The organism is Streptomyces sp. NBC_00986, assembly GCF_045162565.1.
Classification (GTDB): Bacteria; Actinomycetota; Actinomycetes; order Streptomycetales; family Streptomycetaceae; genus Streptomyces.
In genome coordinates this window covers 917,580-974,252 of the sequence record NZ_CP108733.1, presented here as the reverse complement: position 1 = coordinate 974,252, position 56,673 = coordinate 917,580, and the positions used below count along the sequence as shown (strand labels likewise).

The 56,673-nt window shown below is 67.8% G+C and carries 53 protein-coding genes and 2 pseudogenes (1 of these 55 cut by a window edge); 29 read left to right on the top strand and 26 right to left on the bottom strand.

Translation table 11 applies throughout. The features are described 5' to 3' along the window. The 3 genes from OG504_RS04295 to OG504_RS04285 all read right to left on the bottom strand — a co-directional run. On the bottom strand, positions 1-382 hold the start of the coding sequence (locus tag OG504_RS04295) for a UxaA family hydrolase (protein WP_405988466.1). It extends 1,100 nt beyond the left edge of the window; the window shows 382 of its 1,482 coding nt (coding positions 1-382); its start codon is at positions 380-382; its stop codon lies beyond the left edge, outside the window. A 197-nt stretch (positions 383-579) separates the two neighbouring features. Continuing rightward, positions 580-1,458 (bottom strand): SMP-30/gluconolactonase/LRE family protein, encoded by an 879-nt coding sequence (locus tag OG504_RS04290; RefSeq protein ID WP_405988465.1) that lies wholly within the window; start codon positions 1,456-1,458, stop codon positions 580-582. A gap of 116 nt (positions 1,459-1,574) precedes the next feature. Continuing rightward, positions 1,575-2,507: a LysR family transcriptional regulator gene (locus tag OG504_RS04285; RefSeq protein ID WP_405988464.1), complete on the bottom strand. Its 933-nt coding sequence runs from the start codon at positions 2,505-2,507 to the stop codon at positions 1,575-1,577. A 137-nt stretch (positions 2,508-2,644) separates the two neighbouring features. Between OG504_RS04285 and OG504_RS04280 the strand changes: the two genes are divergently transcribed. Continuing rightward, positions 2,645-3,847 carry a mandelate racemase/muconate lactonizing enzyme family protein gene (locus tag OG504_RS04280; protein WP_405988463.1) on the top strand — a complete coding sequence of 401 codons (1,203 nt, stop codon included), beginning with the start codon at positions 2,645-2,647 and terminating at the stop codon, positions 3,845-3,847. Between the two features lie 33 nt (positions 3,848-3,880). Beyond that, positions 3,881-4,639, top strand: coding sequence for an SDR family NAD(P)-dependent oxidoreductase (locus OG504_RS04275; protein ID WP_405988462.1), 759 nt, complete (start codon positions 3,881-3,883; stop codon positions 4,637-4,639). 21 nt (positions 4,640-4,660) lie between these two features. Here OG504_RS04275 and OG504_RS04270 read toward each other — a convergent pair whose 3' ends face one another. Together OG504_RS04270 and OG504_RS04265 are read right to left on the bottom strand one after the other, a co-directional pair. Then, entirely contained in the window at positions 4,661-6,991 is a 2,331-nt protein-coding gene (locus OG504_RS04270; RefSeq protein ID WP_405988461.1) for a glycosyl hydrolase family 95 catalytic domain-containing protein, read from the bottom strand. A 61-nt stretch (positions 6,992-7,052) separates the two neighbouring features. After that, the gene (locus OG504_RS04265) at positions 7,053-8,204 is read right to left on the bottom strand and encodes an ROK family protein (protein WP_405988460.1); all 1,152 of its coding nucleotides are present in this window, start codon (positions 8,202-8,204) and stop codon (positions 7,053-7,055) included. A gap of 405 nt (positions 8,205-8,609) precedes the next feature. Here OG504_RS04265 and OG504_RS04260 point away from each other — a divergent pair, with 405 nt between their 5' ends. The 5 genes from OG504_RS04260 (at position 8,610) to OG504_RS04240 (ending at position 16,395) form a co-directional block, all read left to right on the top strand. Beyond that, positions 8,610-10,700, top strand: coding sequence for a fibronectin type III domain-containing protein (locus OG504_RS04260; protein ID WP_405988459.1), 2,091 nt, complete (start codon positions 8,610-8,612; stop codon positions 10,698-10,700). Positions 10,701-10,749: 49 nt separating this feature from the next. Beyond that, positions 10,750-11,763: a carbohydrate ABC transporter permease gene (locus OG504_RS04255; RefSeq protein ID WP_405988458.1), complete on the top strand. Its 1,014-nt coding sequence runs from the start codon at positions 10,750-10,752 to the stop codon at positions 11,761-11,763. A gap of 14 nt (positions 11,764-11,777) precedes the next feature. Then, positions 11,778-12,716 carry a carbohydrate ABC transporter permease gene (locus tag OG504_RS04250; RefSeq protein ID WP_405988457.1) on the top strand — a complete coding sequence of 313 codons (939 nt, stop codon included), beginning with the start codon at positions 11,778-11,780 and terminating at the stop codon, positions 12,714-12,716. Between the two features lie 78 nt (positions 12,717-12,794). Next, complete coding sequence (locus OG504_RS04245) at positions 12,795-14,144, top strand: ABC transporter substrate-binding protein (RefSeq protein ID WP_405988456.1); 1,350 nt, start codon at positions 12,795-12,797, stop codon at positions 14,142-14,144. A 67-nt stretch (positions 14,145-14,211) separates the two neighbouring features. Beyond that, complete coding sequence (locus OG504_RS04240; protein WP_405988455.1) at positions 14,212-16,395, top strand: alpha-galactosidase; 2,184 nt, start codon at positions 14,212-14,214, stop codon at positions 16,393-16,395. Positions 16,396-16,407: 12 nt separating this feature from the next. On the opposite strand, the gene OG504_RS04235 is transcribed toward OG504_RS04240, so the two are convergent. Then, complete coding sequence (locus OG504_RS04235) at positions 16,408-17,688, bottom strand: cytochrome P450 (RefSeq protein WP_405988454.1); 1,281 nt, start codon at positions 17,686-17,688, stop codon at positions 16,408-16,410. 190 nt (positions 17,689-17,878) lie between these two features. On the opposite strand from OG504_RS04235, the gene OG504_RS04230 reads away from it, so the two are divergent. Continuing rightward, positions 17,879-18,283: a tautomerase family protein gene (locus tag OG504_RS04230; RefSeq protein ID WP_405988453.1), complete on the top strand. Its 405-nt coding sequence runs from the start codon at positions 17,879-17,881 to the stop codon at positions 18,281-18,283. Positions 18,284-18,331: 48 nt separating this feature from the next. Here OG504_RS04230 and wrbA read toward each other — a convergent pair whose 3' ends face one another. Continuing rightward, complete coding sequence (gene wrbA / locus OG504_RS04225; protein ID WP_405988452.1) at positions 18,332-18,934, bottom strand: NAD(P)H:quinone oxidoreductase; 603 nt, start codon at positions 18,932-18,934, stop codon at positions 18,332-18,334. A gap of 154 nt (positions 18,935-19,088) precedes the next feature. Between wrbA and OG504_RS04220 the strand changes: the two genes are divergently transcribed. The 3 genes from OG504_RS04220 (at position 19,089) to OG504_RS04210 (ending at position 20,978) form a co-directional block, all read left to right on the top strand. Further along, positions 19,089-19,574 carry a MarR family winged helix-turn-helix transcriptional regulator gene (locus tag OG504_RS04220; protein ID WP_405988451.1) on the top strand — a complete coding sequence of 162 codons (486 nt, stop codon included), beginning with the start codon at positions 19,089-19,091 and terminating at the stop codon, positions 19,572-19,574. A 74-nt stretch (positions 19,575-19,648) separates the two neighbouring features. After that, positions 19,649-20,440, top strand: coding sequence for an acetoacetate decarboxylase family protein (locus OG504_RS04215; protein ID WP_405988450.1), 792 nt, complete (start codon positions 19,649-19,651; stop codon positions 20,438-20,440). Positions 20,441-20,522: 82 nt separating this feature from the next. Beyond that, positions 20,523-20,978: a MarR family winged helix-turn-helix transcriptional regulator gene (locus OG504_RS04210; RefSeq protein WP_405988449.1), complete on the top strand. Its 456-nt coding sequence runs from the start codon at positions 20,523-20,525 to the stop codon at positions 20,976-20,978. 93 nt (positions 20,979-21,071) lie between these two features. Here the strand turns inward: OG504_RS04210 and OG504_RS04205 are convergent, their stop codons facing one another. The 5 genes and pseudogenes from OG504_RS04205 to OG504_RS04185 all read right to left on the bottom strand — a co-directional run bounded on the left by OG504_RS04205 (position 21,072) and on the right by OG504_RS04185 (position 25,162). Next, entirely contained in the window at positions 21,072-22,160 is a 1,089-nt protein-coding gene (locus tag OG504_RS04205) for a GMC family oxidoreductase (RefSeq protein WP_405996247.1), read from the bottom strand. A 104-nt stretch (positions 22,161-22,264) separates the two neighbouring features. Then, entirely contained in the window at positions 22,265-22,417 is a 153-nt protein-coding gene (locus OG504_RS04200; RefSeq protein WP_405996246.1) for a hypothetical protein, read from the bottom strand. 852 nt (positions 22,418-23,269) lie between these two features. Beyond that, positions 23,270-24,054 (bottom strand): annotated as a pseudogene (locus OG504_RS04195) (transposase family protein); the annotation flags it as partial. 275 nt (positions 24,055-24,329) lie between these two features. Then, positions 24,330-24,644: a hypothetical protein gene (locus OG504_RS04190; RefSeq protein WP_405988448.1), complete on the bottom strand. Its 315-nt coding sequence runs from the start codon at positions 24,642-24,644 to the stop codon at positions 24,330-24,332. 8 nt (positions 24,645-24,652) lie between these two features. Then, positions 24,653-25,162: a SigE family RNA polymerase sigma factor gene (locus OG504_RS04185; RefSeq protein WP_405988447.1), complete on the bottom strand. Its 510-nt coding sequence runs from the start codon at positions 25,160-25,162 to the stop codon at positions 24,653-24,655. Between the two features lie 236 nt (positions 25,163-25,398). Here OG504_RS04185 and OG504_RS04180 point away from each other — a divergent pair, with 236 nt between their 5' ends. Both OG504_RS04180 and OG504_RS04175 read left to right on the top strand, forming a co-directional pair. Continuing rightward, positions 25,399-25,704: a hypothetical protein gene (locus tag OG504_RS04180; protein ID WP_405988446.1), complete on the top strand. Its 306-nt coding sequence runs from the start codon at positions 25,399-25,401 to the stop codon at positions 25,702-25,704. Between the two features lie 345 nt (positions 25,705-26,049). Next, positions 26,050-26,885: pseudogene (locus OG504_RS04175) on the top strand (transposase family protein). 248 nt (positions 26,886-27,133) lie between these two features. On the opposite strand, the gene OG504_RS04170 reads toward OG504_RS04175, so the two are convergent. Then, positions 27,134-28,570, bottom strand: a complete 1,437-nt coding sequence (locus OG504_RS04170) for a tyrosine-type recombinase/integrase (protein ID WP_405988445.1) — start codon at positions 28,568-28,570, stop codon at positions 27,134-27,136. A gap of 114 nt (positions 28,571-28,684) precedes the next feature. Then, a complete protein-coding gene (locus OG504_RS04165) occupies positions 28,685-28,951 on the bottom strand; it encodes a helix-turn-helix transcriptional regulator (protein WP_405988444.1) in 267 nt (88 codons plus the stop codon). A 316-nt stretch (positions 28,952-29,267) separates the two neighbouring features. Here OG504_RS04165 and OG504_RS04160 point away from each other — a divergent pair, with 316 nt between their 5' ends. Together OG504_RS04160 and OG504_RS04155 are read left to right on the top strand one after the other, a co-directional pair. Further along, positions 29,268-29,816 carry an ATP-binding protein gene (locus OG504_RS04160; RefSeq protein ID WP_405988443.1) on the top strand — a complete coding sequence of 183 codons (549 nt, stop codon included), beginning with the start codon at positions 29,268-29,270 and terminating at the stop codon, positions 29,814-29,816. An 84-nt stretch (positions 29,817-29,900) separates the two neighbouring features. Then, positions 29,901-30,509: a hypothetical protein gene (locus OG504_RS04155; RefSeq protein WP_405988442.1), complete on the top strand. Its 609-nt coding sequence runs from the start codon at positions 29,901-29,903 to the stop codon at positions 30,507-30,509. Between the two features lie 147 nt (positions 30,510-30,656). Here OG504_RS04155 and OG504_RS04150 read toward each other — a convergent pair whose 3' ends face one another. The 5 genes from OG504_RS04150 to OG504_RS04130 all read right to left on the bottom strand — a co-directional run bounded on the left by OG504_RS04150 (position 30,657) and on the right by OG504_RS04130 (position 34,301). Then, positions 30,657-31,490: an aminoglycoside phosphotransferase gene (locus OG504_RS04150; RefSeq protein WP_405988441.1), complete on the bottom strand. Its 834-nt coding sequence runs from the start codon at positions 31,488-31,490 to the stop codon at positions 30,657-30,659. After that, positions 31,490-32,323 (bottom strand): aldo/keto reductase, encoded by an 834-nt coding sequence (locus OG504_RS04145; protein ID WP_405988440.1) that lies wholly within the window; start codon positions 32,321-32,323, stop codon positions 31,490-31,492. The genes OG504_RS04150 and OG504_RS04145 overlap by 1 nt, the downstream gene beginning before the upstream one ends. Continuing rightward, a complete protein-coding gene (locus tag OG504_RS04140) occupies positions 32,257-33,447 on the bottom strand; it encodes a JmjC domain-containing protein (protein ID WP_405988439.1) in 1,191 nt (396 codons plus the stop codon). Before OG504_RS04140 ends, OG504_RS04145 begins: the two co-directional genes overlap by 67 nt. A 9-nt stretch (positions 33,448-33,456) precedes the next feature. After that, entirely contained in the window at positions 33,457-33,651 is a 195-nt protein-coding gene (locus tag OG504_RS04135) for a hypothetical protein (RefSeq protein WP_405988438.1), read from the bottom strand. A gap of 332 nt (positions 33,652-33,983) precedes the next feature. Continuing rightward, complete coding sequence (locus OG504_RS04130; protein ID WP_405988437.1) at positions 33,984-34,301, bottom strand: helix-turn-helix domain-containing protein; 318 nt, start codon at positions 34,299-34,301, stop codon at positions 33,984-33,986. A 314-nt stretch (positions 34,302-34,615) separates the two neighbouring features. On the opposite strand from OG504_RS04130, the gene OG504_RS04125 reads away from it, so the two are divergent. Both OG504_RS04125 and OG504_RS04120 read left to right on the top strand, forming a co-directional pair. Further along, positions 34,616-36,079 carry a carph-isopro domain-containing protein gene (locus tag OG504_RS04125; protein ID WP_405988436.1) on the top strand — a complete coding sequence of 488 codons (1,464 nt, stop codon included), beginning with the start codon at positions 34,616-34,618 and terminating at the stop codon, positions 36,077-36,079. Then, the gene (locus tag OG504_RS04120) at positions 36,076-37,038 is read left to right on the top strand and encodes an FAD-dependent oxidoreductase (RefSeq protein ID WP_405988435.1); all 963 of its coding nucleotides are present in this window, start codon (positions 36,076-36,078) and stop codon (positions 37,036-37,038) included. Before OG504_RS04125 ends, OG504_RS04120 begins: the two co-directional genes overlap by 4 nt. A gap of 26 nt (positions 37,039-37,064) precedes the next feature. On the opposite strand, the gene OG504_RS04115 is transcribed toward OG504_RS04120, so the two are convergent. Continuing rightward, positions 37,065-37,838, bottom strand: a complete 774-nt coding sequence (locus OG504_RS04115; RefSeq protein ID WP_405988434.1) for a phosphotransferase family protein — start codon at positions 37,836-37,838, stop codon at positions 37,065-37,067. Between the two features lie 98 nt (positions 37,839-37,936). Then, positions 37,937-39,412, bottom strand: a complete 1,476-nt coding sequence (locus OG504_RS04110; RefSeq protein ID WP_405988433.1) for a helix-turn-helix domain-containing protein — start codon at positions 39,410-39,412, stop codon at positions 37,937-37,939. 793 nt (positions 39,413-40,205) lie between these two features. Here OG504_RS04110 and OG504_RS04105 point away from each other — a divergent pair. The 7 genes from OG504_RS04105 (at position 40,206) to OG504_RS04075 (ending at position 45,685) form a co-directional block, all read left to right on the top strand. Next, positions 40,206-40,400: a hypothetical protein gene (locus OG504_RS04105; RefSeq protein ID WP_405988432.1), complete on the top strand. Its 195-nt coding sequence runs from the start codon at positions 40,206-40,208 to the stop codon at positions 40,398-40,400. A gap of 178 nt (positions 40,401-40,578) precedes the next feature. Then, positions 40,579-41,859, top strand: a complete 1,281-nt coding sequence (locus OG504_RS04100) for an ATP-binding protein (protein WP_405988431.1) — start codon at positions 40,579-40,581, stop codon at positions 41,857-41,859. Further along, positions 41,856-42,275 carry a roadblock/LC7 domain-containing protein gene (locus tag OG504_RS04095; protein ID WP_405988430.1) on the top strand — a complete coding sequence of 140 codons (420 nt, stop codon included), beginning with the start codon at positions 41,856-41,858 and terminating at the stop codon, positions 42,273-42,275. Before OG504_RS04100 ends, OG504_RS04095 begins: the two co-directional genes overlap by 4 nt. Next, positions 42,272-42,616, top strand: coding sequence for a DUF742 domain-containing protein (locus OG504_RS04090; RefSeq protein ID WP_329349004.1), 345 nt, complete (start codon positions 42,272-42,274; stop codon positions 42,614-42,616). The genes OG504_RS04095 and OG504_RS04090 overlap by 4 nt, the downstream gene beginning before the upstream one ends. Beyond that, positions 42,594-43,196: an ATP/GTP-binding protein gene (locus OG504_RS04085; RefSeq protein ID WP_329349003.1), complete on the top strand. Its 603-nt coding sequence runs from the start codon at positions 42,594-42,596 to the stop codon at positions 43,194-43,196. Before OG504_RS04090 ends, OG504_RS04085 begins: the two co-directional genes overlap by 23 nt. Before the next feature lie 110 nt (positions 43,197-43,306). Continuing rightward, positions 43,307-44,428, top strand: coding sequence for a cytochrome P450 (locus OG504_RS04080; protein WP_405988429.1), 1,122 nt, complete (start codon positions 43,307-43,309; stop codon positions 44,426-44,428). A gap of 12 nt (positions 44,429-44,440) precedes the next feature. Further along, positions 44,441-45,685: a cytochrome P450 gene (locus OG504_RS04075; RefSeq protein ID WP_405988428.1), complete on the top strand. Its 1,245-nt coding sequence runs from the start codon at positions 44,441-44,443 to the stop codon at positions 45,683-45,685. 197 nt (positions 45,686-45,882) lie between these two features. Here OG504_RS04075 and OG504_RS04070 read toward each other — a convergent pair whose 3' ends face one another. Continuing rightward, complete coding sequence (locus OG504_RS04070; RefSeq protein ID WP_329349000.1) at positions 45,883-46,221, bottom strand: transposase; 339 nt, start codon at positions 46,219-46,221, stop codon at positions 45,883-45,885. 32 nt (positions 46,222-46,253) lie between these two features. Here OG504_RS04070 and OG504_RS04065 point away from each other — a divergent pair, with 32 nt between their 5' ends. After that, a complete protein-coding gene (locus OG504_RS04065; RefSeq protein ID WP_329348999.1) occupies positions 46,254-46,688 on the top strand; it encodes an RICIN domain-containing protein in 435 nt (144 codons plus the stop codon). Positions 46,689-46,736: 48 nt separating this feature from the next. On the opposite strand, the gene OG504_RS04060 is transcribed toward OG504_RS04065, so the two are convergent. Then, complete coding sequence (locus OG504_RS04060; protein ID WP_405988427.1) at positions 46,737-47,654, bottom strand: NADP-dependent oxidoreductase; 918 nt, start codon at positions 47,652-47,654, stop codon at positions 46,737-46,739. Positions 47,655-48,055: 401 nt separating this feature from the next. Between OG504_RS04060 and OG504_RS04055 the strand changes: the two genes are divergently transcribed. Continuing rightward, entirely contained in the window at positions 48,056-48,565 is a 510-nt protein-coding gene (locus OG504_RS04055) for a hypothetical protein (RefSeq protein WP_405988426.1), read from the top strand. On the opposite strand, the gene OG504_RS04050 is transcribed toward OG504_RS04055, so the two are convergent. Together OG504_RS04050 and OG504_RS04045 are read right to left on the bottom strand one after the other, a co-directional pair. Next, entirely contained in the window at positions 48,525-48,887 is a 363-nt protein-coding gene (locus tag OG504_RS04050) for a putative quinol monooxygenase (protein WP_405988425.1), read from the bottom strand. The genes OG504_RS04055 and OG504_RS04050 overlap by 41 nt on opposite strands. Before the next feature lie 191 nt (positions 48,888-49,078). Further along, positions 49,079-49,456 (bottom strand): helix-turn-helix domain-containing protein, encoded by a 378-nt coding sequence (locus OG504_RS04045; RefSeq protein ID WP_329348995.1) that lies wholly within the window; start codon positions 49,454-49,456, stop codon positions 49,079-49,081. A gap of 193 nt (positions 49,457-49,649) precedes the next feature. On the opposite strand from OG504_RS04045, the gene OG504_RS04040 reads away from it, so the two are divergent. After that, positions 49,650-50,567, top strand: coding sequence for an NADP-dependent oxidoreductase (locus tag OG504_RS04040; RefSeq protein WP_405988424.1), 918 nt, complete (start codon positions 49,650-49,652; stop codon positions 50,565-50,567). A gap of 617 nt (positions 50,568-51,184) precedes the next feature. On the opposite strand, the gene OG504_RS04035 is transcribed toward OG504_RS04040, so the two are convergent. After that, positions 51,185-51,727, bottom strand: a complete 543-nt coding sequence (locus OG504_RS04035) for a TetR family transcriptional regulator (RefSeq protein ID WP_405996245.1) — start codon at positions 51,725-51,727, stop codon at positions 51,185-51,187. A gap of 262 nt (positions 51,728-51,989) precedes the next feature. On the opposite strand from OG504_RS04035, the gene OG504_RS04030 reads away from it, so the two are divergent. Both OG504_RS04030 and OG504_RS04025 read left to right on the top strand, forming a co-directional pair. Continuing rightward, positions 51,990-54,581: a beta-glucosidase gene (locus OG504_RS04030; RefSeq protein WP_405988423.1), complete on the top strand. Its 2,592-nt coding sequence runs from the start codon at positions 51,990-51,992 to the stop codon at positions 54,579-54,581. Positions 54,582-55,456: 875 nt separating this feature from the next. Continuing rightward, a complete protein-coding gene (locus tag OG504_RS04025; protein WP_405996244.1) occupies positions 55,457-56,659 on the top strand; it encodes an SGNH/GDSL hydrolase family protein in 1,203 nt (400 codons plus the stop codon). Positions 56,660-56,673 lie beyond the last annotated feature (14 nt).

Sequence of the window (56,673 nt, the reverse complement as noted above, 5' to 3'; positions counted from 1 at the left end):
AGCAGTTCACGGTCGGGACGATGACGATGTGGTTCCGGGTGGCCGCGCGTCCGTCGGCCCTGCGGTAGCCGAGGAAGTGGTCGCGGGTGGGGGAGACCTGAGTCGGCGGGATGCGCCTCGGCGACGGGCTCGCGGTCGGCTCCTCCCACGGGCCGATTCCCAGGTTGTGCAGGTGGACGTGCCCGCCCGCCGGGATGTCGGCCAGGGCCACGCCGATCACCTCGCCGTACTTGCGGACCGGCGTGCCCTTCGGGATGGCGTGCAACGCGACCTTGTGTCCGGCGGCGATGTCCTCCGGTGCCGGTACCGGTGTTGTGCCGTCGGGGAGTTCGAGGAGTGTTCCCTCCGGCACATCGCTGAGGAGCAGCCCTATGTCGTCCACGCCGGGACGAGGCACCAGCGGCTTGACGGTTGCCGCCGGCCCCGGACCAGGTCCCCCTGAGTCACGACGTTCACGGTTCACGTGATCGACCGTAGGACGCCAACACCCCAGAAGGGAAAGACGGTTATCGATGGTCGGTCATCCGGATTACGAATGCGCGGTGCCTCAAGGGGAGTTGGGTCGGAGGGGGAGTTGGGTCAGGCGCGGAACGGCCGGACCGGAACGCCCTCCGTTCCGGTCTCGACGACGAACACAGAGCCGGACAACGGGGACTTGGCCAACTCCTCGGCGGACAGGCCGTTTCGCGCGGACGTGATGAACAGGCGGCCGTTCGCGCCGAAAGCGCAACTCGTCGGCTGGAGCACGGGCACCGGTACGAGTCCGACGACGCGGCCCGTCGGGTCGTAGCGCCGCACTTCGCGTCCTCCGTGCATGGCCACCCAGAAGCACCCCTCGACGTCGACGGCGAGGCCGTCGGGGACTCCGACTCCCTCGGTCCTGGTCAGCACCTCCAGGCGGCCGAGTTCTCCCGGCTCGGCGTGGAAGTCCGCGCGGTACAGGAGGTTGGCGTAGCTGTCGGCGAGGTACATGACGGTGTCCTCGGCGTTCCAGCCAAGCCCGTTCGGCAGCACGAGCCCGTCCGCGACGACGACGCTCGGGCCGTCGCCGTCCCACCGGTGCAGTCGGCCCTGGCCGGGTGCGAACTCCATGTCGTTGCTGCCGGCCCAGAACCTGCCGTGGGAGTCCACCTTGCCGTCGTTCATGCGCAGGTTCGGCTCGGGGAGGACGGGATCGACCAGGGTCAGTCCGTCGCCGGTGACGTAGCCGAACCCGTCTGCCACCGCGACGGCGAAACCGTCGTGCGTAGCGCGCGGTGCGACCGCGCCGATCATCGTGCCGACGTCCGTGACGGTCTGTCGTCCTGTGGTCAGGTTGTCTTGAAAAATCTTGCGGCCGTAGATGTCGACCCAGAGGAGATGCCCGGTGCGAGGATCGAACACCGGCCCCTCACCCACGTCCGACGTGTCATTGCGTACGGCCACATCGAGATTCGTGTACGTGCGGACATCGGCCATCGCGACTCCCTTCGTTCTGTCTCTCGTTTTCCTTCAACCTCGCCCCGGTCACCCGCGATCGTCAACGCTGACTAACGGATGCGGGGCATTCGTTCCGCGAATGGATCCGGGCCGCGTCACACCGGGGGAACGGCGGTCGTGCCTTCGGGCCTCGGCGCTTTTACGACCGCCCGGATGAACGCTTGTGCGGCCGCGCCCAGCGGACGTTCCGAATGCCACCAGATTCCCACGTCCCGATAGCGGTTGAGATGCTGAATGGGGCGCATTTCCATTCCTTCGCGCAGGATCATCACCGCACCGAGGTAGTTGATGATGCCGATTCCGTGTCCGGCGCGGACCATCGCGCCGAGAGTGGTCGGCTGATGGGAGACGGTTCCGGATGGCGCGACCAGGTCCTTGATGCTCAATTCGACCTCGGCCTCGTAGCCGACGACCGTATTCGCGAGGGGATCGCCGATCGTGATGACGCGTTGGTCCGCGAAGTCCGCGAGTTCGATCTCGTCCTTCTTGAGCAGCGGATGACCGGTCGGGGCGAGCATGACGAACGGCTCCCGCCACAGCGGACGCATGGTGAAGCCGTGGTCGTGCGGCTCGGGCCGGACCGGGCGCAGGGCCACCGAGACCCGGCGCTCGGACAGTGCCGCCTCGATGAAGCCGGCGTCCCCGTCCAGGACCGCCACCCGGATCCGCGGATGCTCCTTCTGCAGCGCAGTGATGACCGCCGGGAGGAATTCGGAACTCCCGCTGGCGAAACTCGCGACCGTGACGGTTCCCGAGATGTCACCCCGGTCGGTCTGGCGTGCGGTGACCAATTCATCGGCGGCGGCGAGAACCGATCGCGCCCGGGCCAGCAGAGCGCGCCCGTCGTCGGTGAGGGTGAGCGGTCGGATACGGCGTTCGATGAGCAGGCAGCCGAGTTCGCGTTCCAGATTCGCGATGTGCGCCGAGACGCGTGGTTGCGACAAATGCAACTTTTCGGCCGCTCTGGTGAATCCGCCGGTATCCACGACCTCGACCCAGGTACGCAACCAAGCCAGTTCGAGCGTCATTGACCGAACCTCCTCTCCTCGCAGTCGGACCACCGGCGGTCGGGAATTCCCGCTGACGGCATGTCATCTGCGCGGCAGATCATGTGTATTCGTATTTCGCTGTTGACGAGTTCCGGCGACCATGGCCGACTGGAACAATGACCGACCAGACTTCTTTCGGCACCGCCCGCGGGCTGCTGTCCGCGCACGGAGCGGACCTTCTTCGCGGCGACGACGGTGCCGTGATCACCTCCGTGGAGACCTACGCCCTCGCCGTGCCCCTGAAGCGGCCCATCGCCGACTCCACGGCCGCCATGGCGCACTGGACGGTGCCCGTGGTCGAGATCCGCACCGCCGACGGCCTGGTCGGGACGGGGATCTCCGGCGTCCACTGCGCTCCCGAACTCCTCTCCGACGTGATCCTCTCCTACTATGCCGACGCCCTCCTGGACACCTCGTCGGAGGACATCCTCGGCACCTGGAAGCGCCTGTACTGGCTGCCCACGCACTGGATCGGCCGGGCCGGTGTCGTCCACATGGCCCTCGCCATGGTCGACATCGCCCTGTGGGACCTCGCCGCACAGCGGGCCGGCATGCCCCTGTGGCGGCTGCTGGGCGGCACGCAGGAGAGCGTCGAGGCGTACAACACCGACGGTGGCTGGCTCAACCTCACCGACTCCGAACTGGTCCGGGATCTCACCTCGTTGGTCGACCACGGCTGGTCCCGGGTGAAGATCAAGGTGGGGCGCTCCGACTGGCGCGAGGACGCCCGACGCGTGCGCGCGGTCCGGCGGGCGCTCGGCGACGAGGTGACCCTGATGTGCGACGCCAACCAGCGCTGGGACCTGTCGACGGCGAACCAGATCATGCCGGTCCTGGAAGAGGCGGCGATGGACTGGGTCGAGGAGCCCTTCCACGCCGACGACCTCCAGGCCCACGCCCGCCTCCAGTCGTCGACGCGGCTGGACGTGGCGGCCGGCGAAAGCATCTACTCGTACCACCAGTTCGCCTCCTTCATGGCCGCCGACGCCATCCGCGTCGTCCAGGCCGACGTCACCCGGGTCGGCGGCGTCACCGAGTTCCTGCAGATCGCGGCGCACGCGGCGGCACGGGGCCTGCGGTTCGCGCCGCACGCCGGCGACATGATGCAGGTGCACCAGCACCTGGTCGGCACCGTCCTCTCGGAGGTGCCGCCCCTCGTCGAGTTCATCCCCTGGACCCAGGAAGCCTTCGTCGAGCGCAGCGTCGTACGCGAGGGGCTCATGGAGCGTCCGCACAGTCCCGGCGCCTCGACGGCGATCGACCCGGCCGCGCGGGTGCGATGGCAGATCCCCGGTGCGGGCTCGGCCAGGACCCTCTGAGACCCCCGCTCCATCACCGACGGAAGGAACGAGATGACCGAGTCGCCCCTGAGGCACACCGAGGAGCGCGTGGCCGTCGTCACCGGCGCGGGCCAGGGAATCGGGCGCGCCATCGCCGTGGCCCTCGCCGCCCGTGGCGTAGGGGTCGTCGTCACCGACCGCAACACCGATACCGGCACCGCCGTGGCCAAGGAGGTCGGCGGCGACTTCCTGCCCCTGGACGTCTCCGACCCCCGGGCCGTGGCGGGGGTCGCGGGTGAGGTCGTACGCCGCTTCGGCCGCGTCGACGTCCTGGTCAACAACGCGGGCATCGCCCACGAGGACGACGCCCTCGACGTGACGGACGAGGTCTGGCACCGCGTCCTCGACGTCGACCTGACCGGCACCTTCGTGGCCAGCCGCGAGTTCGGCCGGCACTTCGTGAGCCGAAGGTCCGGCTCGATCGTGAACATCTCCTCCATCGCCGCCTTCATCGGCACCAACCCCGAGTACCACGTGGCCTACGATGTCGCGAAAGCCGGCGTCTCCCAGCTGGCGCGCTCGCTCGCGGTCGAGTGGGCGCGGTACGGGGTCCGGGTCAACGCGGTCGCCCCGGGACGGACCCGCACCCCCATCCTCGACACGGTCGGGATGGACGATCCGCGGCGGATGACGCAGTGGATCGACCAGATCCCGATGGGCCGCCTGCTGGAGGCCGAGGAGATCGCGGCGGCCGTGACGTTCGTGGCGCTCGACGCCACCGCGATGACCGGACAGACCCTTCTCGTCGACGGCGGCCAGATCGCCCAGTGACCCGGTCACCGGCGCTTGCCCTCAGCCGACGCCGAGGGCAAGCGTCTCTCCCTCGGCGAGCCGGACTTCGAGGACATCGGCGCCGTAGCGCAGTCGTACGTCCGCAGCCCGTGACGCCCGGATCGAAGCGGCGGTCAACTGCCCGTCGCGCCACCGGATGTCCACCGTGAGACCGCCTCGGGCGCGCAGTCCGCACACGCTCCCCTCGGGCCAGTCGGCGGGCAGCGCGGGCAGCAGTTCCACGTCCTTGCCGTCCGACTGGAGCAGCATCTCGGCGACTCCCGCCGTGCCGCCGGAGTTGCCGTCGAAGGAGTAGATGTTCTGCGCAGCGCCGGCCACCCCGCCGGCGGAGTACGTCATCAGGTTCGCCTCGCTGGCGTCCGCGATGAGGCTGGTGAGGTGCTTCAGGGCCGCGTCGCCGTTGAGGAGACGGGCGTAGTAGACGGTGAAGTTGGCCTCGACCCACTCGGTCTGCTCCCAGCCCGGGGCCTGCTGCCTGCGCTCGATGGTGACCTCGGCGGCGCGTGCGAGGTCCGGTGTGTCGCGCGGGGTGATCTGGCGCTCCGGGAACAGCGCGCTGAGATGCGAGGTGTGCCGGTGGCTCGGCTCGGCCTCCTCGTAGTCGTGCAGCCACTCCTGCACCTGCCCGTGCCGCCCGATCCGGAGTGGTGGCAGCCGGTGGCGGGCGGCTTCGATCCTTGTCCTCAACTCGGCGTCGACACCGAGCAGTTCGGCACTCTCCGAGCAGATCCGCAGCACGGCCTCCATGAACACCCGGTCCGCGGTGGCACCCATGGACACCGAACACCAGCTGCCGTCCGGCGCGAGATACCAGTTCTCCGGCGACTCCGACGGCCCGGTGACGAGCAGTCCCTGCTCCGGCTCCTCGACCGCGTAGCCGAGGAGGAACTCGGCGGCCCCACGCAGGACCGGATACGCGCGCTCCCGGAGGAACGTCTCGTCCCGGCCGTACTCGAAGTGCTCCCACAACTGGAGCGCGAGCCAGGCCCCGCCGGTCACGTTCATGCCCCAGCCGATGCCGGAGCCGGGTGCCGTGTACCCCCACGCGTTGGTCACCGTGTGCGCGACCCAGCCCGGCGCGCCGTACAACTCCTCGGCGGTTGCCCGGCCTTGGTCCGCCAGGTTCTCCAACAGTCCGAACAGCGGCTCGTGGCACTCGGCCAGATTGGTCGACTCGACTGCCCAGTAGTTCTGTTGGGTGTTGATGTCCAGATGGAAGTCGTTCGTCCAGGGCGCGCTGCTTGCCAGACCGTCGTTCCACAGGCCTTGCAAGGCAAGCGGAAGAGGGGAGTTGGCGCGGGAGCCGGCCATCGTCAGGTAGCGGCCGAACTGGAAGTAGAGCGCGATGAGTTCGTCGTCGGCCTTCCCGGAGGCGAGCCGTTCGCGGCGGGCGTCGGTGGGCAGAGCGGTGAGTTCGGGTGACGCCGAACCGAGATCCAGCGAGACCCGTCGCATCAGCGCCTGATGGTCCGCGATGTGCGCCGCCCGGACCGTCTCGTAACCGGCTTCCAGGCCTGCGGACAGCAGGGATTCCGCACGCGCTCGGGGGGCCGCTCCTGCCCAGTCGGTTCCTGCGACGACGTAGACGACCGCGCTGTCGGCGCCTTCCAGACGAAGCGTGTCTTCCGTGCGGTGCACGGTGCCGCCCTCGGCTTCGAGGTGGGCGCGGATCTCCAGCGCGACTCCCTGCTGTCCGTCGCTGTGCAGGCTCTCGTATGCGTGGCCGTTGAAGGTGACGGACGAGTCCGTGGCGGTCGTGGCTCCGGGGAGTATGCCGTCCCGGATCGAGAGGGTGAAGGTGAGCGTCCCGGGCCGGTCCGCGGTGAGCCGGATCGCGATCAGGCCGTGGGGGTTGGTGGCGAACACCTCGCGGGTGAACCGGACTTCGCCCTGTTCGTAGGTGACCGTGACCAGGCCCGTGTCCAGGTCCAGCGTCCGCCGATAGTCCTGGGCCGGAACCCCGTCAGGGAAGGCGAGTTGCACTTCGGGCAGCGGCAGGTTCGTCCCGAACGACGGTGCCCTGCCCGGGAGATGCTCGGCGGCGAGCCGCTGCGCCTCGGCGTGGTCTCCCGCGAAGAGGAGTTCGCGGATGCGCGGGACCTGTGGCCGGGCGGTCGGGTTGAGGTCTGCCGTGGACGGGCCGCCGGACCATGCCGTCGACTCGGAGAGCTGTATCCGCTCCCGGTCGGTGCCGCCGTAAACCATGCCTCCCAGGCGGCCGTTGCCGATGGGCAGGGCTTCGAACCAGCGGGTGGCGGGGCGGTCGTAGCGGAGGGTTCCGGGTGCGACGCGGACATCGCGGAGGTTCTGGTCGGAGAAAGCCTTCAGCATGGCATGCGCTTTCGTGACGGTGTGACGGGGCGGCTCAAGTCGAACTCGGCTGTGTGGCTGGCTACTTGGCGGGCGCGAAGACGTGCTGCGCGGCCACGGCGGCGCCTCCGCGGGCCCACTCCTCGAAGGGGAGGGGTCTGACCACGAGGTCGCAGTCGGCCGCGGCGCCGAAGGCCCGGGCGGCGAAGGTGGTGCGGATCTGGTCCTCGTAGAGGTCGTAAGTGGCCACGCCCTCACCGGAGATGATGATGCGCTCCGGGCCGATGAGGTTGGCCACGGAGGCCAGGGCCAGACCCAGGGCGTGGCCCGCCCGGGCGAAGACCGCGCGGACGTCGGCGTTGCCGGCATGGGCGAGGCGGACCGCGCCGTCCATCGTCAGCGCCGGGTCGCCCGTCGCCCGGCGGGCCTGTTCCGTGATGGCCTGGGTGGAGGCGACCGCTTCGACGCAGCCGGTGTTGCCGCATGTGCACACGCGGTCGGTGCCGCCCACGGGAAGGTGGCCGACCTCCCCGGAGACGCCGTGCGCACCGGAGACGACCCGGCCGCCGATGGAGATGCCGCAGCCGATGCCCGCGCCGACGGTGACCAGGGCGAAGGACGACAGTCCGACCCCGACGCCGAACCACTGTTCCGCGACGGTCAGGGCGCGGACGTCGTTCTCGATGACGGTCGGCAAGTCCGTTGCCGTCTCGACGAGTTGGGCCAGGGGTACGCGGCGCCAGTTCAGGAAGGGGGAGTACTGGACGGTCCCCGTGTGGCCGTCGACGTCCCCGGAGATCGTGACGCCGATGCCGTGGAGCGCGCCCGGCGCGTGCGGCGCAGCCTTCGCGTTCAGCTGATCGACCAGCCGGGCGACGGCCAGGACGACCGTACCGACGTCACGCGAACCCAGTACGGCCCGCGCGGTGGCCAGCGGCCGTGCGGTCAAGTCGGTGAGTGTGCCGATGAGTTCGTCGCCGGTGATCTTCACGCCCACGAAGCGGGCGCGCTCGCCCCGTACCGCGATGAGCGTGGCCGGCCGGCCCTGGGTGCGCTCGGTCGATCGGCCCAGCTCGTTGATCCAGCCGTCGGTCAACAGGGGAGTGGCGACCTTCGTGACCGCGCCCGGCGACAGACCGGTACGGCGCCCGATCTCGGCGCGTGTGAGCGGGCCGTGGGCGAGGAGGGTCTGGAAGAGCAGAGCGGCCGCGGGTGGCTGATCGGCGAGCGTCATGCCGCGACCATACATTTCCATTGGAAAAGAAGATAGAAGAAGGATCGTGGTGTTCGGCGTCCGTCTTCCCGCCCGATCGCCCGAATCCTGCTCCATTCCTTCCACGAATGTCGATGATTCGCGCTGCGCAATATGTTGACGCTGGAAGAAAAGCCTGGCTACATTCGCGGCACCTCACGACAGGTGGATGGGACGTCCACCGACGCAGGTGGCGGCCGGTTTCCTCCTCGACCGGCCGCATAAGTCATCGCGGGCTGCGCTCTCCAACGGGCGTCGCCTTACGGCCACTTGGGCGGATCCGAACGCCCACTCACCAATTCCCCATGCGGCTGACCGTGCCGGGGGCACCTTCCGGTCCTTCCCAGGGCCCCGCCGTGCCTTTTCGCGCCGAGATGGAGTAAACACATGGCTCGTCCAGCAGGACCCGCATCCGCCGTACGCCACAGACTCCGTACGGGCGGTCTGCGTCTCCGACACCTGCCCGTCCTGGCCGCCACCGCACTCGTGGTGTCCCTCGCCGCACCCGCTGCCGCGTCGGCGGCGGACTCCTCCCCGGCGCCGACGAGCGCGGGCCACCAGCAAGCCGCCCTCGCCGCCAAGCCGTACATGGGCTGGAGCAGTTGGAGCCTGGAGGCCACCAGCTACCCCGGCTACGGCGGGGTGAACTGGCTCACCGAGGCGCACGTCAAGGAGCAGGCCGACGTGGTCGCCTCGAAGCTCAAGTCCCACGGCTACGAGTACATCAACGTGGACGCGGGGTGGGTGAACGGCTTCGACCAGTACGCCCGCCCGAAGCCGAACGCCACCACCTTCCCGCACGGCATGAAGTCCCTGGGCGACTACCTCCACCGCAAGGGCCTCAAGTTCGGGCTGTACCTGGCAGTCGGCCTCGACCCCGCCGCGTACGGCGACGGGACGACCGCGATCCACGATGCCCCCGGCTGCACCACCTCGGACATCGTCTATCCCGACCTGCGCAAGACCAACGGGTGGAACTCCGCGTACAAGATGGACTTCGCCAACCCCTGCTCGCAGAAGTACATCGACTCCCTCGCCGACCAACTGGCGGGCTACGGCGTGGACTTCCTCAAGGTCGACGGCGTGGGCCCGGGCTCCTTTCAAGGCGGTGCGGACCACGACAACACCTCGGACGTGAAGGCCTGGCACACCGCACTCCAACAGACCGGCCGCCCGATCCAGTTGACGCTGTCCTGGTCGCTGAGCCACACCCAGGCGGCGACCTGGAAGGCCAACTCCAACGGCTGGCGCATCGACACGGACGTCGAGTGCTACTGCGACACGCTGGTGACCTGGGACAACTCCCTCAAGGTGCGCTGGAACGACGTCGTGCAGTGGATCGACGACGCAGGGCCCGGACACTGGAACAACCTCGACTCCCTGAACGTCGGAGTCGGCGCCATGGACGGCCTCACCGAGGCCGAGCGGCAGAGCTACGCGACCCTGTGGGCCATCGAGTCGGCACCGCTCTACTCGGGTGACGACCTCACCAAACTCGACGCGTACGGGCTGAAGTTGCTCACCAACGACGAGGTCATCGCCGTGGACCAAGCCGGCCATCCGGCACGTCCCGTCAGCCAGACCACCAACCAGCAGACCTGGTACTCCCGTAATCCCGACGGTAGTTACACCGTCGCGCTGTTCAACCTGGGTTCCAAGGCCGCCGATGTCACCGCTGACTTCGCCGACTTGGGCATCAGCGGTGCTGCCTCGGTCCGTGACCTGTGGCAGCACAAGAACCTCGGCCGCGTCTCCGGGCACCTGACGGAGAACCTGCCGGCGCACGGCTCGCGGCTCTTCACCTTCACGCCGAACCGGCAGGGCGCGAACCCCGGTACTCCGCTGGGCGTCCACGGCACCAGCGCCACCTCGACGAGCGTCTCGCTGGCCTGGGACAAGGTGAACACCGGCGCCTCGCCCGTCACCCGCTACACCGTCTACGCCGACGCCCGGCCGGTGACCACCAGCACCGGTACCACGGCCACCGTCACGGGCCTGAGCGCGGCCGACGCGCACACCTTCACGGTCGTAGCCCGCGACGCCAAGGGCCGAACGTCCGCTCCCAGCAAGCCGGTTGGTGTCACCACGCCCGCGTCCGGCGGTCCCACCGCCTACGAGGCCGAGGCCTCCGGCAACACCCTCACCGGCAACGCCACCGTCGCGGGCTGCGACGGCTGCACCGGCGGCCAGAAGGTCGGCAATCTCGGCGGCGGTGAGGTGGCCGTCAACCACGTCAGCGCACCGAAGGACGGCACGTATCTGCTGAAGCTGGACTACGTGGACGGCGACTCAAGTCGCGTCATCGACCTGTCCGTCGGCGACACCACACTCCAGATCCCGGTGCCCGGCACCAACGACAACAACTGGGGTGCCCCGCAGTCACTCACCGTGCCAGTGCCGCTGAAGGCCGGGGACAACACCCTCCGCTTCGGCAACGCCACCGACTACGCCCCGGACATCGACAAGATCACCGTCTGATCCATCAGTTCGTACCGCACGAATCCGTACCCGCACGAAGGAGGGTGCTGTGGTGGTCACATCACAGGGCAACCACGCAACGCCGGTGAAACCGCGGTCCGGTGAGCCGGGCGCGGTGGCCACCACCGTCACCTCACCGAGCAAGGGCCCGACCAGGAAGACACGGCGCGCCACCGCCACCAGGTCGGCGGCGGCGCGACGCCGGGACCTGCCGGTCGCCCTGCTGCTCATCCTGCCCGCCGTCGTCGGCTTCGCGACCTTCTACGCCTATCCGACCCTGCGCGGCATCTACCTCAGCTTCACCGACTTCCACGTCCTGAGCCCGCCGCAGTGGGTCGGACTGGCCAACTTCCGGGAGCTGTCCGGGGACGACGTCTTCTGGCACTCGCTCCTCGTCACCGTCTACTTCGTCCTGCTGTCCGTCTTCTTCGGCACCGCGATCTCCCTCGTGACCGCGGTCGTGCTGCACCGGGTCACCCGGTCGTCGGTCCTGCGGGGCGTGATCCTGCTGCCGTTCCTGATCTCCAACGTCATCGCCGCCCTGGTGTGGCAGTGGATGCTCGACCCGACCCTCGGCATCGTCAACATCGCCCTCAAGCACCTGACCGGCCACTCCATCCTGTTCTTCGGCAGCGGGGGATGGGCGATCCCCTCCCTCGCGGCGATCAGCGTCTGGAAGTGGATGGGCTACTACGCCCTGCTGATCTTCGCCGGCCTGCAGACCATCCCGTCGACCATCTACGAGGCGGGCCGGGTCGACGGCGCGAGCGAGGCGCAGATGTTCCGCCGGCTCACGGTGCCCCTGCTGCGGCCGATCCTCGTCATGGTGGTCGTCCTGACGGTGATCAACTCCTTCCAGGTGTTCGACATCGTGCAGGTCACCACCAAGGGCGGCCCGGCCAACGCCTCGAACGTGCTGCAGATGTACATCTACGACAAGGCCTTCCGGCAGTTCGACTTCGGCTACGCCGCCACCATGTCGCTCGCCCTGTTCGCCCTGCTCATCGCGGTCACCTTCACCCAGTTGCGGCTCGCCCGCGCCAATGAATCCGACCTGAACTGAAGGAGGCCGCCCTCATGGCTGTCACCATCGCACCCGGCCCGGCGGCCGCCCCGCACCGCCCGACGCGGAACACCGCCCGCAGGTTCTCACCCGGCAGGGCCGTCGCCTGGATCTACCTCGGGGTCATCGTCCTCGTCACGCTCTTCCCGTTCTACTGGATCCTGCGCACCGCGCTGTCCAACAACTACAAACTGGCGACCCACCCGTCCTCGCTGCTGCCGGTCGGCTTCACCTGGGGCGCCTTCGAACGGGCCCTGGGCATCGCCTCCACCGCGTCGGCCCAGGCGCAGGGCGGCTCCGGCGCCTCCCTCGACTTCGCGCTCTACCTGCGCAACTCGGTGATCTACGCATCCGTGCAGACGGCGATGATCGTGCTGATCTCGGCGGCCGCCGCCTACGCGTTCTCCCGCCTGCACTGGCGGGGCCGCGACCTGGTGTTCAACATCCTGATCAGCGCCCTGATGGTGCCCAGCGTGTTCACCCTGCTGCCCAACTTCGTCCTCGTGAAGGACCTCGGACTCACCGACACCTTTGCCGGACTCATCCTCCCCGGCGGCCTCTTCCAGGCCTTCACGCTGTTCTTCCTACGGCAGTTCATGCTCGGCCTCAGCAATGAGGTCGAGGAGGCCGCCATCATCGACGGCGCGGGACCGCTGCGGATCTTCTTCCGGATCATCCTGCCGATGACCTCCGCGCCGATCGCCACCGTGTCGCTGCTGATGTTCGTCAACGCCTGGAACGACTACTTCTGGCCCCTGCTGATCGCCAACGACCAGAGCGTCCAGCCCCTCACCCTCGCCCTCGGCGTCTTCAAGCAGTCCTCGCCCCAAGCGGCCCCGGACTGGGCGGGGTTGATGGCCGCCGCCCTCATCGCGGCGCTACCGATGCTGCTGCTCTTCCTCGCCTTCGGCAAACGCATCGTCAACTCCATCGGCTTCTCCGGCCTCAAGTGACCGGTGAAAGCCCCCAGCACCCGGCGAAAGCCCCTCGTGACCGGCGAAAGCCCCCAGCGACCAGCGAAAGAAGGAACCATGAGAGTTCGCAAGGCCGTGGCACTCGGAGCCGCGCTCACTCTGACGGCCCTCGTGTCCGCCTGCTCCTCCAACTCCAGCAGCAGCTCCGGCTCTTCGACCCTGAACTGGTGGACCTGGGACGACAAACAGGCGGCCGCGTACAAGGTCTGCGCCACGGACTTCGAGAAGGCCAACCCGGGTGTCACGGTGAAGATCTCCCAGTACGGCGTCACCGACTACTTCACCAAGCTCACCGCCGGCTTCGTCGCAGGCAAGGCTCCCGACGCGTTCCAGAACAGCGTCCAGTTCTTCCCGCAGTACGCCGACCAGCACCAACTCCTGTCGCTGGACGACTACATCAAGAAGGACAAGTTCGACCTGTCGAGCTTCTCCGTCGGCGTCGACTCCTGGAAGTACACCGACGGCCACCAGTACGGCCTGCCCCTGGACTGGGCCGCCACCGGCCTCTACTACAACACCGACATGCTCACCAAGGCCGGCTACACCACCAAGGATGTCCAGAACCTCAACTGGAACCCCGACAACGGCGGCACGATCGGCAAGATGATCGCCCACCTGACCGTCGACTCGAAGGGCCGACGCGGCGACCAGCCGGGATTCGACAAGGCGAACATCAAGACGTACGGCTTCGGTCAGCTGGCCGCCAAGGACTTTCTGGGCCAGACGACTTGGAGCTCCTTCGTCTCCACGACGGGCTGGCGACTCGGCAACAAGGCCAACTGGCCGACCCAGTTGAACTACAACGACCCACGCCTGGTGAAGACCATGGACTGGATCCGCACGCTGGTGGCGAAGGGATACGCCCCCAAGATCGGTACCTTCACCAACACCGTGTCCGACGTCGACCTGCTCTCCTCGGGCAAGGTCGCGATGGAGACCGGCGGTTCGTGGACGGCGTCCACCTTCGCCAAGATCCCCGACATCAAGGTCGGCATCGCCCCCACGGTCCTCGGTCCCGACAACAAGACCCGTGCCGTCTTCAGCAACTCCAACGGCAACACCATCTGGGCGGGCACCAAGAACCCGGACCTGGCCTGGAAGTGGGTCTCCTACATGGGCTCCCAGGCCTGTCAGACCAAGGCGTCGGCGACCGGCACCTTCTTCCCGTCCATCCCCGCCTCGATGGACGCCTCCGCCAAGGCCCTCAAGGCACAGGGCGTCGACCTCTCGGTCTTCACCGACATGCTCAAGAACAAGGAGCTCTACCCGTCACCGGACTTCCGCAACGGCGCGGCCCTGCAGGACGCGATCGAGCCGCTGATCGAGGGCTACTTCGGCGGACAGAAGAACGACAGCGTCTTCGCCGACATGCAGTCCAAGACCAAGAGCATCCTCACCCAGAAGTAACAGCCGTCTCCCCGGCGGGACATGGCCCTTACGGCGCGTCCCGCCGCCCTCCCCGAAAAGAGACTGCATGCCCGCGACCCCCTCGCGCATCGTCAACCTGCGCGCGGCCGGAACCTGCCTCGCCGTGGAACTCACCGAACCGGTGCCCCGCGTCCTGCACTGGGGAGCCGACCTGGGCGACCTCAGCCCCGACGACCTGACCGCCCTGAGCCTGACCGCCGAACCCGCGATCCTCAACAACGCCCCCGACATCCCACGCCGCTTCACCGTCTGGCCCACCGAGGCCGACGGCTGGTCCGGCACCCCGGCCCACCACGGCCACCAGGCAGGCACCGCCACCGCACCCCGCCCTACCCTCACCGGGTCCACCCACCACACCAACCCCGACGGCGGCGGCGTACTCGAACTGCACCTCACCGACGCGGCATCCGCACTGGACATCACCCTCACCTACACCCTCGACCCCTACGGCATCCTCACCACCGACGCCGTCATCTCCCGCGCGGACAGCGCGGATTCGACGCCCTACGACCTCGCCGGCGCCCTCACCCTGCTGCCTCTCCCGCGCCGGGCCACCGAGATCCTGGACTTCACCGGCAAGTGGAGCCGCGAACGCTCCCCGCAACGTCACGCGCTGCACCACGGCGCCCATGTGCGCGACGTACGACGCGGAAAGCCCGGTGTCGACTCGCCGCACCTCCTGACGGTGGGCGTACCCGGCTTCGGATTCGGCACCGGCGAGGTGTGGGCCGTCCACGTCGCCTGGAGCGGCGACCAGCGTTACCTCGTCGAGCAACTCCCGGAAGGGGCAGGCGTCCACGCCTCCGCGCTCGGCGGTGGCGAACTCCTCCGCGCGGGCGAGATCCGCCTGGCACCCGGCGACACCTACCGCACTCCCCGCTGCCACTTCGCCTGGTCGCCGGACGGCCTGGACGGCATCGCCGACCGCTTCCACCGCCACCTGCGCGCACGACCCCAACACCCGCGCGGCTCCCGTCCCTTGGTGCTCAACAGCTGGGAAGGCGTCTACTTCGACCACGACCTCGACCGGCTGCGCGCCCTGGCAGAGCGGGCCGCCGCCGTGGGAGTCGAGCGGTTCGTGCTCGACGACGGCTGGTTCAGCGGGCGTCGCGCCGACACCGCGGGCCTCGGCGACTGGCTCGCCGACCCGACCGTCTGGCCCGACGGACTAAGCCCGCTCGCCGACCATGTCCGGTCGCTGGGCATGGACTTCGGGCTCTGGGTGGAGCCCGAGATGGTCAACCTCGACTCCCACCTGGCCCGCACCCACCCCGACTGGATCCTCGGTCCCGCCGCCGGCCTCGGCCCGACCGCCCGCCATCAGCACGTCCTGGACCTCTCCCGCCCCGAGGTCTTCGACTACCTGCTGAAGTCACTGGACGCGCTCGTCGGAAGCTACGAGATCGCCTTCCTCAAGTGGGACCACAACCGCGAACTCCTCGAAGCCGTAGGCACTTTGGGTGACCGGCCCGCAGGCCACGCCCAGGTCGAGGCGCTGTACCGGCTGCTGGACGCGGTCAGGCAGCGGCACCCCGGACTGGAGATCGAGAGCTGCGCGAGCGGCGGCGGTCGCGTCGACCTGGGCGTACTCGACCGCACCGACCGCGTGTGGCCCTCGGACTGCAACGACCCCGTGGAACGCCAGTCGATCCAGAGCTGGACCGTCCAACTCCTCCCGCCCGAACTCGTCGGCACCCACGTCGGCGCCGCCCGCAGCCACACCACCGGACGCGTCACCTCCGACACGTTCCGCCTGATCACCGCGCTCTTCGGCCACGCGGGCATCGAGCAGGATCTCGCCGAGTGCTCGGAGGAGGAGCTGACCAGGCTCACCGCCTGGAGCGCCCTGTACCGGGAACTGCGTCCGCTGCTGCACAGCGGTCGCACGGTGCGTGCCGACCTGGAGGACGAGGCTCGGATACTGCACGGGGTGGTGGCCCACGACGGCTCAAGGGCGCTGTACTCCTGGGCGAGGGTGGCCACTTCACCCGAAGGGCAGTCCGGCCGCACGCGTTTTCCCGGTCTGAGTCCCGACGGCCGCTACCGGCTCCGGGTGCGCACCGAACTCGGACTGCCCTCCTTCCACCAGATCGCATCGCCCGCGTGGTTGACGGCCGCGCAGGAGGACTGGCTCAGCCTGCCGGGCTCGGTGCTGGCCACCGCCGGTCTGCCCATGCCCACCCTCAACCCCGAGCAGGCACTCCTCGTCGAGGTCCGTCGCCAGGACTGAAGTCGCCCTGCATCACTGCGAGTTCGAGCTCCCGGCAACCACGGCCGACACAGGAAGCCGCCGCACCCCGTGCATCAGCAGGCCCGGCGTCCACTCCAAGTCGGCCGCGTCCACGGCCAGTTCCAGACTCTCGACGCGCTCCAGCAGCGCGGTGATCGCGACCGTGGCCTCCATCCTGGCCAACGGCGCTCCCAGGCAGTGGTGGACGCCGTGTCCGAAGGCGACATGGCCGGCCGGGCGTCCGAGGCGGAAGGAGTCCGGTTCCTCGAAACGGGCCGGGTCCCGGTCGGCCGCGGCGAGGGACACCAGCAGCATGTCGCCCCGGCGCACCGGCACTTCACCCACCCGCATGTCCTCGGTGGCGAAGCGCTCGGTCGCCGTGAGCACCGGTCCGTCCAGGCGGAGGAACTCCTCCACCGCCGCGGCCACGAGGGAGGGATCGGCCTGCAACGCCTTGAGCAGGTCCGGCTGTTGGGCGAGTCCGAGGAGCACGGCCCCGATGAGGTTGGCGGTCGTCTCGTACCCGGCGATCAGAAGGAGGAAGGCCATGCCGACCAACTCCGGGTCGGTGAGCCGGTCCTCGACGGTGTCGTTGGCCAGCGCGCTCAGCAGGTCCTGGCCGGGATCGGCCCGCTTGGCCGCGATCAGCTCCGCCAGATACCCGCTCATCCAGACGTACGCCTCCTCCCGGTCACTGCCGGCGACCGGGGACACGATCTGCTCCGATGCCCAGCGGAACCTGTCCCAGTCGTCCAGCGGCACGCCGAGCAGTTCGCAGATCACGGCGATCGGGACGCGGGCGGCGAAACCCTCGGCCAACTCCGGTGTCTCCAGGGCGAGTACGTCGTCCGCGAACCGGCCCGCGAGCTCCTGTGTGCGGGGCCGCAGCGCCTCGATCTGCTGCGGAGTGAAGGCGCGTGTCACCAGTTTGCGGAGGCGGGTGTGCTCGGGTGGGTCCACGGTCAGCATGTAGTCGATCCCGACCTCGTCCCGGACACCGCTCATCAGCCAGCCCGGCTCAAGACCCGCGCGTTCGCTCCGCTTGGACACGCGGGGATCGGTGAGCACTTGGCGTGCCGCGTCGTAGCCCGTGACGAGCAACTGCGGGGGCGCACCGTCCGGTTCGCAGCGGTGGGCGGCTCCGGAGTCCGTCAACTGCCGTAGCACCGCGTGCGGATCCGCCTGGAACGCGGCGCCCTCCAGCACCGCCCGCAGCGGGCCGCCCTTGTCGTCCGGGGTGCTTGTGGTCATCGCGGTCTCCCACCCGAAGTTGTTGCTTTCGTCGGCAAGCATTGCGTCGAGGGGAAAGTGTGTCAAGGCGTGCCGGGTCGGTCGGGGGAGTAGTAACTGCCGTGGAAATCCGGCCGGTTGTCGGTTGCAGTCACGGCCGCCGTCGGATGACGGAAGCCGCGACCACATGGCAGGAGGGAGCGTGATGCCGGTGTCATCCGTTGGACGCGCCCCCGATCCGTGAGGAGCCGACATGCCCGTCTACACCTGCACCGCGGCACAGGGAACCCTGACGCGGGAGTCGAAGGCCTCACTGGCGGCCGAGATCACCCGGATCCATGCGGCGATCAACCATGTACCACCGGCCTACGTCGACGTGATCTTCGCCGAGCCGCCGTCGGAGGACGTCTTCGCCGGCGGGGTGCCGGGGACGCCCCTGATCATCACGGGCTGGGCGCGACGGGGGCATCCGCAGGAGGGCACGACGCGACTGGCGCTGGAGTTGTCCGCGGCGGCCGTACGCATCACCGGAGTTGAGGAGAGCCACGTCATGGTGGTGATCCAGGACAGCCCGGCCCCGTCCGCCGTGGAAGGCGGCCAGGTCCTGCCCGAACCGGGCGATGAGAAGGAGTGGCTGGCGCGCCGGGGCGAAGCCTGAGCGGCACAGATCTGGGCCGCGAAGACCCGGCGCCCGACCACCCTCCCCCTACGCGTCCTTGAACCGCGCGGTGACCGCGGCCACGCGCTTGCCCTGGTACACGGCGGCGGCTCGGGCCGTGTCGTCGACGGGGATCGCGCCCTGGCCGTTGACGTGGCTGGTGCCGTACGGGTTGCCGTCGGCGAACTTCACCGGGTCGGTGTACCCGGGGGTGACGATGATGCCGCCGAAGTGGTGGACGGAGTTGTAGAGGGCGAGCAGCGTGGACTCCTGGCCGCCGTGTGCCGTGGCGGTGGCCGTGAAGCCGCTGTAGATCTTGTCGGCCAGCTTGCCCTGCGCCCACAGCCCGCCGAGCGTGTCGATGAACTGCTTCAGCTGGCTGGCGATGTTGCCGAACCGGGTCGGGCTGCCGAAGACCACGGCGTCGGCCCACTCGATGTCGGCGCCGGTCGCCACCGGGATGTCCTCGGTGGCCGCGGCATGCGCCGACCACGCGTCGTTGGCGGCGATGGCCTCCTCGGGGGCGAGCTCGGACACCCGCAGGAGCCGTACCTCCGCACCCTCCTTGCGGGCGCCCTCCGCCACGGACTCAGCCAGCTCGTGCACGGTGCCGGTCGACGAGTAGTAGATGACTGCGATCTTGGTGGACATCGGAAGTTCCTCTCGTTCGCCGTCGCGCGGAACGGCCCGGCTGGTGCGCCGATGCTTGCTCTGGCAAGTATCTTCACTCGCCTTAAAATGCTTTGTCAAGCAAGTAATGGTTGTGCTTGAGTGTTCCTACGGCCCCGGGATGGAGGGAAGGGGAATGGCTCCCGTACCGGAACCGCTGACCAGCGCGGAGGAACGCCTGTGGCGCTCCCTGCAGAGACTGCTCGTGGCGCTGCCCCGGGCGCTCGACGAGGATCTGCTGCGCTCCACGGGCCTGTCGCTCAGCCAGTACATCGTGCTGATGCAGCTCTCCGAGGCGGACGGTGACCGTATGCGCATGACCGATCTGGCCACCGCCACCGCCCTGTCGGCGAGCCGTGTCACGCGGCTCTTGGAGACGCTCCGGGGGCAGGGTCTGGTCGTCGAGCGGCCGCACGCGACGGTCGCCCGGGGGAGCGTGGCCGTCCTCACGGAAGCCGCTCGGCAACGGCTGGTAGGCGCCTGTCCGGCCCACCTCTCCAGTGCGCGCCGACGTGTCCTGGACCAGCTCGACCCCGCCCTGATGCGGCGGCTGGCCGGGGAGCTGGAGGCGGTGGCCGAGGGCCGCGAGGTGACGTCCGTGTACGGAGAAGCAGTCACATGACCCAAGCCGGGACGGGGTGGCTCGGCGAATCATGGTGCCGTTCCGGATCGACCTTCTGCTGAGGAGGCACCCCCATGCTCCAGGGCTACACCTACCCGCTGTCCCCGCGCGGAGAGGCGAACCTCGCCTCCGCGCCGCCGTGGCACTACGCCGGCGACATCGTCGGCGTGGAGTTCTGGACGGACCCGGCCGCCGCCGAGGCGACACTCCCCGAGGGACTGACCCCGGACCCGGACTCCGACGGGCGCGCGGTGGCGCTGTTCGTCGACTGGCAGTTCTCCGCCGGGCACGACGAGTACCTCGACCCGGTGCGCAGCCAGTACCGCGAGTTCATGGTGCTGGTGGACGCCCACTGGCAGGACGAGCCCGTGTCGTGGTGCCCGTACATCTACGTCGACAACGACCTTGCCCTGGCCCGGGGTTGGGTGCAGGGCTTCCCGAAGAAGCTGGGCTCGGTCCACCAGACCCGCGTCTTCGCGGCGCCCGGCAGCGCGTCGCCCACCCTCGCCGCGGGCGGCCGGTTCGGGGCGTCCCTGTCGGCGGCCGGGCACACCCTCGCGGAGGCCACGGTCACGCTCCAGCAGCCGGCGCCCGACCCGGCCGCGCTGTTCGCGCGGCCCACCGTCAACCTCCGGCACTTCCCGAGCCTGGTCGCCGGCGAGTACGGCAAGCCCGCCGTGCACGAGCTGGTGATGGCCGAGTTCGACGACCGTCGGCTCGCCGACGTGTGGACCGGTACCGGCGACATCACCTTGTTCGCGGCCCGCGGCGAGGAACTGGCGGACCTGGCTCCCGTGCGCACCGGCGCCGGTTTCCGCGCCTCGATGTCCTACAGCGTGACCGACGTACGCCGGCTGGGCGTGTAGCGGGACGCGCGGCGCCCGTGGGATGTCATGGCTTGGGGTTCCTTGCTTGAGGTTCTTTGCTTGAGCACGCTAATCTGCTCGGATGACCGCCGCCGAGGATCCCCTGACCGCGCAGGAAGAGCGTTTCTGGCGTGCCCTGATGCGGGTCATCGTCGCACTGCCGCGTTCGCTGGACGACGATCTGCTGCGGGCGACGGGACTGACGCTCACCGAGTACGTCGTCCTGATGAGCCTTTCCGAGGCCGAGAACCAGGAACTCCGCATGGCGGATCTCGCGGCGGCCACCGCGTTGTCGGCGAGCCGCATCACCCGCGTCGTGGACGCGCTGCAGGGCCGCGGCCAGGTCGTGAAGCGGCGCTACGAGGGCGACGCGCGCGGGAATGTCGCGACCCTCACCCCGGAAGGGCTGAAGCGGCTTGAGGCGGCCTATCCGATACACCTCGCGAGTGCCCGCAAGCGCGTGATGGACCATCTCGACGGCCGGTCGCTGTCGGCCATGGTGCGGCAGTTCGAGACGGTGGTCGGCAAGTTCGACTGAGGTCCGGCGCAGGCGTCGCCGCACTGAACGCGAAAGGTCCCGGACACACTCCTCGTGTCCGGGACCTTCCGCGCGATGCGACGCCGAGCGGCCTCAACTCCCGTACACGCGCCGGGCGATGTGTTCCGCGATCATGATCGTCGTCGCGTTGGTCACCGTCGACGGGACCTCGGGCATGATCGAGGCGTCGACCACCCGCAACCCGGTCAGGCCGTGCACCGCGCCCGACTCGTCGACGACGGCCCGCTCGTCCCCGGGCGCGCCCATCGGTGCCGTCGAGGTCGGGTGGCCGTAGGTCGAGATCCCGGCGGTGATCGCCGCCTCCAACTCCGCGCCGTCGCCCACCGCTTCACCCGGTACGAGCTCGAAGGCCACCGCACCCGCGAACGGCGCAGTGCTCGCCAGCCTGCGGACGAGCCGCACGCCCTCCAGCATGCGGCTTCGGTCCCTGGCCGTCGCGAGATAGTTGTTGTCGATCACCGGTGCGTCGTGCGGATCGCGACTGGCCAGCCGCACCGAACCGCGCGACTCGGGGCGGGTCACGGCGGTGGCGAGGAGGATCGCCCCGCCGGTCGGGCTGAAGGAGCCGTCCGGGAGGTGGGTCGCGACGATGCCGAGGTCCAGCTCGCCGGCCTGTGCCTCGGGCGAGGCCAGCCACAGATGCGCCGCGAAGGCCGACGTCAGGGTCTGGTGCTCGGGCGCGAGGGCGAACAGCGAGTGGAAGAAGGGGTGATCCTGCAGCCGCCGGCCGACCGGGAGATCGGCGACCACGTCGATACCGAGCGCCCGCAGATCCTCGGCCGGACCGACACCGGAGCGCAGCAGGATGGCAGGGCTGCCGTAACTCCCCGCGGAGAGCACCACTTCACCCGCCCGGAAGACCGACCCAGACGCGCTCACGACACCCCGCGCCACACCGCCCTCGACGAGCACCCTGTCGACCGTGACATCACTCAGCACCGTCAGATTGGAGCGGCTGCGTACCTCCGGCGTCAGGTACACCAGCGCGGAGTTCTGGCGCACCCCGTCGACGATGTTCACCGGGTAGCCGCCGGTGCCGTCCTGCCGGGCGCCGTTCAAGTCGTCGTTCCGCCGGAACCCCAGACCCGCCGCGCTGTCCACGAACGCCCGCAGCGAGGAGGTGAGTTGGTCGCACGTCCACTGCCGCGCGGTGGGTGCGATGTCCAGATGTCGCGGAACTCCTCTACGGCGTCTCTGACCTGCACAAACGAGCCCGTCCGAAGATCATCTTGCACGGTCGTTGCACAAGCCGAACCGTGCAGGAGTCACGCGGCCCTCGTGTAGGCGCTCTGGACCGCGATGTGGATCTCGGAACCGGCTCCCGCGATCCGGTGCACGTACTTACGCAGAGTAGACGCAGGATCGGCGTGTCCGAGCCGGTCCGCGAGTGTGTACACGTCCACCCCGCCGTTGATCATCATCGACGCGTAAAGGTGTCGGAGGGCGTGCATCATCATGTCGCGGGACTTCTTCCAGCGCCGTCCCTTCGCGTTGGGGTCAAGGGGCTTGATGAGGCCGGCCGCCGCAGGAGCAGGCTTCCAGCGGTAGGAGTTGAACCAATTCGACTGAATGGCGGTCTTCTCCCGAGTGCAGAAGATCAGCTGCACCGTGACCGGGTTGCCGCCTTTGCTGCCCCACGGTCGGGTCACCTCGACGGGCGGGTACTTCTCCATGTGCTCGCGCAGGGGGATGGCCACGTCGTCGGTCCGTTCGACCCACCGGTCCTTCGGGTCCTCGCCGTCTCCGCCTTTGGGGAGGTCGAATACCAGGAACGAGCCGTCGTGGACTACTTGCCGTTGCACGTGCACCATCGGGCCGTCCGGATGCGCCCGGTCGATGTCTTCTGGTGACAGGCCGAATATTTCTCCTTGACGAAGGCCCAGGCCCAGGCCCAGGCCCAGGCCCAGGCCCAGGCCCAGGCCCAGGCCCAGGCCGCGACCGCAGTCGACGAGTGCCTTGTAGCGATCGGGGAGTTCGGCACGGATCTTCTCGGTGTCCTTCCAAGTCAGGGTCAGCTCTGCCCGGCCGCCACCTCCTCGCTTCGGCTTGGCGTCCTGCACCGATTTGGCGAGGCATGGATTTTTGGGTATCAGGCTGTCGTCCACGGCCAGGTCAAAGACAGCCCGGAGATTGTCGAAGACCAGGCGCAGTGTGGAACTTTCGAGCAGCCGACGACGGTCGTGCAACCAGTCCAGCAAAGGCGACGCGTTCACGTCCGCGCATCTTCCCAACTGCGGTAGGAGTGATGAGCGTTTTCCATCCTCAGGCTGGCTGGTCTGATGGAGACAGAGGACGGCTTGGACGAGGACCGTTGTGCGGGTGGTCGAGCAACGGAGTCTGCGGAGTAGCCGCCAGGACTTGAGGATGGCGACGGCTTGCTCGACGAGGGTCCGGATCTTCGCATGGGATCGGTTGACGGCCTGCTGCCCTGTAGAAAGCGTCTCCCACCGGCGGCGGTAAGGAACACGGACAGTGCCTCCGGCACCCTGGTAGCCCTTGTCGGCCCGGCAGTTGACGCCGGCTTCGGCGAGAGCGTCGACGATGCCGTGCTCGCGGGCTGCACGGATATCGTGGACGGCACCGGGCAGAGCCGACGAGGCCCACAGCAGACGGCCGGAAGGATCTGCGATCACCTGCACGTTCATCCCGTGTTTCTTGTGCTTGCCCGAATGGAAGGGTCGGTCGGCGGCGATCTCCCGCAGCCTTCGGCCGGGAGGTGCCCCCAATCGATCGGCAGCAGTGGCCCGTTCAGCAGGACGAACGCCTTCATCGACGCCGCCCGAACCACCTCGGCGAGCGTCGGGGCGAGGGCGGCCAGGATCTCAACCGCCTCGGTGACGTAGCGGTAGGCAGTGGTGGTGCCGACGCCGAACCCGGCCGCGAGCTGGACATACGGATGACCGTTGCGGAGCTGGGCGAGGGCGGGCAGGGCCTGTCGACCTGCGCTCAGGCGCCGCCATCGGGTGCCTGGACCACGGTGGTGTTCCCGCAGGCGGGCGGAGAGGAACCGGAGGGCAGAACTGGACACGTCCAGCCCGGACGGGTGAACGAGCATATGAAGCCTCTGGCAGAGACTGAATTCTTGGTCGAAAACCCATTCACCAGGAGCTTCACCCCTGTGTTGGGCAAACTGCCGAAGCAGGCTGGAAGCCCTCGTTGACCACCGGTCCGGAGCCCAGCCAAGGTGAGGCCGAAAGCCGCAACGGAGATGATCTTGAGGCTGTGGCGGTCAACTGGTACAGGTCCCGGTCGCGTGCGGAAGCGGAACTCGGAGGCGGTGTGGATCCACCTGGACTCCACAGCCTGATGCCGGGGCGGCCCCGGCGACTGTCAGTCTCCGGAGGGAAGGGGTTCTGCTGCCGTGCGAGCGGGTTCGGGTGTGTGCGGCGTCGGGTGGGCGGTGCTGGCGGGGGCCAGGGGCACCGGAGCGCGTTCGCCGCCCAGCGAGGGCAGGTTGACGGCCACGGCGGCCATGGAGGCCACGACGATCAGTGCGCCGGCGGTGGCGAGCGCAACTCGTCGGCGGCGGATCCGGAAGCCGCCGACGACGGCCGCGTCGACAACGCTGGGTAGCGTGGGCTCCGGATCGGCGCTGAGGACTGCCTGGAAGGCGGCGTGCAGAGCGTCGTTCTCGTGCTCATTCATGGCCGGTTTCACCTCCTGGTCCCTTCACTGTCAAAGCCTTCGACGATCTCTCGTAGCCGGGCGAGCCCGCGGGCGCTCTGGCTCTTCACCGTTCCCGGACTCACCCGCAGTGCGTGCGCGGTCTGCTCTACGGACCAGTCCTCCCAGAATCGCAGGACCAGCACGGCCCGGTAGCGGGGGGCCAGCTCCATCAGGGCTTCTTGCATCATCAATCGCAACTCCGGTGCGCCGGACACGTCCGAGGGAAGATCGGGTGGCTCGCTCACCGGCTCCTCACGCCAGCCTCTCTTGCGCCACTGGTCGATGAAGGTGCGGGTGAGGATGGTGCGAGCGTAGGCATCCGCATTGCCGTCCCGGCTGACCCGTCCCCAGGCCGCGTACAACTTCATCAAAGTCGTCTGGGTCAGGTCCTGTGCCTGGTGCCAGTCACCGCAGAGCAGGTAGGCGCTGCGTCGGAGCTGCGCCTGCCGCGCCTCGGCAAATTCCCGGAACTCTCGTTCCCGGGCGGTGTTCCTCACTCTTTGCCGGCCTCTCCCTTGCGCACCACTCCATCTGTCATACATACGGGGAGCGGCCCTCTGGGGTTGCACGGTGCGGGCAGGAGAATTTTCCCGCCGCACCGTGCAACCTGACCACCGCCCGACTCCGTACCTCTCTCCCGAAAGGGCTTCCACGCACAGGTGGGAGTCCGGCGATCCGAGGAAGAGGCACACCGTTGTCGAAGCACCGCAAGTTCTCGCATAACCGCCGCGCTATGTTCAGCGTGGCCGCCGGAACCGTTCTGGCCGCCGCGGGGATGGTCAGCGTCGCCAGCGCCGCGACCCCGGCCACTCACGCGAACCCGGTCCCGGCCACTCAGGCGGACCCGGTTGCGGCCACCCACGCGGACCCGGTTGCGGCCACCCACGCGGACCCGGTTGCGGCCACCCACGCGGACCCGGTTGCGGCCACCCACGCGGACCCGGTTGCGGCCACCCACGCAAACCCGGTCCACGCCAAGGCTGTCGCCGAACCCCTGTCGTCGCTGAGCGCGGCCGAGCGGGCGAACGCGGTGGGCTGAGCCCCACCCCGAGGAGTACGCACGCCTCCCCGAGAGCCTCGGGCTTTTGCCCGGTGCGGGAGGCGTGCTGCTCCGCACGACCCGCCGTGGACCTCGTTGCCCCTCGGAGGGGTAGCAACGTGCCCTGGGTGAAGATCGGGCGTCCCTGTGGATCGGCGCACTTGGGTGGCAACCGGTCCTACGTCACCTCTACTCCCGCTGCTCTCGCCACGTCTTCGCCTCCTCCACCCGGCCACGTCAGCCTGAGGTTGGAAAAGGCTCGGTGAGCCTCTTTCATCCTGTGCTGGCGGGTGAAATGGGCTGGTCAGTGGCTGTGGTGACGAGGCAGGGCCCCTCGTCGTTGGTGTGGTGATTCCACTCAGCACACCGGCGACCGAAGGGGCCCTGTTGGTTCGGTACTCTGCCACGCTCGACGTCCCGCACGAGCTCGTTGAGCACGTCGCCTGGCTGCTGTACGAGCACCGCCGCGCACGTAACACCCGCCGGGGGAAGCTCCGTTGCTTCGACCAGGCACTGCTCACGTTGGTCCACCCGCGCAAGAACGACACGTTCGCCCAGCTCGGCGCCGGGTTCGCGATATCGCAGGCCACCGCCTGGCGTTACGTGGACGAGGCCCTGGAGGTGCCGGCTTCCTGGGCCCCAGGCCTCCATGAAGCCCTCACCGGCCTCGGTGAGGGCGACCACGTCATCGTTGACGGCACGCTGATCCCCACCGACCGCGTCCGCGCCGACCAGCCGTACTACTCGCAGAAACACAAGAAGCACGGCATGAACGTGCAGGTCATCGCCCGCCCTGACGGCACACCGCGGTGATTCTCCCGCGCGACACCCGGCCGCACCATGACCTGACCTGACCTGACCTGACCTGACCTGACCTGACCTCGGCCCGCGCCCACGGCATCGTCCAGGCCTGCCTGACCCGGCAGATCCTCGTGCCGGCGGACCGCGCCTATCAGGGTGCCGGCGCCACCTTCCGCACCCCCTAGTACCACCGGAGCGAACAGCCCGAGCACTACCAGCAGTTCAACCGCGACCACGCCCGGCTCCGAGCCCCCGGCGAACGCGCCTTCGCCCGGCTCGAGTCCTGGCGCATCATGCGCAGAACACGCTCCTCGACCCGCCGCATCAGCCGCACCGTCCAAGCCATCCACGTGCTATTGACCTGCGACTATTCAGGATGAAAGAGGCTCAATGAGGTGGAGAAGCTCCTCACCGACATGCTCCCCGCACCCGCGGGGATGGTCCCCGGACCGGGCGGTGCGCCTGCTCACGGAAGCGCGCTCCCTGGCCGGATGCACGCTCTACCAGCCTCGGAACCGGTCCCAGGCCATGGACATCCCAGGGAATTTTGAGGGACTTTCCGCCGCGTAAGCAGGAAAGGCCCTGACAGCGCCGAAAGACAAGAACGCGCTGTTCAGGGCCTATACCGTCAACACTCGATGATGTTCACCGCGAGGCCCCCGCGCGCGGTCTCCTTGTACTTCACGTTCATCGAGGCCCCGGATGTGATCAGTTCCTTGACCTGCGGGTTTGGGGTCAGTTTCTTGATCCAACCGGCCAGTAGGGACTTCTCAGGGACAATCGGCGGCTGGGCCTGCCCGAGCCACGAGTTCATGGCGGCCAGCCCGCGCTGACCGGCACCCGGCATGAAGTGAGCGTAGTGGTCGAGCGTGATCTTCGGTGAGGCGTGCCCGAGCCACACGGACAGGCTCACGACCGACTCGCCGGCCTCCAACTGCACGCTGGCGTAGGTGTGCCGCAGGACATGGAACATATCCTCGCGCGGCGCCACGTAGATCGGGCTCCGCCGGATCCGGCCGCCGTCCCGGCGGACCTTCTCGCCCACGGCCTGGATGAGGCCCGCTCCTGCCAGCGCGGGCTTCCAGCTCTTGTCGTTCCACGTTCGGTAGTAGATCCGGTTGCCGTGCGAGGTCGTGAGCACCAACTGTACGGTGATCGGCTTGCGTTGCTTTGTCTCCAGAGCGTTGGTCGGGGGCTCCGGATTCCGCCACGGCAACGTGCATGCGGTGGACGGGAAACGTCGGAAGTGGTCGTGCGCCCGGATGGCGAGGTTGGGAGGCAGCGGCACCGTGCGCGTCTTGCCGCCCTTGGGGAGGCAGAAGTACGGCCGCCCCTTGATGTCCCACCTGAGCTGGCGCCGGATGTGTACGACGCCCGCTTCGAAGTCGAAGTCGTCTTCGGCCAGGCCGAAGGCTTCTCCCTGGCGCAGGCCGAGCCCAAGCCCGAGGTCGACCGCGAACCTGTAGCGCTCTTGGAGGTGGGAGCGGACCGCGTCGACGATGTATCGAGCCCAGGCTTTGGCCTTCTTCTCCGTACGCCGTGGCGGCTTGACGCTTCGGTGGACCTTGACGGGGTTCCGCAGCAGTCGCTGGTCGTCGACCGCGCTGTTGAGGATGGACGACAGGTGGCCCCAGATCACTTCGGCCGTCGTGTCCTCGACCCGGGCGAGCAGTGCTGCCTTGAACGAGCGCAACGCCGAGGCGTCGATGTCCCGGAGGGAGAGGTCGCCCAGGATCGGAATGATGTGGTTCCAGATCCGGCTGTGCATCGGACCCGCGGTTGACGGCTCGTCAGTCCGGCTCGGCCACCAATGGTCGACGATGTAGTCGGCGAGGGATATCTCGCCGTCGCGAGGGTCGACGAACTCGCCGCGCCTCGTGTCGGTCTTCGCAGTGGCGAGCCACTGTTTGGCGTCCTCGCTCGTCTCGAATGAACGGTCCTGCACCCCGGGTATCCCCTTGACCCGGTAACGTTTTCCCGTGCCGTAGAGACTGGTGCGCTCCCGCTTTCCGGTTTGCTTGTCGGGCCGCTTCTTGAGCCAGCGGTCTTCTATGTAACCGGCCAATGTCAGGTCCTTCGGGTGGTGCGTTGGTCATGAGCTGGTTGTTCGTAACGCACTCCGCCTCGGGTTCTTATCCCCGTTGCGGAAGGTTCTTGCAGGAGACTTGGAAGGGCCGTGTTACCTGGCTGCCTTCGAGCGGCGCTGCGGCGGCTGAGACAGCGGATTCAGGGCGGAGTTGGAGCGAGAATCTGCCTGCTCCTGGGCGCGCACCCATGCGTCGAGGGCAGTGATGCGATACATCACGCGCCGTCCCATGCGGAAGCTCGGAGGACCCTGCCGACGATGCCGCCAGACATAAAGGGTGTTCGGGGAGATGCCCAAGTACTCCGCTGCTTTGGGGAGGTTCAGGAAGGCGGTCTCGGATACATGGCTGGCCTGCGACACGGGCGCACTCCTGTCGTGGTGACTGTGGTGACAGGGTGAGGATCCGCAGAAAGAACGACTTGGTGGTGCCGGGATTCTCTGATAGTTGGCACCGTGCAATGGCTGCTGCAGCTCCAGTGAAATTGCGCTGGTTATATCACCGTGGAGATAGGGAGCCGGGCCGTCCAAGGTAGATGGTGGTCGTCCGCCGTTTCCCGGGCTCTTACGACTTCCTGGCTGCCCTGCGTACTGCCTCGTGAAGGCGCTGAAGCGATCCGCTTGCTCTCGGGAAATCGCGCTGACTCCTTGGCCCCTGCCCATCGAGAGGTTCCCAGTTATGCCGCGCCCGCTCGAAGAATCGCCCTACTCCTTCACCGTCCCGGCTCTGGTCAAGGAGGTGCCGGCAGCACGGGACCGTGTCGTGGATCGTGTTCGGGGTCTTGGATTGGACCTGGACGAGGAGCTGATCGGCGACCTGAGACTGCTCACCGGGGAGCTGGTCGCGAACTCGGTCACGCACACGCAGGCGCCATGTGTGGTGTGCGTCCGATGGACCGGAGAGCGACTCCGAATCGAAGTCACCGACGGCGACCCGACTTTGCCGGTACTCACGCAGGCCTTGTCCATGGACGAGCATGGGCGCGGCCTCTTCCTCGTCGCCGCAATGGCAACGGAGTGGGGATCACACCCTTGCGCGGCAGGGAAGAAGACCTGGTTCGAACTGGCGGTACCCGTCTCCGTGGCGGACACCACGACGACGTCCTCGATCAGTGAAGTGGCTGCTGAGCAGGCACTCGTCATTAGTGAAGACAGCGCCCGCCCAGCTCTGGCGGAACCCGTACCTATAGCCGGCGAATATGCACGAGCCGCGCACCAAGCAGCCTGAGATTCTCCGGCGAACTCGCGCTCGGTCACCCAGATCCAGGTTCCCGCCCCCTGATTACCCGACACGTGACATCATCATCTGCCCATGGCTGCACGTAGCCCCGCCCAGCAGCTCGCTGCCCACGTTCGGACCGTCCTCGGCGACGGCCCGTTCCATCCGCCAGGCGGCTGGACGCATATGGGCGCCGTGATCTGCGACGCCAGCTTTCAGGCGCGTCGCAAGTACGAATCGACGATCCGGCCGCGGATACTCCAGCTCCAAGCGGCATGGCCCGACGCCGCGACGGCACGCGGATTCCAGACGCGACTCGCCACGGAAGACCTGGCTGCCACCATGAACTTCAACAGTCCACGCAGGGTCGCAACGGCCCATGGGATCACCGACCTGTTGGTTTCCAACGGGGTCGATACACGAAGCGACCTCCACGCCTGGCTCGACCACGAAGTCGCTCGTAGCGCTCTGCTCGCCGTGAAGGGCGTAGGACCGAAGACCGTGGACTACATCGGAAACCTCGTCGGCCGATCGCAGATCGCCGTGGACGTACACCTGCGCGCCTTCGCCGCGCAGGCCGGTGTCGCTGGACTGAAGTACGAGAACCTGCAAGAGGTGTACGAGGAGACCGCCGCGCTGCTGGGACACGAACCTGGTGGGCTTGAGCACGGTGTCTGGCGGTTCATGTCGCAGCGCGGCTAGCCCATGGGCCGGAGAGCCGGTGGACGGCATCCACTCGATACAGGCGCTTACGACGAAGCCCTGCCCTCCGGCTACGGGGGGAGCCGAAGGACAGGGCGGCTCATCGTCGGACCGGCCGCGGTGCGACTGAGTTCCGACGTCCACTGCCTAGCGCAGGTCGCGAAGCAGGGAAGCAGCGACATCGGCCATGGTGTCGGTCAACGGTGCCTTCCTGCCTGTCCGTTGGAAGGCGCGCTCGACGTTGGCACATAGCAGCAGGCGGGACAGCTTGCCGCTGCGGGTCGACAGGATGGTGGAGAAGAGGGCCTCTACTTGTTCGGCGAGCCGGGGCACGGTCAGGGAGGCGGACCACAGGCAGGCCTCGTCCCATCCGACGGGGCCCATGCCCCAGCTCTCCCAGTCGATGATCGAGAGGCGGGGGCCGCAGAGGTTGGCGTAGCCGAGATCGCCGTGGGCGCAGGCCCAGTCGGTGATCGTGGTGTCGATGTCCGTGCCGTAGACCTCGTGGATGCGGCGGGTCAGGTGGGCCTGGCCCATGGACACGCGGTCCGTGGAGTGCGTCGAGAGGTTCATGAGCGCGGTCCGCAGGTCGGTCCACCACTGCTCGGGTAGTCCAGGATCCGTGGTGATGTCGCTCGTGGGGGAGAGCGCGCCGTCTTCGACGAGCGTCATCTCGTCCGCACGCCACACCACACCGCGGCCTTGGTCGGCCCAGACAGCCGCGGCTGACCATTCGGGGCGAGGTACGCCGTCGATGGCAGCGGCAGCCTCGAAGCCGGTCCAGCCCTGGGTGTCGATCTTCTCTGCGCGTCGCCAGGCGAGCCGGACCCAGGTGGCCGCGTCGGTTCGGAAGCCGGCGGTGCCGTTGTACTTGCTGAAGTGGCCGTCCTCGCGCTTGAGTTGACGTCCGAGCCGCCGCTCGACGTCGTCGAGGACGTCGTCGAGCGGAACGGTCGAGAGGTCATCCAAGGTGGCGTGCACTAGGGGTCCTTCCTGGACGGGGCTCCTGCGCTCACGGTAGCCCGCTCGCGCAGCAGCGCCCGATATGCCGTCACCGTCTCGGTGCTGACCTCAAGGCGCGAGCCGCCGACCGCTTCGGCGAGGTGCTCGATGTCAGAGGTGCCGACGGCCAGACGGCTGACCTCGGGGATCGCGAACGCTGCCGCGACCCCCGTCTGAAGCGTGCTGCCTTGCTGGCCCGGTACGAGGAACGCAGAGGTGTCCACCGTCTGCCATATCGAGTCGTCGGCGTTTCCCGCGAACGGTGCCATCCCCCACAGCTCCGCGATTCCTGCGCGGTCGACGAGTTCGTCCACTGCGTCCAGGATCCCGACCGGGACGGTGAGGCCGGCGCGGACCATCGCCACGTCTGGGCGTGGGATCTCCCAGTCGGCTTCGAGCAGCGGCCGAGGGTCCCAAGTGGAGAGCCCCCAGTTCTTGCAGCGTCCCGCCTCGCGCATCTCCAGAAGTACGGCGCACGCGTCGGCGAAACCGCCGACCGAGGACTCGGGATTGTGCAGGAGCACCGTGTCCGGGATACGGCCGAGTTCCTTCACCGACCGCTCGACCGCGATGCGAAGCCGCGCCGGGTCGAGGTCGTGTCCGTCGGGGAAGTAGCCGACCTTCGTGGAGATGGTGAATTCCGGGAGGAGGTCGTCCGCGATCGCCGCGAGCGTCCGGTGGGAGGTGAAGTGGTGGTAGTTGAAGGCGGTGTCGAGGTCGGTGACACCCTGCTCCAGGGCGACTTCTAGAAGGTGTCGGGTGGGACCAGTCCGGTATAGGCCGAGAGCGATTCGGCGGTCAGCGGTGCGCACAGTCCCTCCAGGATCAGGTGCTCGGCGAGCGTGATGCGGTCTTGGTCGTCGTCGGTGAGGTGTACTGGGTGCCCGGACAGGAGGCTGCGAAGGGCGGGTTCGGCGCGGCCGTGGAAGGTGAGGCGCTTGCCGCCGCCGACCACTTGGACCGTGTCGCCTGCGGGTGTGATGACCGGCTCGAACTCGGTGACGGCAACGGCGTATTGGAGCGGGCCGAACACCGGGATGTGGGGCAGGTGTCGAGCGGGCGGTGTGTTCGCGCGCAGTTCCGTGAGGTAGCGCTCGGGGTCGTACTCGCGGGCGAGTTCGGTCAGTTTCTTGGCGAGCACGTCGCCGTCGACGGTGTTGTCGCTGCGCTCCAGGTCCGTACGGAAGTCCTCGTCGGCGCGCGCGGCGTCGGAAAGGAAGTTGGCCCAGGTCACACCTGTGCGCTTCGTCAGGCCGAAGGTCACGTGGAGGGAGTGGCCGTCGTCGCCGGAGCCGATCCTCGTCGCGGTGTGCCAGAAGCCCCGGGGAATGTGCATGACGTCGCCGGCCCGCATGGTGCCCTTCCAGAGCACCTCATCCGACGGAGTGCGGTTGCGTTCGGCGTCGCGGTACATGGGTGCGGGACGGGAGGGGCCTCGGACCTCCCAGGACTTTTCGCCGGAGAGCTGGACGGCGATCACGTCGTGGTCGTCCCAGTGCAGGTTGAAGCCGTCCGTGTCGCCGACGGCCAAGTAGGCGTTGGCGGAGGCGAGTTCGCCCGACCACCAGCCCAGCGCGCGGCACGCGACCTCCAGCGTCGGATCGAAGGAGTCGACGTGGTCCAGGACCACGGTTCCTCCGTCGTTGAGGAGCCGCCCGAGGGCCGCCATGTCGGCCTGGCTGACGGCCTGCCTGCGCCGGTTGACGTTGGTGGACAGGAAGAGCGAGGGGTGGACCTCGTCTCCCTCGGCGTAGCAGCGCAGTTGGGGGTTGGCGAGGTGGCGGTGCCGGATGGTCTCCAGCAGCCGGTTCGGGGTCATGAGCCGGGTGATCAGGTCTGGGTCGGCGAGGTGCCCGCGAGCGAACGCGGTGCCCACGGGCCCCGGCCCGTCCCAGCCGAACGCCTTCTCGATACCTGTGACGAGCCGGTGCTCCATGGGTTCCTCCTACTCCTTGGGAAGGTTCAGGTCGCGGTTGTCGCCGTCGTCGCCCGCGCTGTTCTGCGAGCTGGTGACGTCGGACCGCTCCGCCTCGCTGCGGTCGTGGGCCACGGCGAGCTGCTCGACGGCGACGAGCAGACCGACGCTGGTCCCTCCGCCTTCCTTCTTCTTGGCTTTCGTGCTCTTCGGGGTTGTGGTCACTCGGCTCTCCTCTCGTTGAGGCCACTCGGCAAGCGAATAGCCTGGGGATCCTGCGGCTGCGGAGGTGCAGCCAATGAGCGGCGGCGCAATTCGGCGCGGTGGGAACCAGAACGGCCCCTCGCGTCCGAGGTGTTTCGGGGGCGACGCTCGTCGGCAATGCGGTACGCCACGATTGCGCTGCACTGACGTGTCTGTGCTGGTGAAGTGACGTGCTTCCGGGCGTAGGCGGCAGAAGCTCGCGGGTTCAACTCTGCTGCTGGTGGCGACACTTCGCACATCACCATCGCGATATCGCTCCAGTGATCCAGCTTGTGAACGCGACCGCGTTTTGCTCAGTGCGAGTCCCGCCCGGAGTGCCCGGTGAGGGGGCGAACCCGAAGCATGGGGCCCGTGAGTTCCGTCGGTACTTGAAGACCTGCGAGCAACTCCACGATCTTGTCGATACTGGTGAGCCTGCGCCGGCCCGACTCCAGCATCGACAGGTAGGGCTGGCTCAGCCCGGTCAGCAGCGCCAGGTCGTCCTGGCGCAGAGAGGTCAGCTCACGCAACCGAAGGCACAATGCCCCGAAGTCGCGTTCGACCAGCGCTTGTTGGGCGAGCGGATCGTCCCAGACCTCTGCTGGAATCCCGGGTACGGCCGCTTCCGGCATCGCTACGCTCCGGCTGCACGTGAAACAGCGAGGGCTGTCGTTGTACCGGTTCAGCCGGCAGCCGCACCCGGCGCACCGGCGAGTGAGGCCTGGAGGCCGCGAGTTGAGGGTTTGTCCGACCAGCACGGACGGCCACTCCTTGCCTTCAGTTGGAAGGTTCGTGTCCCGAAGCTCTAGGACACTGGATTGGTGGGGGTCCCGTGCAGGCCATCCAGCGGTCAACTTGGTCAACTTCTCGGCGTGTTGGTGAGTTGGGCTGAAACGGGGAATGCCCGAGCAGGAGCATGTTTCCCGCACCGAGGGAGGAGGTGGAGATGTCGGAGACGAGCAGCAGGCACAACGCGGTGTTGGCGGAGTGTCTGGATGAGCTCGGGTGGAGTCCCAAGGCTCTGGCCCGAAGGCTGAATCGCGTGCTCGGCGCGGGGAGCGTCGCTGAATCCGCCCCGTACCACTGGCGAGACGCCGGCGGTGTGCCGCGTTCTCCGCTGCCGGCGATGACGGCCCACGTTCTGTCGCAGGAGTTGGGCCGCCCGATATCCGTCGAGTATCTCTGGCAGGGAAAGGCCGTCGACTCGCCGCTGCTGTTGGCCGCGGACGCGAACCTTGATCAGCCATGGAGCGTCAAGGGACTTGATCAGATCGTGGAGGACTGGGTGCTCGGTGGTCTTCTCGACCGCCGCCGGTTCATGGCCATCTCGGGGGCAGGGCTGCTCGCGGCGATCTCGCAGTACCTCGACGGAACGGCAGGGCGAGGCACGTTCACCTCGCGAATTGCCGACGACGGGTCGTCGTCCGATCCCCTTGTCGCACAGGTGGAACAGAACCTGCCGTTGCTGCAACTCCTCGACGACGCGAACGGCGGCGCTCGCCATCTGCCTTACGTAGGAGCCCAGTTCCGGGCCGTCGGCCTGTTGCTCCACGAGGGCGGGCTCTCCGCGGAAGCCACGATCCGGCTGATTCGTGCATTCGCGGAGATCGGCCAACTCGCCGGCTGGATGGCCTTCGACTCCGCCCACCACGGACTCGCCCAGCGGTACTTCGTCACGGCCCTACGAGCCGCGCATCAGGTCAACGACAGACAGCTCTGTGCGCACATCCTCGCGGACATGTCGTTCCAGGCATCCAGCCGACGCCACTCCGCGGACGCGATAGCTCTGGGGGAGGCCGCCCGTCGGTCGAGCGACGGCGGGACCGCGAGCGTCCGAGCATCGGTCCTTTCCCGTCTCGCGCACGGCTACGCGGCTGCCGGTCAGACGGCAGAGTTCGAGCGAGCCAGCGGACTCGCACGCGAGCTGATCGAGACGCGATCGGGAAACGAAGTCGAGCCGCGGTGGATGTACTTCCTCACGCCCAACCACTTGGAGTGCCAGACCGGCTACTCGATGATCAATCTGGGGCGGTCGGCTGTTCATCAAGGGAGCAGGTCGATCGGGCGTGGCTTCGTACGGCGCGGTGAGCAGTTCCTCGAAACCGGGGCGCACTTGGTGAGCAAGGGGGATCCGAGCCAACGAAGAGCCCTGTTCGAGGGAGCCTGGCTCGCCCTGGGCTACAGCACCTCGGGCGAGTTGGAACGGTCCTGCCAGATCGCGAGGACCGCCGTCGCACGGCTGGAAGACGTTCGATCTCCGCGCAGTACGGAACTTCTCCAACAACTGGCGGTGGAGTTGCGTCGTCGCCAGAGAAATGCCCACGTCAAGACGTTCCTTCCCGAGCTGGACGAAGGGCTTCGCGTGCATGCCGGAGCAGCGCCTGGCCGGGCGGATACCGTCGGGGTATGACAGCAGATCAGTCGATCGTCATCATCGGCGCGGGCGTCTCCGGCCTCACCACGGGAGTCTCACTCCTCGAAGCGGGGCTTCCCGTGCGCCTGGTGGCAGAGGAAGTACCAGGTACGACGTCGCTGGCGGCGGGCGCGATGTGGGGGCCGTACCTGGTCGAGCCGCGGGTGCGCGTGCGTCAATGGAGCCTCGCGTCCCTCCGTGTCTTCGAGGCGCTGGCCGAAGATTCCTCGACCGGAGTGCGGATGGTGAGCGGGATCGAGGCCGCTCGTTCCCAAGTGCCGGCGCCCGACTGGAGCGGTCTGCTCCCTGACTTCCGTATCTGCACGCCGGAGGAACTGCCCGCGGGTTTCGCGAGCGGCTACCGGTTCACCGTGCCGCTCATCGACATGCCGGTCTATCTGCAGTACCTGCTGGACCGCTTCCAGCGAGCGGGCGGCGTACTGCAGCACGGGACGATCCGTACGTTGGACGAGGTCGAAGACGCGTCAGTGATCGTCAACTGCGCTGGCCTAGGAGGCGGCGATCTCGCCGGGGACCCTGGCGTCCGACCGATCCGTGGCCAGCACGTGGTGGTGGAGAATCCCGGCATCACGGAGTTCTTCTCCGAAGACACGGGAATGTCACCCGAGCTCCTGTGCATCTATCCGCACGGCGACACCGTCGTACTGGGCGGCACGGCGATCGACGGGGAGGGGGATCTCCGTGACGATCCCGAAGCGGCCCGAGCGATCGTGGAGCGATGCGCCGAGATCGTGCCGGAATTGGCCAAGGCACCCGTCGTCGCACACCGAGTGGGAGCCCGACCTACCCGTGCTGCGGTGCGAGTTGAGGAGGAGCACCGTGACAACGGAATCACTGTGTTCCACAACTACGGCCACGGTGGGAGCGGCGTCACCCTGTCATGGGGCTGCGCTGCCGAGATCACCGACTTGGTCTCGACGGTGCAGGACCGGTGAGGGGAAGGCGACGGCGGCCGAGCAGGTCAGACAGCACGCCACCGGGCGTCGTCATCGTGGTTCCGAATCGTCTCGATGCGGTACGACAACTGCTGCCCGGCAGCTGAGTCTCCATGATCCGCGCGCCGGATATAGGACCCGAGCGTGTGCAGGTCACGGATTTCGCAGAGGACGGGGAGCCCGGGCCACTGCCTTATGTCGTATCCGTACCGGTGGGCGAAGTCGTCGAGTTCTTCGGCGGAGCGTCCAAAACGCACTCCCTGGAACGTATTGGCCAGGTCGATTTCGCGTGGCCCGAACGCGGCTTCGTCCCAGTCACCGAGTCGGACAGCCTCACCGTCCCAGAGAGTATTTCCCGGATACGCATCGCCATGGATGTGTCCGTGGCCCAGCGGGAAGTCGAGCTGCGCGTAGGCGTCCAGGAGTTCTTCCCTACGGCCCGTCAGCCACGATCGTGGGTCTGACGTCAAGTAAGTGCTGGAGTCGACGGTGTTCTTGAACGAGACGAGCGGTTGGTACTTGGGAAGCGCCAACGGCGGCGTCGCCAGGTCGTGCAGAGCGCGGAGCAGGCTGCCCAGGTTTCCTGCAGGTGGTGCACCATTCGGTGGTTGCGGGTAGTGGTGCCAGAACGTCACGACGTACGGCTCGTACGCCACTAGCTGAGGAACGTCCAACGGTTCCGTGGCCGGGAAGTTGCTGTCTACGAGCCAGCGCGTCAGGGACACGGCCGTCTCCAACTGGTGCCACTGGGAGGTCGCGCTGACGCGGACGACGATGCGCTCTTCGGGGAGAAGGAACACGGAGGTGGCATGTTCGTGGAGCCGGACGAGGGATCGGTCTGCCAGGCCTGACGCCTGACAGGCCATACGGGCCGCGGACTCGGGTGAGACCGTCGTGGTCATGGAGTGAGGGCTTCCGTTCGGGTGTCGATCGCCTGGTAACCACGGGTTGCGTCCGCGAGCGCGCGGGCGGCGGAGCTACGAGCGAACCGCGGTTCTTCCAGCAGCCTAGTCACTGCCCGCATGGCGTCGCCGAGCTGCCGGATCCGGCGGTCGGCGGGGAGTTCCAGAATGGGTTGCAACTGTTCGCCGGCTCCCTCGATCTCTCCTACGGCGATGCGCGCGGTCACGATGTCGAGGCGGGCCAGGGCCTCGTCACCGTACGACCGGTGTTCGTCAGGGCCGTGCTCGTACAACTCAATTGCAGCATAGGCGTGTTGCTCGGCGAGCTGGTGCTCGCCGAGCAGAGCGTAGGTTCCGCCTATGTAGTACTCCTGCTTCGCCTCGGGAAAGCTGAGGAGGCCTCCGAAGCGGGTCAGCGCGTCGGGCGCGGCTTGTTGGTCCCGGGCATGTTGGAGATCTTCCAGGGCGACCAAGGCGGTGGTGCGATCTCCGACGCGCGCTGCGGCTCGGGCTTCGATCGCCGCGATCCGGATGCGTGTCTCCCCACCGAGCGCCAGCCGGGCCGCCTGGCGCGTGTATTCCAGGGCCGTCTGTCGGCGGGTGGACCACTCCGCGATGAGGGCGGCCGTGCCCTTGACCCAGGCTCGCAGGTCGTTGTGGTCGGCCTGTTCCGCGAACGTCCACGCCGTTTGGAGCTGAGCGATCGCGGCGTCCTCGTCCCCGAGGTTCTGCGAAGCGTGAGCGAGCAGAAGGCAACTCGTGCCGGCGAGGAGATGCAGTTCGCGGGTCTGCCCCATGGGTTGGCGGCCGTTCAGTAGCGCGAAGAGATGATCCCGTGTCGTGACGAGGTCTGTGAAGATCTGGTGCAGCGGGGAGTGGACGTAGTCGCCGGCGATCCGAGTGAGGGTGGATTCAAGACCTTCCAGTTCGGCGTTGCTCACGTTGGTCTTCGTGATCTCGTCGGTGAACTGCAGGGACCGTACGGCGGCATGGGCCGCAAGATCGTTCAGATCCGCGATCTGGTGCAACGAAGTTCGGGCGTCGTGGTGGCCGAGGGCTGGAAGCGTCAAATCGGCAGTGGCCGTGGGCGGCGTCCGTTCACGGAACGGCGGGGCAAGCAGGGTTTCCGGCGTTCCGATGCCCTCCAGGAATCGCGCGGCCTTGTCGAGGCTGGTCAAGCGGCGATTTCCGGCTTCGAGCATCGAGAGGAAGCTCTGGCTGAGGCCGGTCATGAGCGCCATGTCGTCCTGGCGGAGAGCCGCTCGTTCGCGGATGAGGCGACTCGCGAGGCCGAAGTCCCAGTTGGCGATGGCGACTTGGATGGCCGGTTCGAGCCAGACCTCGTCCGGGACATGGGGACCTGAGCGTGCGGCCATTCGCCTGTCGCGGGAGCACGTTGCGCACCGGTCTTCCACGTTGTACTGGCTCAGGTGGCATCCGCAGTCGGCGCATACGCGAGCACTCTTCCGCATCGGACCCCCGTTTCTCCTCTGCGTAGGTCAGGGTACGGGCGGCTCCTGGCACCCCGTATTACTCATGTAATACGGGCAGGTGAGGACGTGATCGGCCTTTCCCGAGCCGGAATCGCTGGAGTGATATCACCCTCGGCATGTGCGTAATCGCGTTCAGGCAAACAGTCTTGGGGATCTGCCAACGTCCTTGTGAGAGCGGTTACTTGGTCGTGAGGCTCAGCCATTAGTCCGCATGCACAGGAGATCCCGGTGATTGCCTCGCAAGGCCGAATTGGAACCGCCTCTGATGCGCACTCCATCCCGGAGCGCATGGCACCCGTGGTGCCTTTGGACGGCCGGCGCCCGTGGCACGGCCACCCCACCACCCCGGAGTCGATCTTGCCGTGTACGCAGACCGAACTGCCCTGGAGGATCCAGCTCGCGTCACGTCCGCTGCCGCGGCTCGGGTCCGTCGATGTCGTGCAGGCGGGATTCCTCCTCGGTCTACGTGCAGTCGAGGGTGCCCGAAGCAGGGGACTTCCTGTCGGGCCGGTGCTCTGCTGCCCCGCGCACGCCCGAGTCCACATCCCGGTCGAAGCGGGTACGGCCTACCGCTGGCACGTTCCGCAGACGGTGTGCCGTGCGGGGCGCCACTGGGAATGTGCGCTCGGTGGCCAGGTGGTCGGGCAATTGCGCTGTTCGACGGTGTGGCTGATTCCTCCTGGTGGACATCCAGATCACACCGACAGCGTGACCCTCCTCCACTGGCTCGCCCTGACGCGGTCGGGCGGCACGCGCAACAGGGAGGAGCGGTATGGCGGTTAGCGTCTCGGCCGTCGTGCTCCTCGCGATCATCACGTTCCTGCTCGTCAAGAAGGGAGGGCTGAAGGCCGCGCACGCGATCGTTTGCACGCTCTTCGGCTTCTACCTCGCCAGTTCATCGATCGCTCCGACGATCTCCAAGGCCACGACGAATCTCGTGGACGTGATCGGCGAGATCAAGTTCTAGGCGCCCTGTCGACGACCTCCGCGACATGAGGCAGACCCGTCGGCTTCTACTCGTCTGGCGTTGGCCGCCCGGCTCCCCGAGTCACTGGTCGTGTGCTCTGTCGCCGCCCCCTTCGACCCCCTTGAGAGAACCGATGAGACACGAAACAGCCGTCGTGGCGTTCGTATGCCTGAGTGCCATGCTTGCTGTCGCGCTCGGGCTGGCCGCGCACTTCGCCTGGCGGTCCGCCAAACACGTTGCCCGGAGCGGGTATTGGCAGGAGATCGCCGTTGCCCAGGACACGGCCCTGTCCACGCTCATCTCGGAGGGCCTCGCATCGGTCCCGAACTCGGTCCAGAGGACGCAGCCGACGTCGGCGGAGTTCGAGGTCCCGGACTGCCTCTTCGGTTCCGGCTTCGTGGACAACCTCTGCACCCTCGGCGAGCGGTACGTCGCCGGCCTGCAACAGGTGCAGCGAAAGACAGCGCTCTCGACGCGTCAGCAAGTCGAAGCCGAAGCCCGCGAGGCGGCGAAGGGAGCCGTCAAGTCCTTCGCCACGGCGATGGTCAGCACCGGCATCAACGTGAGCAACGAGATCGCCCAGGCGCTGCACCGACATCACGACAGTCGCCTCTTCGCCACACTCACCAAGATCGATCACGGCGTCCAGCAAATGCTTCACCAAGCACAGTCGTACGTCGTGCTGGCGGGCGGGCGACTCGGGCAGAGGTGGCCCGCCAGCACGCTCACGGAAGTCGTCGGAGCGGCCCAAGGCGCGATCCCCAACTACACGCGTATCCAGCCGTACACGTCGGACCGGGCGGTCATCGCCCGCATGGTCGGGCCGCTGAAGCTCATCCTGAGCCAACTCCTCGACAACGCGGCCCGGTACTCACCACCGCAGACGTACGTCGAGGTGAGCGCCCAGCACGGCCACCACGGAGTCACCCTCCTCATCGACGACGCCGGCAAGCGGATGAGCCCGGAGGATCTGGAGCGCGCACGGCGGATCCTGGACGGCCGCCAGGAGATCGACATCCTCACCATGGACGCGCATCCGAGGGTCGGGTTCCCCGTGGTCGCGCTCCTTGCCCGCCGGTACGGCATCGAGGTCGTCCTCACGGATTCCAACCGTTACGGCGGTATGTGCGCCTCGGTCTTCCTCCCCGAGGCACTCCTCACCACCGCTGTTGCCGAGGCGGAACCGGCGCCGCAGCTCGTCTACGCACAGACGCCCGCCCCTTCGGAACCGGCGCTGACCGAGAACGGGTTGCCAACGCGCACGTCTCGCCAACCGACGCATCGGCCGCAACAGGCCCCCACCGAACGCCGTGTGAGTACCGAGCCGGCCCGACCCGAGGTGATCGGCGCCTGGCGGGCGGCGAGCAGGCAGACACACGAGACCGCGGCACCTCCGCCGCGACCCGCCCAGGGCGCGATGGTCCGCACAGATCACGAAGAAGGGTTCCTCGACTCATGACGACACAGGCGAACAGGCTCGGCTGGATGCTCGACGACCTGTCGAGCATGCCGGGTGTCCACTACGCCGTACTGCTTGCCACGGACGGGCTGGCCCTGGGCTACTCGGAATCGGTGGACCGCGACACGGCAGACAAGATCGCTGCATCCACCAGCGGCTTTCACTCCATCGGCGTCGCCATGGCCCCGTACACCGGCGGTGAGACGAACGGACTGCGCCAAGTCGTGGGCGAGTTCGACGATGGCCTCCTCTTCGTCAAAACCGTTGGCCACAACGCCCTGTTGGCAGTGTCGACGACCGACACCGTGGACGCCGAGGTCCTCACCTACCGGATGAACGGTCTGTCCGAACGCCTCGGCAAGGAACTGTCCAGCCCCGCGCGTAGCCAAGGTGATGAGGGCGGCGCTCGGCCATGAGCCCGCTGGGGCGCGATCCCGACATGGTCCGGGCGTACGTCCGTACACGTGGGCACTCGGCGCCGTCCCGCGACGGACTGACCCTGACGACGCTCGTTCGCGCAGCGGACCGTCCGCTTCACGGCCTCGACATCGAAGCTCGACGGGTCCTCGGGATCTGCCACGGGCCGCTGGTGATCGCGGAGATCGCCTCGCTTCTCGAACTGCCCCCCACCGTCGCGCTCATCGTCGTCTCCGGACTTCTCGACACCGGCCACCTCAACACCCCGACCCTGGCCGACGATCAGCCGGACATCAGCGTTCTGGAGGAAGTACTCAATGGACTCCGTGCTCTCGTCTGAGCACCAGTACCTCCCCGCCACCGTGACCCGCTCGGCGAAGATCCTGATCGCCGGCCACTTCGGAGCGGGAAAGACGACGCTGGTCGGCAGTGTGTCGGAGATCAAACCGCTGAGGACCGAAGAGCCGATCACCGAAGCCAGCAGGGGAGTTGACGACCTCGCCGGCCTGCCCGACAAGACGGAGACGACAGTCGCCTTCGACTTCGGCCGCCGCACGCTGAGCCCCCGGCTCGCCCTCTATCTGTTCGGCACCCCCGGGCAGAACCGGTTCACACCCTTCTGGGAACACCTCATCCACGGGGCACTGGGAGCGCTGGTCCTCGTCGACACCCGTCGGCTCCAGGACTCCGACGCGATCCTCGGGCTCTTCGAAGAACGCGACCTGCCATTCGCCGTCGCGGTCAACCAGTTCGAGGGCGCCCCTCGATACGACCTCGGCGAGATCCGGCAGGCCCTGGCCCTGCCTGCCGACGTGGTGCTCACCTCCTGCGACGCCCGCGACGAAGTGTCCTGCATCCGCGCGCTGATCGCCTTCGTCGAATACCTCCACCGATCCAGCCGACTGGAGCACCTGTCGTGAATCTGCCGCCACCGACATCTCAAGCCGACCACCGTACGCACACCGGGAACGCGCGATTCGCCATCTACACACAGGAGTTCGCGGCGGATCCCCACCTTTGGTACGCGCACATGCGGGAGCAGTACGGAACGCTGGCTCCGGTCTACCTCGACCCGGACGTGCCTGCCACGCTGGTGATCGGCTATCAGACCGCAGTTCGTGTCCTCAACGACCCGGTACGGTTCCCCGCCGACCCGCGAATCTGGCAACAGGGCGTCTCCGCGCACTGCCCGGTCCGGCCGATGCTGGAGCACCGCCGCAACGCGCTGCGCAATTCGGGCCCCGCTCATGATCGTTACCGTGCGGCGAACACGTCCGCCCTCGGCTACGTCCGCCAGCACGAACTGCACGCCATGGTGCAGCGGATCGCCATCCCCCTGATCAACGAGATGTGCGAGAAGGGCCACGCGGACCTGCTGACGCAGTACGCACAGCCCCTTGCCTTCCAGGTCCTCAACGCGATCCTCGGCTGTCCCCCGGAGATCGGCCAGCGCGTGGCCCAGGGGATGGCCGCGGTCTTCGACGGCGTGAACGCCGAGGCCGGCAATGCCATGTTGGCCGAGACCCTCAGCGAACTCGTCGCCTTCAAACGCCGCCATCCCGGGATGGACATCACCACCGGCCTCCTGATGCACCCGGCCAAGCTGGACGAGCTGGAGTTGATGGACCAACTGCTCACCTTGTACGGCGCCGGGATCGAGCCGGAGCAGAACACCATCGCGAACACCCTGCGGCTGATCCTCAGCGACGACCGGTACTCCGGCCGCGTGCTGCGGGGGAGCCTCAGCGTGCGCGACGCCCTCGACGAACTGCTCTTCGCCGACCCGCCGTTGGCCATCTACTGCGCGTCGTATCCCCCGCTCCCGGTCGAGGTCGACGGCGTCGTCCTGCCAGCCCATCAGCCGGTCCTCGTCAGCATGGCCGCCTGCAACAACGACCCCACGGTCGTCTCCGACCAACGCGCCGGCAACCGCTCCCACCTGACCTGGAGCGCCGGACCGCACACCTGTCCCGCGCAGCCCCTGGCCTACCTCATCGCCGAGGTGGCCATCGAGGAGATCCTCGACGCCCTCCCCGAGATGGAACTTGCCGTTCCCGCCGCGCAACTCACCTACCGCCCGGGCCCGTTCCACCGTTCCCTGACCGGCCTGCCGGTCCACTTTCCTCCGTCGCCGCGCCTTACTCTGACCTAGGGAGATTCCGACATGGACCGCACTCTGCCCCTCGTCCTGGACCCCACTGGCCGCTCCCGCCCGGCCGAAGAAGCCGCCCTCCACGCCGCCGGCCCCGCCACACTCGTGGACATCCTCGGAGTTCCGGCCTGGTCGGTCAGCGACCCGACCACCCTCAGGAGCCTCCTCAACGACCACCGGGTCTCCAAGGACGCGAGCAAGCACTGGCCCGCCTTCATCAACGGCGAGATCACCGAGAAGTGGCCGTTGGCCCTCTGGGTCGGCGTGAACAACATGTTCACCGCCTACGGCGACAACCACCGGCGGTTGAGGCGCCTGGTGAGCAAGGCGTTCACAGCCCGACGTACCGCCGAAATGGTGCCGCGCATCGAACAGATCACGGCCCGCCTCATCGACCAGCTAGCCCGGACCCAGTCCGGCGAAATTGTCGAGCTGCGCGAGGCGCTCGCCTTCCCGCTACCGATCCAGGTCATCGGCAACCTCATGGGTCTGCCGGAAGAAGTCGTTCCCCGCTTCCGGAATGTGGTCGACGGAGTCTTCGACACCACGCTCAGCAGCGAGGAGGCCCGAGCCAACACCGTGGTCCTGTACGGCATCCTCACCGAACTGGTCGCCTCCAAGCGGACCACGCCCGGCGAGGACCTCACGTCGACGCTCATCAACGTGCGCGACGACGAAGGCGACGGTTCCGCTCTCACGGAGCAGGAACTCCTGGACACCCTGCTCCTGGCAATCAGCGCCGGCTACGAAACGACCGTCAACCTCCTCGACCAGGCCGTCACCGCCCTGCTCACCAACTCGGGCCAGCTCGCCCACGTTTGGGCGGGCCGCGCCTCCTGGGACGACGTGATCGAGGAATCCCTCCGCTTCGCTGCCCCCATCAGCCACTTGCCGCTTCGGTACGCCGTCGAGGACCTCACCCTCCCGAACGGGCTCGTGATCCGCCAGGGCGACGCGATCCTCGCCTCGTACGGAGCAGTCGGCCGCCATCCGAACCTGCACGGCGCCACTGCGGGGACATTCGACGTCTTGAGGGAGAGCAAGGAGCATCTCGCCTTCGGACACGGGGCACATTTCTGCCTCGGCGCTCCGCTGGCCCGCGCCGAAGCACGAGTGGCGCTCCCTGCCCTGTTCGAGAGCTTCCCGGAGATGACCCTTGCCGTACCGCCCGAGGAGCTTGAACCCGTGGCGAGCCTCATCGTCAATGGGCACCGGACGGTGCCCGTGCGTCTGCAGCCCATGCGCCGCCCCGGCTGAGCCGGGGCTAGGGCTCTTGCAGGGCCCGCTCGGCGGAGTGGGAAATGCCCAGTTCAGCGCGCGTTGTCAGGGAGACTCTTCAGCCCGGTCACTGATTCCTAATGCCGTCTGTCAAGCGGCCCGAGCGGTGGGCGGCGTGAGTTCGTAGTGCCGTCCGTCGCCTAACGTGACAGTCGGGGATCTTGGAGTTACCGAGTTCAACTGCCCAGGGTTCGCCAGGACTTCGGCCGGGGTATCTCGCGCTGGTCGAGGTAGTTCTGGACGGCAGTCGGCCGGCGGGGTGTGAGTGCTTCTTTGGTCGGCGGCAGTCTGCTGAGGGGCTCGATGTTGACGGCGATGGCCGTCAGGACGTGCTGGATGTGGGCTTTTCCCTGTCCTCGGTAGCGGCAGCGTCGTATGCCGTGTCCGTGGGCGAACTCATTGACCGTGCCCTCCACCCCGGAGCGGACCGCGTAGCGGGTCTTCCACTCGGGCGTCTGTTGCTCGGTGCGGACGCGGAGTTGCAGGTCGCGGAGTTCTCGTGGGGGAAAGCCCACGGTGCGGGTGCTTTCGCGGGAGGTGGTGCATCGTGACCGGCCCGGAGACCATCGCCGACACCACCCTCACCGTCAGCGGGAACGCGGCCTCGGTGAGCCTGCCGTGGACGAACGCCAAGGACGGCTACACCGTCACGCTGACGCCCCCGTCCAACACCACCGTCTCCACGGTCGCCGTCAGCCAGAACAGCGGCCAGTGCCTGGACGACACCAACCTCTCCAGCGCCAACGGCACGCAGTACCAGCAGTACTACTGCGAGGGCGGCTACCAGCAGATGCTCGACCTCAAGCCGGTCAGCGGCACGGCCAACACGTACACGGTCGTCAACGAGATCAGCGGCAAATGCCTCGACGTCACCGGCGTCTCGACCACCGCCGGCGCGCTGATCCACCAGTGGACCTGCGACGCTGCGAGCGTACTGAGCACCAAGAAGAACCAGATCTGGCGCCTGCTCGGCAAGGGCTGAAGTCCGGCCAGGACCCCTCGTCAGGCCGACCGAGGGGTCCTAGGTCGCCTAGGGCAGGAGTGCGATCTTGCCGCCGACGTGTCCCGTACGGCTCAGGTCGAGTGCGACAGCTGCCTCTGCGAGGGGGTAGGTGCGCCAGATCGGGACCTGCAGTCGTCCCTCTTCGATCAGGGCGAGGATGTCGTGCAGGGCCTGGACCGTGTTCCCGCTCGCGCCGTCCGTGTGGACCTGGACACCCAGGTCGCCGGCGTCGAAGGCCAGGAGGGTGAGGACCCGCCCTGGGCCTCCCGCGAGGTCGATGGACACCGGGATCTCTCCCCGGCCGGAGGCGTCGAGAACGGCGTCGACTCCTTCGGGGGCGATCGCCCGTACGCGGTCGGCGAGGCCCTCTCCGTACACCACGGGGATTACACCGAGCGAGCGCAGGCGTTCGTGGTTGTCCTGGCTCGCGGTGCCGATCACGCGCGCGCCCCGGGCCACGGCGAGCTGGGCGGCGAACACGCCCACGCCACCGGAAGCGGCATGGATCAGAAGGGTCTCGCCCTGGATGACCTTGAGGCGTTCGAGGACCGTCCACGCGGTTCCGCCGGAACCCGCGAGCGTGCCGGCCACCTCCCAGGGAAGGCCGGCCGGCTTGGCGACCAGTGAGTCGGCGTCGGCGACCGCGGCCTCGGCGTAGGCAGGCGTGAGCGAGGTCCCGAGAACCTCGTCGCCGACGGCGAAGGCGGTCACCCCCTCCCCGACCTGGTCCACCACACCCGCGATGTCGGACCCGAGGCCCGCAGGGAGATCGAGGGGCATCACCTGGCTCATGAATCCCTGCATGACTTTCCAGTCGAACGGGTTGACACCTGCCGCCCTAACTGCGAGCCGCACCTGCCCGGAGCCCGGGACGGGCGCCGGAACGTCCACGACGCGCAGAACATCGCTGCCGCCATACTCAGAGAACTGCACTGCGAGGGGCATTTTCTTCAGCTCCATGTTCTTGCCGGGGCAAAGGGTTCGGGGACGGGTTGGGCGCTGGTCGCCGCCGGTATCACCCGCCGCAGGGACCGGAGTTGTCGTTGTACGGCCACGGCTGACCAGCGGCGGTTCGCCGCGCACCCGCTGTTGTCCCGCAGGGGGTACGTGTGATGTGGGCGTGCCAGTTCGGCCTCCCTCTCCCACCATCTGCCAGTTCGTACCTGGGCGCACCCGGGGGCCGTCGGCGTACCACTTCGGCCAGCTGATTGGCGGGGCGGCATTGGGGTGAATCCATAGACGCCTGCTTGCGTCGAAGACCTTGGGCAGGCCGATGATGCACTCGGTGGTGTGGAGACAGCGTCTGCACCGTCGGCATGGTCAAGTTGGAGTGATGGTCTCGAGGAATGGCCGACTACGAGACCGACCATGAGCCGGTGTACCAGGCCGCCAACGCCGCTGCGGTCGGCATCCACTTGATCCGCATCGAGAAGCCCGGACAGATCCGCGGAAACCTGCGGGAGACGCTGTCGCACGACGGACGGTGCCTCATGGACATGGTCACCGACCCCCACGAGCTCTCGATCCCGCGTCACATCTCCGGCGAACAGATGAAGGGGTTTGTCTTCTCGGCGGGGAGGAGACGCTCGACCTGGCCAGAGCCGATTTGCGGAACGGTCCGCGGCCCTGAACCCGGCCGCCACATCTCGCCGGTCCACCATCACGACGGTGCGGATCTGCGACAACGGTGGGACGGAGGCTGCTCATCCAGTTCACCGCCCTCGCCGCTGGGTCCCGGCACGTCGCCGACCGCGCAATCGCCATTGGCCATGGAGACGACGCCTTCTCCCGGTCGGCCGACGTTTTCGCGATCCCTCAGCCGCGGTCTTCGGGATCCTGACCGACGAAGTCCGTGAACATGGCCGGCGGTGGATTAGACCCCACCCATTCCCGCAGCTCGGGCCCGATCGGCCCATGGAGCTCCACGGCTCCCGCCATTGCGCACTCTGTCAACCGCCCCAACAGATCCCCGGCCCGCTCCATGTGTGCCATGGCCGCCGCCGAGTCGGCGTACTCCTCGATCACCAGATAGCTGCCGTCCGTGGCCGAGAACCAGCGGTAGCTCCTGGTGCCGGGCTCGTCGTTCGCCTGCTGGCGCAGCGCGAACACCAACTTCTCGAACTCCTCCTGTCGTTGATCACGAACATCGAACCGTACGCGTACGAAGATGCTGGCCATATCTTCCTTGCCCCTGTGTTTTCGATGCCCGCGCCTTTGATCACAGGCACGCGGAACGGTCGAGCGCCGAACGACCCATGCCGGGCAGGAAGGTACCCACCGGATACTGGTTACTTCAACGATCCTTGGGTTTCCTTCGGAGACCGTGCTGGCCAAGTACGGGGCCCCGGGGAGAGAGCCGGAGGGCGGACCTAGGGCGCGGTTGTCTCTGTGGAGTGGGCGTCGTGGGCCTTGCGGAGGGTCAGAACCTCGTCCACGTGCGTGTCAGCCCACTCGGTGATCAGCTCGACGGCAGGCCGCAGGGAGTGGCCCAGTGGGGTCAGTTCGTAGTCCACGCGGGGCGGGACCTCGGCGAAGACCGTCCGGGTGATCAGGCCGTCGCGTTCCATTCCACGCAGTGTGTAAGTGAGGACCTTGGGCGTCACGTGATGGATCGCTTCGCGCAGCTCGTTGAACCGCCGAGGCCCGTCGCTCAGCATCAGCACGATCAGCACCGACCATTTGTCGCCGATGCGGTCGAGTACCAACCGGGCCGGGCAGCAGGGGTCGAGATCATTCTTGGACGTCATGGTTTCCAAAGGATACTAAAGGATCTTTGAAGTAACCAGTATCCACTAGGTAGCTTCCTAGTGGACGACGCCTTTTGGCGGCGTTACAGGGCGCGTTGTGGGCCGCGAAATATCACTCTCGTGTGCGCCAGTGCGACACCACCGGCGTGCAAGCGGACTGCAAGCGCACGGCAAGAATATGGAGCTGAGCAAAATGTCCCTTGCGGTGCAGTTCTCCGAGTACGGAACCAGTGAAGTGCTGCGCGTTGTGGATGTTCCGGCGCCCGTCCCGGGCTCCGGGCAGGTGCGGCTCGCAGTTAGGGCGGCAGGTGTCAACCCGTTCGACTGGAAAGTCATGCAGGGATTCATGAGCCAGGTGATGCCCCTCGATCTCCCTGCGGGCCTCGGGTCCGACATCGCGGGTGTGGTGGACCAGGTCGGGGAGGGGGTGACCGCCTTCGCCGTCGGCGACGAGGTTCTCGGGACCTCGCTCACGCCTGCCTACGCCGAGGCCGCGGTCGCCGACGCCGACTCACTGGTCGCCAAGCCGGCCGGCCTTCCCTGGGAGGTGGCCGGCACGCTCGCGGGTTCCGGCGGAACCGCGTGGACGGTCCTCGAACGCCTCAAGGTCATCCAGGGCGAGACCCTTCTGATCCATGCCGCTTCCGGTGGCGTGGGCGTGTTCGCCGCCCAGCTCGCCGTGGCCCGGGGCGCGCGCGTGATCGGCACCGCGAGCCAGGACAACCACGAACGCCTGCGCTCGCTCGGTGTAATCCCCGTGGTGTACGGAGAGGGCCTCGCCGACCGCGTACGGGCGATCGCCCCCGAAGGAGTCGACGCCGTTCTCGACGCCTCCGGCCGGGGAGAGATCCCGGTGTCCATCGACCTCGCGGGAGGCCCAGGGCGGGTCCTCACCCTCCTGGCCTTCGACGCCGGCGACCTGGGTGTCCAGGTCCACACGGACGGCGCGAGCGGGAACACGGTCCAGGCCCTGCACGACATCCTCGCCCTGATCGAAGAGGGACGACTGCAGGTCCCGATCTGGCGCACCTACCCCCTCGCAGAGGCAGCTGTCGCACTCGACCTGAGCCGTACGGGACACGTCGGCGGCAAGATCGCACTCCTGCCATAGACGATCGCGGAGCCACGCCAACCGGCTAGCCCGCAGCACAGCGGATTAGGCCATCTCCGCTGCACAGAGTTCCGGCAGCCTGGCCGTAGTCGCGGCCATCGCGAGACGGATGTCTGCAGGGTCTGCGCCTACTGCCTGGCCAGGCGCTTCAACCTCTGTCAGTCGGCGAGGCACCCAACGTCGGCGGTCTCGTGCTCGACGGCCACCGGCTGTGGGCGGTACGGAACCACGACAACAAGATTGCCCGCTTCCGATCACCAGGCCGGCCTCCGCCGTTCCGGCCACAGCGGTGCTCTTCGGGAACCGCCTTGCCGCCGTGAAGGGGCACTTCGACATCGGGTTCTCGGCCACCTCACCCACCTACGAAGTCGTCGTCACCAGGTCATGACGACGACGTGACCGCAGCGGTCCCGCCGTGCAACAGCCTGGTGGGACCGCTGCGGTCACGGTTCACCATCGTGGTCGCCGTCAGGCCGGGGCACACCACCGGGCCAGGCCGGCCGGCGTTCGCGTATCGAGGTTCTGGTGCTTTCCGGGTTTGCTGCCGTAGCTCAACGACGTCGACCGCCGCCGTGCCGATGTACACGGCGTGGCCAACGTGATGTCGCTGCGGGGGGTCAGTCCTGTTTGTGGGTGAGGCCTATCAGGAGTGCGGAGATGACGCGGTCGGTGGCAGCGGCCATGTCGACGGCGTCAGGGGCGAGCAGCCATTGGACCTGGAGCCCGTCCATGACGGCGACGATGGCGTTGGCCGCGTCGTCGAGGTTCAAGTCGGCGCGGGTTTCGCCGAGTTCGGACGCTTCTGTCAGCGCGGCGACGACCTGGGCACGCAGGCTCTGGTACCGACTGCGGAAGTACTCCTGGGCTGGGTGGCCGTCGGTGGTGCTTTCCGCGGAAAGCACGGCGTACAGCCGCACGATGCCTTCGCGTTCGGCGTTGTGGCGCGCGGTGTCGACCAGGTGGCGCAGGAAGGCCAGGCCGCGGGGGCGCTCGCTGCCGAGTTCTTCGATGTCGGTCTTGTCGCGCAGTTCCAGGACGCTGGTGAGCAGCAGTGTCTTGGAGCGGAAGTAGTGCAGGACGCCGGCCTGGGTGACTCCGGCGCGGTCGGCGATCTCGGCGAGTGATGCGTTGTTGTAGCCGCGGGCCGCGAAGGTGTCCATTGCGATGTGCAGGATCTCCTCCCTTCGCTGCTGGGCTCTGGGGCTCCTTGCGGTGCGGGGCTGCGGGTCACTTGCCTTCCTGACGTTCACCGGGGGGAGTCTACGGGGCTGTCGATCAGTCGTCACCTATGCGATACAAGCCTTAAAATAAGTTCTGGACGAGTACTTACTAAGCACTTAGTAAGTGTGCTTTCATGCTTCCGTTCCGCCTGATTCATGCCGCTGATGTTCATGCCGCGGCAAGCGGCCTGGAAGGACCCGTATGACCTCCGTTTCCCTGCCTGACGACGCCGAGCTGAGCCGCCGCATCGGCGGACTCGACCTCGAGTCCAAGGTGCGGCTGTTGACCGGCGCCGACCTGTGGACGCTGCCGGCCGAGCCCCGGCTCGGGCTTCTCCCGGTGACGATGTCCGACGGCCCGCAGGGGGTACGGGGGACCGGAGCCGACCCGGAGGCCACTGGACTGCTCGCCCCGGCCCCCAGCGCCCTGGCGGCCACCTGGGATGCGGAGCTGGCTGAGCGGCTGGCGGACCTGTTCGCCACGGAAGCGCGTCGCAAGGGCGTCGATGTGCTGCTCGCGCCCGCGGTGAATCTGCAGCGCACCCCCGTCGCTGGGCGGCACTTCGAGTACCTCTCCGAGGACCCGCTGCTCACGGGCACCCTGGCTGCCGCCATCGTTCGCGGTCTGCAGGCCTGTGGGGTGGCCGCGTGCCTCAAACACTTCGTGGCCAACGACTCGGAGACCGACCGCACCAGCTACCGATCCCGTCTGGACGAGCGCACGCTGCGCGAGGTCTATCTGGCCCCATTCGAGCAGGCCCTCGCGGAGGCCGGACCGTGGAGTGTGATGGCCGCCTACTCGGGGGTCGACGACGGGCAGGAGTCGGCGCCGATGAGCGAACACGTGCGGCTGCTGTGGGGTGTTCTCAAGGAGGAGTGGGGCTTCACTGGGCCCGTTGTCAGTGACTGGGCCGCCACCAGATCCACCGTGGCCTCGGCGGTCGGCGGACTCGACCTCGTGATGCCGGGACCCGAGGGCCCGTGGGGAGAAGCTCTCGTTGCGGCGGTCCGCGCGGGCGAGGTGGACGAGCAGATCATCGACGACAAGGTGCTGCGGCTGCTGCGCCTGGCCCGGAACACCGGCCGACTCGGCCTGCCCGAGCAGGAATCCGCTCTGGAGCCTACCGAAGGCCCCTACCTGTCGGCGCAGGTTGAGGGTTCCGGCGCCTCGGCCCTCGCGCCCGAGGAGTTCGCACTGCTGCGGGAGGTCGCCGTGCGCGGCACCGTGCTGCTGCGTGATGAGGCGGGACTGCTGCCGCTTCAGCCGAACAGCATCAGCAGCGTCGCGCTGATCGGCCCGAACGCGGTGGCGCCATATCTCCAAGGAGGCGGCAGCGCGTTCGTTCCGGCGGCGCGCACGGTGACCTTCGAGGACGGCCTGCGCGCAGCACTGCCCGAGGGCGTACGCCTGACGGTGCACAGGGGTGGCGACTCCCGACGCCGGCCGCCCTTCGCCTCCAGCGAGCTGCTCACCGACCCCGACACCGGCACGGCGGGAGTGCGCGCCGACCACTTGGACGTCGACGGGAACCGGATCGGCGGCGAGGTCCGCACGAGCGCCGACTGGACGACGTACGAGAACTTCGGCCCGGCGACGGACCGGGTGGTGCTCCGCACTGAACTGACGCTGTCCGAGCCCGGGATTCACCGCTTGGAGTTCGGGTGCACAGGACGCTTCCTGGTGACCGTGGACGGTGAGCAGGTCTTCGCGGGTGACGACGACCGGGGGGTTGAGCTGGTTCTGCAATCCCTCCACCACTACCCCCCGCTGCAGTGGATCGACGTGCAGGTGGGGCCCGAGACGCCCCGCAGGATCGCGATCGGCATCGACCTCACCGTGGTCGAGCCCGGCGGCTACGACCGCTTCGTCACCGCGCAGCTACGACACACCGTGCCCGGCCCCACGCCGTACGAGGAGATCGCCGAAGCCGCCGCCGCGGCCGGGGCGGCCGATGTCGCCGTGGTCGTGGTGGGCACCAACGAGGAGAGCGAGTCGGAGGGCTGGGACCGTGCAGGACTTGAGCTCCCCGGCTACCAGGACGAGTTGGTGCGCAAGGTGATCGCCGCCAATCCGCGGACTGTGGTCGTGGTCAACGCGGGTGCCCCCGTGCTGCTGCCCTGGGCCGACGAGGTGCCCGCCCTGCTGTGGGCGTGGCTGCCGGGCCAGGAGGCAGGGCACGCGCTGGCCGACGTCCTGCTGGGCCGGTCCGAGCCAGCCGGCCGCCTGCCCTGGACTCTTCCCGCCAGGGCGGAGGATGTTCCTGTCCCCGACGCCCGGCCGCACGACGGCATCGTCACCTACACCGAAGGCGTCCACATCGGCCACCGGGCCTGGGACCGGCAGGAACTTACCCCCGCCTTCCCGTTCGGGCACGGCCTCGGCTGGACCCGGTGGACATACGACTCCGTCACCACCCCCTATCCGTCCGTCTCCGCCGCCCACCTGACCGGGCCTGCAGGCGGAGACGGACTCCAACTGGCCGTGGAGCTGACCAACACCGGTCCCCGTGCGGGTCGCGAGGTCGTCCAGGTCTACGTGGAGCCGCCCCAGGACGGCCCCGACCGTCCCGTCCGTCTGCTTGCCGGCTTCACCACCGTCCAAGCAGCAGCCGACGCACAAGTCACCGCCCAGGTCCAGCTGTCTGCTCGTGCCTTCCAGATCTGGGACACCGACCTGCGCGACTGGCGCACACCGGCCGGCCGCTACCGACTCCACGTCGGACGCTCCAGCCGAGATCTGCGTCTGACCGCCGATGTCATCTCCGACGGCGACCGCCTCCACACCGTGGTCTGACGTAGGTCACCACCCGCGCCAGCCCGCGCGCAAGGAGTCGCAAGATGCGCACTACCCCGATATGCCGCCAGACCTCGCCAGTCCGCCTGTCTCAACGTCACGGCAGCACCGTCAGCCGCTGACTGTGGCCGCGGCCGGGAGGCGAACTCGGGGCCTGGCCAGGGCGCCCCCGCCGGATTTGGCACGGGCGCGGCCAGGGACACCCTGACCATGTGATCCATGGGCGACACCACATCGCACCCGGCAGTGATGTGTTACCGGACCGCGGAGCGAACACCTGCCCCACCTCCGTCTGAAATTCACCCGGAGCAACGGCGAAGAAATGCAGCACGGATGTTGCGGGGCATGGCGACCCCCTGACGGCTTGCGCCGCCCCGCAGTTGAACCTCAGGGTGGCAGAAACGCGTTGGTTTCCTTTTCCGCCGCAACCGAACTCAGGAACCTTCGCAGGATCAATGAAAACTTTGATCCTTTGGGAAAATTCGGAAACGCGTACATGAATCAAAACTCCCAGAAATAGCAAGCTATGCCAGCGAAATCGGAGATCAAGCGGTCTTGCGGCGCTACGGACAGGGGGCGTCACTGCCAAGTCGAAGAACGTCGAAAACGGAAGAAGTTCGTCGAGTACCTCACCACGCCTGAGGCGAGCGCACTCACCGCGAACCCTTACGGACTCGCACCCAAGGGCGGAGAAGTCGAGTCGACACCGGTCAACGAACTCAGGATCCCCGGGACCTGCTTTCCCTGAACTGCCCCTGGGGTCCCACGAGCGCCGCAGTCGCCCATCGCGTCCCATCCCGCTGAGGCGCGCATTCCTGGGCCAAGCCACCACCCCCTGCTGTTCCGTACCACTCGCACATGATTGGCGGTTGACCATGAAGGAATTGCGTTCTGTTCCGCAGGCTGTGCTGGAACGACTCGTTGTCGGCGCGGCCGAGGTCGAGCGGACCGGTAGTGGTCTCATGCCGCGGCGCCTGCCGGCCTGGACCTCCGCCCAGATGGTCGACGACGCTCCGCGGGTCGTCGCCGACCAGACGGCGGGTGTACGGCTGGACTTCGTCACGACAGCGTCAGTCGTGGAGTTGCGGGCCAATGTCACCTGCCATGTGTGGCCGGAGAGCGACGCGCTGTCGCGGAAGTCCGTGTTCGCGCTGACAAGCGGGGAGGACCTCCTCGACAGTGTTGCCGTGACCGGAGGGACGGTGGTCTACCTCGGAAGTGACGGGAGCCCGAGTGGAAGAGCGTCGCAGGGAACACCCTTCACCATCACGCTGAGACTGCCCGGGGCGCATGCCCATCGTCCGAGGCGGGCCGAACTGTGGCTGCCGCACAACAGTGCCGTCGATATCCTCGGGCTGCGTGCCGACGCCGAGATCCTGCCGTACGCCGGTCCGCGCGGTCCGCGCTGGCTGCATCACGGCAGCTCCATCAGTCACTGCCAGGCCGCCGTCGGGCCGCTTCAGGTGTGGCCGGTGGTCGCGTCACGGCAACTCGGTCTGGATCTGCTGGATCTGGGTCTGGCAGGCCACTCGCTGCTCGATCCGTTCGTGGCCCGGACCATCCGGGACAGCAGCGCTGACGTCATCAGCGTCAAGCTGGGTATCAACATCGTCAACGGTGACGCGTTCACGCGACGCAGCTTCGTCCCTGCGCTGCACGGATTCCTCGACACCATTCGCGACGGGCACCCCACGACACCGCTACTAGTGATTTCTCCCGTCTATTGCGGAATCCATGAGTACGCCCCCGGCCCGACCGTGTTCGACCCCGTAACCAGCGCCTTCGTCGCGACCACCGCTCCAAGGGACACCGCGATGGGCGCCCTGACCCTCGGCGCAGTGCGTCAGCTCGTCGAGGACACCGTGCGCCGGCGCGCCTTGGCCGACTCCAACCTGTACCTGCTCGACGGCCGCGAACTGCTGGGCGAGCCTGATCAGCACCACCTCTTCGACAACGTCCACCCGGATTCGGAGGGCTACGAAATGATGGGGAACCGGTTCGCTGCCCTTGCCCGTAAGCCGCGCTCCGCCGTCGGCGCCGCTTTTGTTCCCCTGTCGGACTTCTCCGTAGCCGGGTGACCTGAAATCGCCTG

Coding starts and splice junctions, on each gene's coding strand:
- OG504_RS04140 (WP_405988439.1), bottom strand. CDS start 33,447: ATGGAGCACCGGCTCGTCACAGGTATCGAGAAGGCGTTCGGCTGGGAC.
- OG504_RS04050 (WP_405988425.1), bottom strand. CDS start 48,887: ATGGCCAGCATCTTCGTACGCGTACGGTTCGATGTTCGTGATCAACGA.
- OG504_RS04200 (WP_405996246.1), bottom strand. CDS start 22,417: ATGATCAACGGCGGGGTGGACGTGTACACACTCGCGGACCGGCTCGGA.
- OG504_RS04275 (WP_405988462.1), top strand. CDS start 3,881: ATGACCGAGTCGCCCCTGAGGCACACCGAGGAGCGCGTGGCCGTCGTC.
- OG504_RS04260 (WP_405988459.1), top strand. CDS start 8,610: ATGGCTCGTCCAGCAGGACCCGCATCCGCCGTACGCCACAGACTCCGT.
- OG504_RS04215 (WP_405988450.1), top strand. CDS start 19,649: ATGCTCCAGGGCTACACCTACCCGCTGTCCCCGCGCGGAGAGGCGAAC.
- OG504_RS04180 (WP_405988446.1), top strand. CDS start 25,399: ATGTTCAGCGTGGCCGCCGGAACCGTTCTGGCCGCCGCGGGGATGGTC.
- OG504_RS04245 (WP_405988456.1), top strand. CDS start 12,795: ATGAGAGTTCGCAAGGCCGTGGCACTCGGAGCCGCGCTCACTCTGACG.
- OG504_RS04105 (WP_405988432.1), top strand. CDS start 40,206: ATGGCGGTTAGCGTCTCGGCCGTCGTGCTCCTCGCGATCATCACGTTC.
- OG504_RS04270 (WP_405988461.1), bottom strand. CDS start 6,991: ATGCTGAAGGCTTTCTCCGACCAGAACCTCCGCGATGTCCGCGTCGCA.
- OG504_RS04040 (WP_405988424.1), top strand. CDS start 49,650: ATGTCCCTTGCGGTGCAGTTCTCCGAGTACGGAACCAGTGAAGTGCTG.
- OG504_RS04095 (WP_405988430.1), top strand. CDS start 41,856: ATGACGACACAGGCGAACAGGCTCGGCTGGATGCTCGACGACCTGTCG.
- OG504_RS04190 (WP_405988448.1), bottom strand. CDS start 24,644: ATGAATGAGCACGAGAACGACGCTCTGCACGCCGCCTTCCAGGCAGTC.
- OG504_RS04285 (WP_405988464.1), bottom strand. CDS start 2,507: ATGACGCTCGAACTGGCTTGGTTGCGTACCTGGGTCGAGGTCGTGGAT.
- OG504_RS04045 (WP_329348995.1), bottom strand. CDS start 49,456: ATGACGTCCAAGAATGATCTCGACCCCTGCTGCCCGGCCCGGTTGGTA.
- OG504_RS04085 (WP_329349003.1), top strand. CDS start 42,594: ATGGACTCCGTGCTCTCGTCTGAGCACCAGTACCTCCCCGCCACCGTG.
- OG504_RS04160 (WP_405988443.1), top strand. CDS start 29,268: ATGCCGCGCCCGCTCGAAGAATCGCCCTACTCCTTCACCGTCCCGGCT.
- OG504_RS04155 (WP_405988442.1), top strand. CDS start 29,901: ATGGCTGCACGTAGCCCCGCCCAGCAGCTCGCTGCCCACGTTCGGACC.
- OG504_RS04125 (WP_405988436.1), top strand. CDS start 34,616: ATGTCGGAGACGAGCAGCAGGCACAACGCGGTGTTGGCGGAGTGTCTG.
- OG504_RS04055 (WP_405988426.1), top strand. CDS start 48,056: ATGGCCGACTACGAGACCGACCATGAGCCGGTGTACCAGGCCGCCAAC.
- OG504_RS04290 (WP_405988465.1), bottom strand. CDS start 1,458: ATGGCCGATGTCCGCACGTACACGAATCTCGATGTGGCCGTACGCAAT.
- OG504_RS04090 (WP_329349004.1), top strand. CDS start 42,272: ATGAGCCCGCTGGGGCGCGATCCCGACATGGTCCGGGCGTACGTCCGT.
- OG504_RS04080 (WP_405988429.1), top strand. CDS start 43,307: ATGCGGGAGCAGTACGGAACGCTGGCTCCGGTCTACCTCGACCCGGAC.
- OG504_RS04060 (WP_405988427.1), bottom strand. CDS start 47,654: ATGCCCCTCGCAGTGCAGTTCTCTGAGTATGGCGGCAGCGATGTTCTG.
- OG504_RS04030 (WP_405988423.1), top strand. CDS start 51,990: ATGACCTCCGTTTCCCTGCCTGACGACGCCGAGCTGAGCCGCCGCATC.
- OG504_RS04035 (WP_405996245.1), bottom strand. CDS start 51,727: ATGGACACCTTCGCGGCCCGCGGCTACAACAACGCATCACTCGCCGAG.
- OG504_RS04265 (WP_405988460.1), bottom strand. CDS start 8,204: ATGACGCTCGCCGATCAGCCACCCGCGGCCGCTCTGCTCTTCCAGACC.
- OG504_RS04075 (WP_405988428.1), top strand. CDS start 44,441: ATGGACCGCACTCTGCCCCTCGTCCTGGACCCCACTGGCCGCTCCCGC.
- OG504_RS04240 (WP_405988455.1), top strand. CDS start 14,212: ATGCCCGCGACCCCCTCGCGCATCGTCAACCTGCGCGCGGCCGGAACC.
- OG504_RS04025 (WP_405996244.1), top strand. CDS start 55,457: ATGAAGGAATTGCGTTCTGTTCCGCAGGCTGTGCTGGAACGACTCGTT.
- OG504_RS04210 (WP_405988449.1), top strand. CDS start 20,523: ATGACCGCCGCCGAGGATCCCCTGACCGCGCAGGAAGAGCGTTTCTGG.
- OG504_RS04250 (WP_405988457.1), top strand. CDS start 11,778: ATGGCTGTCACCATCGCACCCGGCCCGGCGGCCGCCCCGCACCGCCCG.
- OG504_RS04230 (WP_405988453.1), top strand. CDS start 17,879: ATGCCCGTCTACACCTGCACCGCGGCACAGGGAACCCTGACGCGGGAG.
- OG504_RS04120 (WP_405988435.1), top strand. CDS start 36,076: ATGACAGCAGATCAGTCGATCGTCATCATCGGCGCGGGCGTCTCCGGC.
- OG504_RS04220 (WP_405988451.1), top strand. CDS start 19,089: ATGGCTCCCGTACCGGAACCGCTGACCAGCGCGGAGGAACGCCTGTGG.
- OG504_RS04130 (WP_405988437.1), bottom strand. CDS start 34,301: ATGCCGGAAGCGGCCGTACCCGGGATTCCAGCAGAGGTCTGGGACGAT.
- OG504_RS04235 (WP_405988454.1), bottom strand. CDS start 17,688: ATGCTTGCCGACGAAAGCAACAACTTCGGGTGGGAGACCGCGATGACC.
- OG504_RS04100 (WP_405988431.1), top strand. CDS start 40,579: ATGCTTGCTGTCGCGCTCGGGCTGGCCGCGCACTTCGCCTGGCGGTCC.
- OG504_RS04280 (WP_405988463.1), top strand. CDS start 2,645: ATGACCGACCAGACTTCTTTCGGCACCGCCCGCGGGCTGCTGTCCGCG.
- OG504_RS04110 (WP_405988433.1), bottom strand. CDS start 39,412: ATGCGGAAGAGTGCTCGCGTATGCGCCGACTGCGGATGCCACCTGAGC.
- wrbA (WP_405988452.1), bottom strand. CDS start 18,934: ATGTCCACCAAGATCGCAGTCATCTACTACTCGTCGACCGGCACCGTG.